We start from the raw sequence: 57,127 nt of genomic DNA on the forward strand, positions 1-57,127 counted from the left end.
ATGAAGCTGCGGAACGGGGTAAGTCCTATCATTCCGCCGAGTTTCGGGGAATCTATGGTCGGCCGGCACCTTTCTCCCGGCGCTCCTGCCGTGTTCACCGCCCAAAGCGACGTCTGACCCGTCGATTCGGCTCATTTTTCTTGTCACTCAGACGCACTTCTCCCGTGGTGGCGACGCATTCGCCCCATTCGGTCTTACGCTGGGGTTGGTCGTCGTCGCAGTCCGTCGATCAGCCGCAGGATTTGCTCGAACAGTTCTCTCGGCACCGCGACCTCGGCCATCTGGAGGACGGCGTAACGGGCATGGCGCACGACCTTGGCGCCGATCTTGATCAGCTTCTCCCGCAGGCCGGTCAGCGACCACTGCGCGACGGCCTCGGGTAACGCCAGCGTCCGCATGAAATTGGCGATGTCGTAGGCCGGCGCATGCAACTGATGAAGACGCACCGCGTTGGCGGCGAACGCGCAGCATGACAGGCGCGTCCACTTAACCGCGTTCTTCCCTTCCTTGATTCATTGCTCGCACGTGCCGCGCCCGTTGTAGAAGGCGACGACCCGCTCCGGCGGTCGCGACAGGTTGGTGACGATGAAGCCGACGCGGGGATAAAGCTTGCCGGAGTGCCACTCGACCTTGGCCACGATGCGGCGTGGCATCGTCCAGCTTGCCGCCTGATGGCTGAAGCTGGCGTAGAAGCACCGGACCGTCAGCGGCGGGCGACCGACAGGGCGCTTGAGCAGATGGCCGATGCGCTCCTGCAGAATGCGGTTGGCCGGCGGGCGGATCGTGTAATGGTAGCCTTCGGCTTCGAGGAGCGCTTAGACCTCGGGGCTGGCGCAGGCGGCATCGGCGCTGAAGTAGCGGCGAAGCTCGCACTGCCGATAGCGCGCCACGACCGGTTCGAGCAAGTCCTTCCAGCCGTCCGCCGAATGGACGTTGCCCGGGCGCAGCGCGGAACGCTCCAGGTCGCCGAACTGGTTGAACACGAACAGCGGGTGGTAGCAGGTTCAGGCGAAGTGGCCGTTGCAGGCGGTGCCTTCCTGATCGCCATGGGTCGGGCGGACGCCGGAATCCATGCCGAGCGCGATGGAGCGCGACGCACGCCGGCAGTCAACGCGGTCGATCCAAGGTCCAGACAGATCGGTGAGCGCGGCAATGCTCTCGTCGCTCGCGAGCACTCGGTCTCGAAGCGCCCCATCTGGCTGGTCGAGGTGCTGGAGCTCGGTACGGCCGCGCGCCACAACGACGGGGAGGTCGCCCTCACCCTGCCGCCCGACACGTGCTGGGCCTATCGCGACGAGGGTCAGGCGACGGTGGACTGAATCACGGCACGGAGCGCCGCCGCGCGCGGTGCACCGTGTTCGGGTAGGAGGATCTGCGGTTCGCTTCTCTGCAGCGTGGCACTGACGATACCGCGTAAAATGCCACGTAAAATACAGTGAGCGGCCGTGAATGTGGCGAACGCGGCTACTTGCGTGCAACCTATAAAGGCGCATTCTGCCCTCGGAACTCGGGAGCCATTTGCATGATCAGGGGCACAGCCGGTGACGACATCATCGGCATCGGCATGACGACGGCGGCGGACGATATCGTGTACGGACGGCGCGGCGCTGACTGGATAGACGGCCTTGGTGGAAATGACTGGCTCTACGGCGACGAAGGCGACGACACGCTGATCGGCGGCGAAGGCGACGATAGGCTGTATGGCGGCCTTGGAACCGACGCCATGTTCGGTGGTGCGGGAGACGACACTTATTTCGTCGATGACACGACCGATCAGGTCGACGAAACGACGGGAAGTGGCGTCGATACGGTATTCACGCGCGTCGATTTCACGCTCGAGGCTGGGCAAGCCATCGAGGTTCTGTGGGCGCTCGGCTCAACGGGATTGATGTTGAGCGGCAATGAACTCGACAATCTGCTGCGTGGAACCTACTGGAACGACGTCCTCGATGGCGGGGCGGGCAATGACGTGATCAGGGCTTTGGCCGGCAACGATACGATCACGACGTCTGGTGCAAGCGCGGTGATTTATGCCGGGTCGGGCGACGATACGATCCGGATCGACGGCGCGAGCACGAGTTCCGGCTACGTCGAAGGAGGCTCCGGACATGACACCGTCCGCTCGGCGGATCTCGGGCTGTTCGTGTTTCGTGGCGTCGAAACCCTCGATACCTATTATGGCTTCCTCGGTGGCACCATAAGACAACTCGCGTCGTTCGACTCCTACACGGCCGATCTGGCCGCGCCCGATGCTCAGATCTCGTTCTCCGTGCGGGGCGCCGGCGGCGCGCTGGACTTCACGGCGGGAATCAGCGGCCTGAACTCGGTGGAGATCCGGGACGCCGGATTGACGTCGGCGATCTACATCACCGGATCGGTCAACTCGGACTCGCTGGTCGGCTCAGGCTTTCACGACAGGCTGAATGGCGGAAATGGCGACGATAGCCTGTTTGGCGGCGACGGCCGCGACACGCTTGTCGGGGAAGCAGGCCAGGATCGCCTCAACGGCGGTTCGGGAAGCGATACCATGACCGGCGGTACCGGCGACGATGTATTCATATTCGATTCGCCGATCGGTGCCGGCGCGAGCATCGACCGGATCACCGACTTCGCGCCGGACTCCGATATCATCGAGATCAATCAGGAGAATTACTTCCCTGGTTTGACCGTTGGGCAGCTGGGCGCCTCGCAGTTCGCCATCGGAACTGCAACGGGCTCCGCCGCGCAGATCGTTTACAACACCTCCACCGGCGCGCTCTTCTTCGACAGCAACGGCGCCGACGCGGGCGGCGCCTTGCAGTTTGCCATTCTGACCGGAGCCCCCGCGTTGGCGGCGTCGGACTTTCTGATCGTGTAACTCGGGTGTCGAGGCAGCGCCCATGTTTACCGGATCCCGCGGTCCATGTGGCATTCGGTGCAGCAGCGCCCGCCGAGCAGATCGCAGGGCTCTCCTGACTCAAGGGGCGAGCCTATCCCAGCCGCTCAGACCCGCCCAATGATCGCGATCGGCCCGCCGCCAGCCGGGCCCTGGTGCTCGGCGCCGCCCGAAACGTAGAGCATCGTGTCTCCGATCACGCCGGCCAGCACACCGCCCACCAGTGCCCTTGCGTGTCGGGTCGAGTGGATGTCGCTGTCGTCCAGCATCGTGTGCCGCCGCCCGCGGATCGCGCCCGAGGGCGCGGCTTCGGCCTTGGCCAGCACGGCCGTGACATCGTCGCCGGTCACGCCGAGCCGTCCCAGGATGCGATGCGCCGCACCGGCATCGATGGCATCGCGCATCACGTCGTGATCGATCAGCAGGTCGCCGGACCAGCCGTGCGCGTTGCCCAGCACCACGATCTCGTTGCGCAGGAGTTCGACGCCCGCCGAGGTGCTGGCGACCCGCGAATAGAGCGACCAGTCGCGGCAGATCGCGGCTTCCGGCGCGTCCTTGATCTCGCCGAGCGCGAGCGCGACGCCCAGCGCCGACGCGCCGCGCGACAGGGCCATCGAATGGTAGGTATCGCCGGTCGCCGTCGTGGCGCCGCGCTTTGCGGCGTCCTGGATCCGCTCCTTGGTCAGCAACGGGCATTTGATCTGCACGAAGTGGACATCGTGCGGCGTGGCGATGCCGGCATCCTTCATGGCCGAAGTCACGGCGGCGGCGGTCTCCTCGATCTGCGGCGCCCGGCCGATCTCCTCTGGCGCGAACGCTCGGGTCAGGCCAACGCCGATCGCCAGTCGCGGGCCGGTCGAGGCCGGCGGCGGCGCGTTCTCGCGACAGAAGACGATCAGGTGCGGCGACAGCCCGCCCTCGGTGCCGCCCGACATCACGATGGCCACCCGCTTCTCGATCTCTGCCAGCGGACAGCCCAGCGCCTCGGCCAGCGCCAGCTTCAACGCCAAGGTGGCGTAGCCGCGGGTGAAATCGTTGACGCAGCCATTGCCTTCGGTCTTGCCGACGATGGCCACGATGGTCGTTGGGTCAACCTCCCCCGACGCGATGGCGGCGGTGAGCGGCGCCGTATCCTGCGGGCCCGCCGTCGACAGGCGCAGCACTCTTGCACGACGCGTCATCAGGCGGCCTTTCCGGCATCGCTGCCATGGCGGGCGCGTCGGCGCCGCAGCCATGTGACCGACAGCAGCGCGAGCGCGATCACGACGAAGGAGACGCCCGTCGTCACCGTGCCGAGCGCATAGAGCACCGGCGTCGTCACATTGGTGGTCATGCCATAGATCTCGAGCGGCAGGGTGTTGAACGTGCCGGCCGTATAGAGGCTGCGCGCGAACTCGTCGTAGGAGAGCGTGAAGCCGAACAGGCCGACGCCGATCAGGCTCGGCAGCAGGATCGGGACGACGACATGCCGGATCGTCTGCCACGAGGATGCGCCGAGGTCGCGTGCCGCCTCCTCGTAGCGCCGGTCGAAGCGGTTGAAGACGGCGAACATGATCAGCAGGCCAAACGGCAGGGTCCAGGTCAGGTGCGCGCCGAAGGCCGAGCTGTACCAGGCGGGATCCCAGCCCAGCACGCGGTAGAGCAGGCCGATGCCCAGGCTGATCAGGATCGAGGGCACGATCAGGCTGGCGATGGCGAGATAGAAGATGATGCCCGAGCCGCGGAAGCGCGAGCGGAAGGCCAGCCCCGCCGAGAAGGAAGCGACGACCGTCACCAGCATGACCGCGACGCCCAGGATCATCGAGCGCTGCAGCGAGCCCGCGAAGTCCCCCACCATCTGCTTCTCGAACAGGTTCCTGAACCAGTGCAGCGACACGCCGTTCATCGGGAAGGTGAGCCCGCCCGACGGTCCCTGGAACGACAGGATGAGGATGGTCAGCGTCGGGCCGTAGAGAAACAGCACGAACAGGCAGAAGAAGGCGCCGAGAAACCAGAAGGCGGGACCGCGCTTGCCGTGCGTCACGTCACAGCTCCTTGCGGATGTCGACCAGGCGCATCATGGCCGCGACGATGAACAGGACCAGCAGGAGCAGGATCACCGCGTTGGCCGCGGCGGCGGGATACTGCAGCAGCGACATGGCGTTTGCCATCATCAGGCCGACCGAGGCGCTCAGGCCCCCGCTCATCATGCGCACGGTGACGAAGTCTCCCATGACGATGGTGACGACGAAGATCGAGCCGATGGCGATGCCGGGTTTGCACAGTGGCAGGATGACGTTGACCAGCGTCTGCCAGCCGCTCGCGCCGGCGTCGCGCGCGGCTTCGAGCAGGCTGCGGTCGATGCGCATCATCGAGTTGAAGATCGGCACCACCATGAACAGCGTGTAGAGGTGAACATAGGCCAGCACGACCGAGAAATCGGAATAGAGCAGGAACTCGAGCGGCTCCCTGATCAGGCCGAGGTTCATCAGCGTCGTATTGGCAAGACCGTGGCGCCCCAGGAACGGAATCCACGAGATCATGCGGATGACGTTGGAGGTCCAGAACGGGATGGTGCAGAGCAGGAACAGCACCGTCTGAATCGTGGGCGAGCGCACGTGGAAGGCCACGAAGTACGCGACGGTGAAGCCGATGCCGAGGGTGAGCGCCCAGGTGATCACCGCGAACTGGATCGTCTGCTGGTAGGTCCGCCAGGTCACCGGCGAGAGCAGCAGCTCCTCGTAGTTCTGCAGCAGGAAGGCCGGGATGATCTGGGTCGTATTGTAGTCGAAGAAGCTCACCACCACGATCGTGGAGATCGGGACGATGAGGAACAGCAGGAACACCAGCGCGAGCGGCGCGACCTGCAGGTAGGTGACCCAGGCTTTTGCGCGGTTCATCGATTCATACCACCCTCCCCCGCTAGGGGGAGGGGCAGGCTGAGGGGGTTAAACGCAACATTCGAAACGATCAGGCCGCGATGAACTGGTTCCACTTCTGGACCATGTAGCGGTCCTCATCCATCACCGCGTTCCAGCACGCGACGGCGCCCATGCGGTCGTAGAACGAGCCGCCGTCGCGCACCGCGCCGGCCTTCTCGACGATCTGGCCCTGCGGGTTCTTGATGTCGCCCTGGGCCGGCTTGCCTTCCATCCAGAAGCCCCACTCGTCGGCCGTCATGTTGGCCTTCGCCGTCTCGAGCACCGCCGAATAGTAGCCCTGGCGGTTGAGGAAGGCGCCGACCCACCCGGACAGGTACCAGTTGATGTAGTCGTAGGCCGCGTCGAGCTGCGCGCCCTGCAGGTGCTTGGCCAGCGCCAGACCGCCACCCCAGGCGCGGTAGCCTTCCTTGAGGGGCTGGTAGACGCAGGGCACGCCCTTGCCGCGCACCGCCGACACCGCCGGCGACCACATCGACTGGATCACGACCTCGCCCGAGGTCATGAGGTTGACCGACTCGTCGAAGGTCTTCCAGAAGGCGCGGAACTGGCCCTCCTTCTTGGTCTTGATCAGGAAATCGATGGTCTTGTCGATCTCCGCCTTGGTCATGTTGCCCTTGTCGCCGTACTTCACGATGCCGGCCGCCTCGCAGATCATCGCGGCGTCCATGATGCCGATCGACGGGATGTTCAGGATCGAGGTCTTTCCCTTGAACTTCGGGTCGAGGATGTCCTTCCAGGACTCGATCTTGCGACCGACCAGGTCGGGACGGATGCCGAGCGTATCGGCGTTGTAGATCGTGGGCACCGCCGTGAACCACTGGGTCTGGCCCTTGGCGAACTTGGTCGAGCCCGCACCCTCCACGAAGCTGACGGTGCTGGGCGCCGTTCCCTGCGCGATGACACTGTCGGCCTTGAGCTTGCCGGTGGTGAAGATCGGCACGATCTTGTCGAACAGCTTGATCTTCTTGACGTCCATTGCCTGCAGCGTGTTCGCCGGGAAGACCTTCTTGATCATCCAGTATTCGATGTCGCCGATGTCGAACGAATTCGGCTGCGTCACGACGCGCTGCACGACCGCGTCGGAATCGAGCGCCGTCATCTGAAGCGTGATGCCGAGGTCGGCCTTGCACTTCTCCGCGATCTCGTTGATCGCCGAGACGCCGGTGCCGCACTGGCGCAGCACGATGTTCTTGTTGTTCTGCGCCCAGATCACCGGAAAGCCGGTGAGCGCGCCGCTGCCGACGGCCACGCCCGCGATGCCGGCCGCGCCCTTGAGCATCCTGCGGCGGCCGATGCCGCCCTTCGATTTCCGAGCCATCTCGTCTTCCTCCTTCACTGCGACGGCGCGGGGCCGCCTCCCAAAAACGTCCCTTCAGCGCCCCAGCACGTGCACGTCCTCGGGCTTCCACGACAGAGTGACGGGCTCGCCGGGTCGCACCGGCGACGCGTCGAACCGCGCCTCCGAGAGCGTGGCCGACAGCGTTTCGAGACCCGTGACATCGATGCCGACCTGCACGGTCGATCCGAGATATTCGACCGAGCGTGCGACGCCCTGCAGCGACGTGACGCCCGCCTCGCCTGCAGTGCCGGGCTGCACCGACAAGCGGTCGGCCCGGATGGCGACGAACGGCCCCTCGCCCGCGCCCGCGCGCGCGACGGCCGCCGGCAGCACGTTGTGGCCGCCGATGAACTTGGCAACGAAGGCGGAAGCCGGCCGGTTGAACACTTCACGTGGCGGGGCCGCCTGTTCGATTCGGCCGGCGTTCATCACCACGACGAGATCGGCCAGCGCCATCGCCTCGTCCTGGCTGTGCGTGACGTGGATGAAGCTGATTCCGAGCCGTGTCTGCAGGCTCTTCAGCTCCTCACGCATGCGGATGCGCAGGAAGGGATCCAGCGCCGACAGCGGCTCGTCGAGCAGCAGGACCTGCGGATCGGTGATCAGCGCCCGCGCGAGCGCGACCCTCTGCTGCTGGCCGCCGGAGAGTTGGGCCGGCAGGCGGCCGGCATAGGCGCCCATATGGACGCGCTTCAGCATCTCGACGGCGCGGGCCCGGCGCGTGTCCTTGTCGATGCCGCGCATCTTGAGGCTGAAGGCCACGTTGTCGGTGCAATCGAGATGCGGAAACAGCGCGTAGCTCTGGAACATCATGGCGGTCCCGCGGGCCGCTGGCGGAAGGCCGGTGATGTTTTCGCTGCCCAGGATGATATCACCCTCGGACGCTTCCTCGTGCCCGGCGATCATGCGCAAGGTTGTGGTCTTTCCGCAGCCGCTTGGCCCGAGCAGGCAGCAATAGGACCCGGCCGGGATGCGCAGGCCGATCGAATCAACCGCCACGGTCTCGCCGTAGCGCTTTGTCAGGGAAACGAGTTCAATGTCCGGCTGCTTGGCCATGCCAAGGGCAAAGCAAGCCGTATGCCAGCCGTGTAAGATTCCCTGGGGACAAAGCGACAACCCATGGGGCGTTGGCGCGGTCCTTGCTCGCTGGGGACCTATGCGAGGCACAGGGAGGCGGTGATGCGGTTGATCGGCGTGGACGTGGGCGGCACTTTCACCGACTTGGTCTTTGCGGACACCGAGGCCGGCCGAACCGCCGTGCACAAGGTCTCGACCACGCCGGACGATCCCTCCCGCGGCGTCGTGCAGGGGTTGATGGCGCTCTGCGACAAGTATTCGATCCGGCGCGAGACGATCGACACGGTGTTCCACGGCACGACCATCGCGACGAACGCGATCCTCGAGCACGACGGCGCCGTCACCGGCATGATCACCACCGGCGGCTATCGCGACATCCTGCATATCGGGCGCCACCAGCGGCCGCAGCACTACTCGATCATGCAGGACATTCCCTGGCAGGACCGACCGCTGGTGAAGCGCCGCCACCGCAAGACCGTGACGGAACGGCTGGTGCCGCCACGCGGCGAGGTGCTGGAGCCGCTCGATGAGGAGGGCGTGCGGCAGGCCGTGCGCGAGCTGAAGGAGGCCGGCGTGCAGTCCATCGCCATCTGCTTCCTCTTCTCCTATCTGGATGCCACGCACGAGGCCCGCGCCCTGGCGATCGTGCGCGAGGAATATCCGGAGTGCTTCGCCACGACCTCGTCGTCGGTGTCGCCTCAGTTCCGCGAGTTCGAGCGCTTCACGACGACGGCCATGAACGCCTTCGTGGGACCGAAGGTGCGCAACTACGTGACCCGCCTCGAATCGGAGATCGAAGCCTCGGGTTTCAAGGCCGACCTGCGCATCATGGCCTCCAACGGCGGCGTCGCGACGCCCGGCATGGTGGCGGAGCGGCCGGTGCTCACCCTGCTCTCGGGACCGGCCGCCGGCGTGATCGGCGGCGACTGGGCGGGCGCTCTCTCGGACAAGCGCAACCTCATCACCTTCGACGTCGGCGGCACCTCGGCCGATATCGGCATCGTCACCGAAGGTGGCTTCGGCGAGGCTACGGCGCGCGACACCTGGATCGCCGGTTTCCCCGTTCTGGTGCCGATGATCGACGTGCACACGATCGGTGCCGGCGGCGGCTCGATCGCCTATGTCGACCAGGCAGGCGCGTTCAAGGTGGGACCACGCTCGGCCGGCGCCGTCCCCGGCCCCGCCGCCTACGGACGCGGCGGCACGCGGGCCACGGTCACCGACGCCAACGTGGTGCTGGGGCGGCTCGACGGCGGCAATTTCCTGGGCGGCGGCATGTCGCTCGACGAGGTCGCGGCCCGCCGTGTGATCGGCGAACTGGCGCGTGAGCTCGGCCTCTCCGACCGCGAGGCGGCCGAGGGCGTGATCACCCTGATCAACGCCAACATGGCCAACGCCATCCGCTCCCGCACCGTCCAGAAGGGCATAGATCCACGCAATTACGTGCTGGTGGCGTTCGGAGGTGCCGGCCCTCTGCACGGCGCCGAAGTGGCCGACATGCTGGGCGTCACGGAGGTGATCGTGCCGCCGCATCCCGGCATCACCTCGGCGGTCGGCCTGCTGATCAGCGACCTGCGCTACGACGCGATCCGCACCTCGTTCCAGGTGTCGGGCGCCGCCGACCTTGCGCGCATCAATGCCGACTTCGACGCCATGGCGAAGGAACTCGCCGGACGTTTCGGGGCCGACGGAATCGATTTGGCCCAGGTGACTTTCGAGCGCCGCGGCGATCTGCGGTACGTCGGCCAGGGCTACGAACTCCGGGTCACCTTCCCGGACGGCGTCCTCGACGGGGCGGCCCTCGCCCGGGCCTTCGAGGCTTTCCACGACGTCCACAAGCGCGAGTACGGCCACCACTTCGCCGAGTCGGCAATCGAGATCGTGAACCTGCGCCTCGTGGAAGCGGCCAGCGCCGCCACCATCGCGAAGCCCGTGACGGATGGCGCCCGCTCGCTCGCCGCGGCGACGGTGCGCTCCGGCAACGGCACCTTCCGGATCGACGGCAAGCTCGCCGACTATCCGACTACCTTCTACCGCCGTGACCTGTTGCCGGTCGGCGAGCGCATCCCCGGTCCCGCCATCGTCCTGCAGATGGACACCACCACCGTCGTGCCGCCACACTTCAGCTTCGAGGCCGACACGGCCGGCAATCTCATGATCCGCAAGGAGGCCAAGCAATGAGCCCCGCCACCGCCCGCCAGCCCGCGACCAAGCCCGACCGCATCGACCCGATCACCAGCAGCGTGATCCAGGGGGCGCTGGAGAACATCGCCGTCGAGATGGGCTACAAGCTGATGCGCATGAGCTACTCCTCGATCATCCGCGAGTCGGAGGATTTCGGGGCGGCCCTCGTCGACGCGGAAGGCCGCGGCCTGGCCGAATCGGCCCAGTCGACACCGCTGCAGTCGGGACCCATTCCGGGCTACGTGCGCGGCATCCAGCGCATCCTGGCAGCGCGCGGCGACACGATCCGTCCGGGCGACGTCATCATGCACAACGACGCCTATTCCGGTGCGAGCCACGGGCCGGATGTCGCCTTCATCGTGCCGGTCTTCGTGCAGGGCCGCCTGATCGCCTTTGCCGCGACCACGGCGCACCATCTCGACATCGGCGCGCTGTCGCCCGGCTCCTGTGGCATCGTCGAGGCGATCGACGCCTATGCCGAAGGCCTGCAATTCAAGGCGATCAAGGTCTACGACCGCGGCGTGAAGAACGACGCCGTATGGCAGATCGTGCGCGACAATATCCGCGCCTCCGATCTCGTGGTCGGCGACATGGATGCCCAGGTGGCCGCGGCCCGCATCGGCGCGGAGCGCATGGTCGAACTGGTCGAACGCTACGGGCTGGAGACGTTCGAGCGGGCGTGCGGCGCGCTGATGGACCATGCCGAGCGGCTGATGCGGCAGGCGATTGCCAAACTGCCCGACGGCGTCTATCGCGCCGAGACGGCGATCGACGGCTATCTCGACAGCGACGATCCGACCAAGAAGGAACTGCCGCTCGTCGTCACCATCACCAAGAAGGACGACTCCCTGGTGGTCGACCTGACAGGGACAGCGCCGCAGGTTCCCGACCGGCCGATCAACATGCCGCTCGAAGGCACCGCCGACATCGCGATCTGGCTCACCATCCGCTCGGTGCTGCTCGATACCGAGATCCATGGCCACATTCCGGTGAATGCAGGTCTCATACGGCCAATCACCATCGTGGCGCCCAAGGGCTGCCTGGCCAACCCGACCTTCCCGGCGCCCACCATTGCGCGCTTCTGCCCGGGCAACCAGCTCGCCGACACAGTGATGAAGGCGCTGTCGCAGGCCATGCCGGGCAACGTCTCGGCCGGCATCGGCAACCTCAAGGTCATCGCCTTCTCCGGCCTCAAGGACGAGACGCACTGGGTGCACATGGAGATCTTCGAAGGCTCCTATGGCGGGCGGCTGGGCAAGGACGGCATGGACGCCGTCGACACGCTCTATGCCAACACGCGCAACAACCCGATCGAGGACATCGAGACCCATCTGCCGCTGCGCGTGCTGCGCTACGAACTGCGCGAGGACGTGGCGGGCGCCGGCAAATGGCGGGGCGGCCTGGGCTCGGTCCGCGAGTTCGCCTTCCTGAGCGACGGCGGCGCCTCGGTCGAGGGCGAAGGCCATCGCTACCGGCCCTGGGGATTCCTGGGCGGCAGCGAGGGCATGCCGGCCAAGCTCGACCTAATGGTGCCCGGCCAGGCCGACCGCGCACTGCCCTCGAAGGTACCGCACATGAACATCGCCAGGGACGGCCGCTTCGTCTGCTACGGCCCGGCCGGCGGCGGCTACGGCAACCCGCTGGAGCGCGATCCGGCCGACGTGGCGGACGACGTGCTCGATGAAGTGATCTCGGTGGAGACCGCGCTCAGGGACTACGGTGTCGTGATCTCGGCCAAGGGCGTCGTCGACGTCGAGGCGACACGAAAGGTGCGCGGCGGCTGAAGCCGCTCGCGTCCTTCGCCCTCCCTTGGCAGGTCCCGCGTTCTCCGCCATCAAGGCGCGATGGATTATCAGCTCAAGGATCGGACCTGCCTCGTGTCCGGCGCAAGCTCCGGCATCGGCGCCGGGGTCGTCAGGCTCCTCTCGCAACAGGGCGCGCGGGTCGTCGCAACGGCACGGCGGGCCGAGAAGATCGAGCGGCTCGACGGCGTGACCGCGATCGCGGGCGACGTCACCGACGCGGCCGCTCTGGCGCGCATCGCGACCGACGCGACCCGGCTGCTCGGCCCGATCGACATCCTGGTGAACTGCGCCGGCGGCTCGCGGCCGACCGGGCCGGAGGCTGGCGAGGATGTCTGGGAGGAAGCCTTCGCGCTCAACTTCACGGCGGCGCGACTGCTGACCAAGGCGCTGCTGCCGGCGATGCGGGCCCGCAAATGGGGTCGGATCGTCAACATCAGCGGATCCATGGAGCCGCGAGGCCTCAACGCCGCCATCGCCGCCAAGGCCGCACTTCATTTGTGGGCAAAGGGACTGTCGTGCGACGTCGCCGCCGACGACGTCACGGTGAACACTATTCAGCCCGGGCGCATCAACAGCGAGCAGATCCTGCAGAAGCTCCACCCGACCGAGGAAGCCCGCCGCAGCTTCATCGAGCGAAACATCCCCATCGGCTATTTCGGCGAGCCGGAGGATGTGGCACATCTCGTCGCCTTTCTGGCCTCTCCGGCGGCGCGCTACATCACGGGCGCGGTCATCCCGGTCGATGGCGGCATGCACTATTTCGCGCACTGACGGCGCGGTGGAGGAGGGATTTTGCTGAAGTGGCTGCGTCGTTCTGAGCCAAAGGAAGTTCCGGCCGCCAGCCTCGGCCCACTCCAGATCGTCAAGCCCTGGGCCCGGTCGTCTTCATCCCATCCGGATATCGCGGGCGGCTACATGACGGTGGTCAACGACGGCGAAACAGATCGGCTCGTTTCCGCCAGCTGCCCTGTCGCAGGCTCCTTGGAAATCCATGCCATCCGGGTCAAGGGCCCGGTGCTCGAAATGCGCAAGCAGGACGGTGGCCTCGTCATCCCGCCGGCCAACCAGCAGATCCTCAAGCCACGCGGCTATCATTTGCTGATGAGCGGCCTCGCCGCGCCGCTGGCGGTTGGCAGCAAACTGCCGATCACCCTGGTCTTCGAGAAGGCCGGCAGCGTCACCGTGGACTTTGCCGTGGAAGCGCCCGGCGCCGTAGGACAAGCCAGCCTCACCTCATCCTAAGGGAGCCATCGGACTGCCGGATGCGCCTCGGCGTCTTCGTGCAGACGCCCGGCCATCAGGTCGGCGGCTGGCGCCATCCCGAGGCCGACGCGCGGACACCAACCTCGCGCTGTTGCACGACATCGCGGCCACCGCCGACGATCGCCTGCAGGGCAGTTCACCGACATTGGCCCGGCAACGTCCATTCGGCGGACGGCTGGAAGGACCTGCTCGAACCGGTCGCGTGGCCAAGGTCGAGCGTCACGGCCGCTACACCGCCTTCCCGATGGCCGAGGTCGCGGCGCCAGCGGAATTCTTGCGAGAGTTCGGCCGTTCGCGGTGCCGGAATTTGCGATCGCAGTCTTCATGCGATTCTGCCTTGCGGGAACACTGGAAAGACGTGAGTATTTGCACCGCTCGGGGAATTCTATCGGGATTCCCGCCAATAAAGCGTTGGCCGCAAAGGCCCTAGCAAGAAGCAACCGATGGGAGGATCTTCTAATGCCTGACAAGACCGTAAAGAACCCCGCCGCGCCGACACAGGCAGGTGGTACTTCGTCCGTGGCCAGCACCGCGTCTGTCGATGTGGCGGCTGGCTCGAAGAACACGCTGAACCGGCGCAGCTATCTCAAGACTGCAGCCGTGGTCGCGGGCGGTGCCGCCGCGCTCGGCATGCCGGCGATCGCCCACGCGCAGAACCGGACCTGGAAGCTGAAGCTCCAGAGCAACTGGACAGGCATCGGCATCGAGTCGCAGGACCGTTCCGCACAGCTATTCATCGAACGCGTGAAGAAGATGTCGGGTGGTCGCATCGAGATCACCAATTTCAACGCCGACGTCCTGCTCGGCATCGGCGAGACCTTCCGCGGCGTCGGTACCGGTGTGGCGGACCTCGCGGTCACGGCCCCGATCTACCATCGCGGGACCGTGCCGGTCGGCGAGTATCTGTGGGCCGTGCCGTTCTTCCCTTTCACGAATCTCGAGTTCTACGAGTACATCTACCAGTTCATGGGGATCAAGGAGCTCTGGGCCGCAGCCTACAAGCCGCACAACGTCGCTCATCTCACCTATATGTGCTCGGACGAGTGGGGCGCGATGGTGTCGACGCGTCCGGTTGCGAAATATGCCGACTTCAAAGGCATGAAGGTGCGCGCGTTCGGCATCTGGGCCGACTGGCTCGTGCACAACGGCGCGTCCATCGTCACGGTGCCGGGTGGCGAGGTCTACACCGCGATCCAGACGAAGATCCTGGACGCGGCTGCGTTCGGCTCGCCGGACGCGTGGGCCGGCATGAAGATGTACGAGGTCTGCAAGTACTACCTGAATCCCTCGGTCGTTCCCTACGACGTCGTCGAGGTCATCATGAACCTGAAGACCTTCAACGAGATGCCGCCGGATCTTCAGGAGGTCATGACCTCCGCGGCGCGCGTGATGAACCTCGAGATCTCGGCACTGACGATCCCGACCGACGTGCGTGGCCGCAAGAAGCTCGCCGAGGGCGGCATGCAGACCATCATGATGCCGGATGACGAATTGACCAAGGCCGCCGACTGGTGTTGGAGCAAGTTCGTCGGTTTGAAGGGCAAGGATCCCAACATCGACAAGGTGATCGAGATCTACGGCCAGGCCAAGCAGCTGTACAAAGACTACTATGGGCCGAAACGTCTCCCGGCCTGAGACGTCCGCAGAGCGGCTGCGCTGATCAGGTTCTGGTGACTGCCTGAGTTCACTCTGGCACGATGCTTTGACGGTTGCGCATCGTGCTGGAGGTACTCGGGGCGGTGCCTCCGCATCAGCCGGTATTCAGGTCCTCGTGGCCGCTTCGGGGCCGCGAGTCCGAAGCCTCGCGAGCACAGGGCGATACGGGCTGCGCACCAGGGCGGCCCGGCCCGGTGGTCTTTCACGCAATCGATCGCCGGCACGACCGGCGGAGATGGGGGTGCAGGGTGAAAGTAATCGAAGCCTATCTCCGCTTCACGGACTGGCTGAATGCCAGGTTCGCCTGGATCGTGGCGTTCCTGATCGTGCCGATGCTCCTCATCATGATCTGGGAGATCGTGATGAGGTACTTCTTCAATTCACCTTCGCAGTGGGCCTTCGAGATATCGTTGTTCTGCTATGGGGGCTACATCGCCCTGGGTGGGGCCTACACCCTCCTGGCCGGTGCTCACGTGAATGTCGACATCGTCTGGGGTCGGCTTTCGCCGCGGGGGCGCGCCATTCTCGATGTCCTCACCAGCGGCTTTTCCTTTCTCTTTATCGGCGTCCTGTTCTGGGTATCGCTGCAGCTCACGATCAACTCATGGGCGATTGGCGAGACGACGATGTCTCACTGGAAGCCCATCTATTATCCGTTGCGCACGACGCTGCCGGTGGGCTGCTTCCTGTTGTTGATGCAATTGCTCGCCAAGCTGATCCGCGATGTCGCCATTGTCATCGAGGGCGAGGAAGTGTTTCCCGTGCGCGTGCACGTCCCCTAGCGCCCGACTCACCGCAGAACTCACAAGAATCCGATCGGTGCGCGACGGCGACCAAACCTCATCCGGAGTTTGTCCATGCTAGCCCTTGGCCCTGAATGGCTGACAGTGATCTTGTTCGGCAGTCTCATCTTTCTCCTGGTCTTGGGGCTGCCGCTGGTGTTCGCCATCGGCGGCGTCGCAACGCTGTTCATCATCTTGCTGTGGGGGCCGCACGCACTGCCGGTGCTGGCAAACCGAACCTACATGGCCATGGACATGTTCCTGCTCGTGGCCGTGCCCATGTTCATATTCATGGGGGCGATGCTGCAACGATGTGGCATAGCCGAGGACATGTACGAATTGATGTACCACTGGATGGGCGGGCTCCGTGGCGGGCTCGCCGCCGGCACGGTTCTCATCTGCACGATGTTTGCGGCGATGGTCGGCATCAGCGGGGCGGCGACCACGTCGATGGGACTGATCGCGCTCCCCTCCATGCTCAAGCGAGGCTACAAGAAGGACATCGCGATCGGCTGCATCTCGGCCGGCGGCTCGCTTGGCATCCTGATTCCGCCGAGCGTTCTGATGATCATCCTCGCCCTGACCTCGCGGGTCTCGGTTGGCGAGATGTTCATTGCCGGCATTTTGCCGGGACTGCTGCTCAGCTCGTTGTTCGTGATCTATATCCTTGTCCGCTGCTACTTCCAGAAGCACATGGGGCCAAGCGTGCCGCCGGATGATCGGCTGCCGCTGAACGAGCGAGTCAAACTGATGGGAGCATTGATTCTTCCCGTCGGCCTGATTTTCGCGGTGATGGGATCGATGTTCTTCGGAATCGCAACGCCGAGCGAGGCCTCGGCGATCGGCGCCCTCGGCGCGATCGTCAGTGCGATGATCAAGCGCACATTCACCTGGCAGAGCTTCACCTCGGCGCTGTTCATCACGCTGCGTTTGAGTGCGATGGTCATCTGGATCGTGTTCGCTGCCTCGGCGTTTACCGCGCTCTATGCCGTCACCGGCGCCTCCTCCCTGGTCGGCACACTGATCAAGGGCGTAGGCGATCCCTGGATGGTGATCATCACCATGCAGCTGATCCTGTTCGTGCTCGGGATGTTCTTCGATCCGACCGGCATCGTCCTGCTGACCGCGCCGATCTTCTTCCCGATCGTGACGTCCCTCGGCTTCGACCCCCTGTGGTTCGCAATCCTCTTCGTGATCAACATGGAGCTGGCGTACCTGACACCGCCGTTCGGATTCAACCTGTTCTACATGAAGGCGGTCGTACCAAAGGGCGTGACGATGATGGACATCTACAGATCGTCGATGCCTTTCTGCGCGCTCATGATCTTGGGGTTGGTCATTTGCATGATTTTCCCCGGAATTATTACCTGGTTGCCGGAACTCATGAGGACCTGAAGCAGGCGGAGCGGTAATGGAATGATGGAGCGCCCCACCGATCCAGCGGTCTTGAGCAGGCACGGGAGGTTCTTTTTTATCATTTCATATCAATGCCTTGCGGAACCGTCCGACGGGTGCTCACGCGGATTGCACTCTGGCCTTGCGCCGGGCGCCCGGACTCCTGATATAAGCGCCTTGAGGGGCCGGTGTGGGCGGAGCAGTCGCCAACCCGGTCAGATCCGGAAGGAAGCAGCCGTAACGAATTCGCTTCGGGTCATGCCGGTCTCTCACCCGTTCCCCTGCGCGCGCCGACGCGGAGGGCGGGCGGCCCGGGCGCGATGACCGCCGGGCCTGAAGGGGCCACGGCGCAGAATAGCGGGTGATCGCCATGGCGCAGGCCACCAAGGGCCCGGAAGATCCGGCAACCCCCTATCGCGTCCTCGCCCGCAAATACCGTCCCGTCGATTTCACGACACTGGTCGGCCAGGAGGCGATGGTGCGCACCCTGCGCAACGCCATCGCCACCGGCCGCATCGCGCATGCCTTCATGCTCACCGGCGTGCGCGGCGTCGGCAAGACGACGACCGCCCGCATCATCGCCCGCGCGCTGAACTGCATCGGCCCGGACGGCACCGGCGGCCCCACGGTCGATCCCTGCGGCGTCTGCGACAATTGCAAGGCCATCACCGAGGACCGCCATGTCGACGTGATCGAGATGGACGCGGCCTCCCGCACCGGCATCGACGACGTACGCGAGCTGATCGAGGGCGTGCGCTATCGCCCCGTCTCGGCGCGCTACAAGGTCTACATCATCGACGAAGTGCACATGCTGTCGGAGAAGGCCTTCAACGCCTTGCTGAAGACGCTCGAAGAGCCGCCGCCGCACGTCAAGTTCCTGTTCGCCACCACCGAGATCCGCAAGGTACCGGTGACGGTCCTGTCGCGCTGCCAGCGCTTCGACCTGAAGCGCGTGCCGCAGGAGACGCTGGTCGAGCATTTCGGCAAGATCGCACAGGCCGAAAAGGTCGAGATTTCGCCCGAGGCGCTGGTCCTGTTGGCACGCGCCGCCGATGGATCGGTGCGCGACGGTCTCTCCATGCTCGACCAGGCGATCGCCCATGGTGGCGGCGTGGTCGATGCCGCGCAGGTCCGCGACATGCTGGGTCTGGCCGACCGCAGCCGCGTCCTCGAACTCTTCGAGAAGGTGATGCGCGGCGACGCGCCGGCCATGGTCGCGGCGCTGGGCGAAATGCATGATTCCGGCGCCGATCCCGTGGTCGTGCTGCAGGACCTGCTGGAACTCACGCATTGGGTGACGCGCCTCAAGGTCGCGCCCGAGGCCGCGGCCTCTACAGCCGACACCGAGCGCGCCCAGGGACTGGCCATGGCCGGAAAGCTCTCCATGGCCTCGCTCACGCGGGCCTGGACGCTGCTGCTCAAGGGGCTGCAGGAAACGCTCGCGGCTCCCTCGCCGCTGCGCGCCGCCGAGATGGCGCTGATCCGACTCTGCTACGTCGCCGACCTCCCCTCGCCCGCCGACGCCATCAAGTCGCTGCAAAATGGCGGCGGCGTCCCGGCCGCTGGCCCATCCGCTCCGCCAGCGCCACGAGGCAACGGTGGTGGCGGCGCAGTAGCGCGCCTGGCGACCCAGCCGGCCACGGCCGTTGCCGCCCAGGCGGCGCCAGCGATGCCGGCGCCGCGTAACTTCACCGAGGTCGTGGCGCTGTTCGAGACGCGCCGCGAGGCCCGGCTGGTCCACAGCCTGATGCATCATGTGCACGAGGTGCGTTGCGAGCCGGGCCTGATCGAATTCCGGCCGGAGCCCAAGGCACCGGCCGATCTGGCGCCACGCCTCAGCGAACTCCTGAGCCAATGGACCGGCCGCCGCTGGATCGCCTCGGTTTCCAGCGCCGAAGGCAGGCCGACGCTCATCCAGCAGAAGGCCACCAAGGCTGACGACCTGCGCAGCTCCGCCGAGAACAACGAGCTGGTGCTGGCCATATTGAAGACATTCCCCGGTGCCAAGCTGGACACGGTGCGGCGCAAGGGCGAGCAGACCTCCCTGGTCTCCGGCCTCGGCGATTTCTCCGCCGAAGAGCCGCCCCCCGCCGAGGAATACCCGGCCGACGACGATATCCCGGAAAGCGAGTACTGATGTTCGACAAGCTCAAGGACCTTGGCGGCCTGATGCAGCAGGCCCAGCAGATGCAGCAGAAGATGCAGGAGCTGCAGGCGGCGCTCGAGCGCCTGGAAATCGTGGGCTCGTCGGGCGCCGGCCTGGTGAAGGTCACGGTCAATGGCAAGAACGAGACCCGCAGGATCGAGATCGACGCCTCGCTCTTCAAGCCCGAGGACAAGGGCGTGGTCGAGGACCTGATCGTGGCGGCCGCCAACGACGCCCGCGCCAAGGTCGAGCAGACCGTGCAGGAGCAGATGCGCGACATCACCGGCGGACTGCCGCTGCCGCCGGGCTTCAAGCTCTAGGGACGTACCGCCGATGAACGGCCCGGAGATCGAGCGGCTGATCCACCTCCTCGGCCGCCTGCCGGGGCTGGGGCCGCGCTCGGCGCGGCGCGTGGCGCTGCATCTCCTGAAGAAGCGCGAGACGCTGATGCAGCCGCTGGGCGCCGCACTGGCCGACGCGGCGCGAGCCATCCGGACCTGCAGTATCTGCGGCAACCTCGACACGATCGACCCCTGCTCGATCTGTGCCGATCCCCGCCGCGATGCCGGCCTGATCTGCGTCGTCGAGGATGTCGGCGACCTGTGGGCGATGGAGCGCGGCCGCATCTTCTCCGGCCGCTATCATGTGCTGGGCGGCTCGCTGTCGGCGCTCGACGGGATCGGCCCCGAGGAACTCAACATCGGCAGCCTGGTGACGCGGGTCGCCGCAGGCGGCATCCGCGAGGTGATCATGGCGACCAATGCGACCGTCGACGGACAGACCACGGCGCATTACCTCGCCGAGCGGCTGGCCGAGCACGACGTGCCGCTGACCCGGCTGGCGCACGGCGTGCCGGTGGGCGGCGAACTCGACTGGCTCGACGATGGGACGCTCGCCACCGCCTTCAAGGCGCGGCGCGCCCTCTAGCCTCTCCCGCATGAGCGCCGAAACCCTCACCGCCATCGCCGTTGCCCTGGCGGCCGGCTGGGCCAGCGGATTGAACGCTTATGCCGCCGTGCTGGTCCTCGGCCTCGCACAACGCCTTGGCCTGGTCACCCTGTCCCAAGACCTGCAGGTCCTCGGATCGCCCTGGGTGCTGGGCGTGGCGGCGATCCTGTTCGCGCTCAATTTCCTGGCCGACAAGATCCCCTACATCGACAGCATCAACGACGTGCTCCAGACCTTCGTGCGCATTCCTGCCGGCGTGCTGCTGGCGTATGGCGCCGCCGGAGGGCTCAGTCCCGAGATCTCGATCATCGCCGGCCTGCTGGGCGGAACGCTCGCGGCCGGAACCCTCATCGCCAAGACCGGCTCGCGTGCGCTCATCAACAGCTCGCCGGAACCGTTCAGCAACGTCCTTGCCTCCCTCGGCGAAGACGTCACGGTGTTCGGGGGCCTGGCGCTGGCGATCGCCCACCCGATCACTTTTCTGTGCCTGCTGGCATTGTTCGTGGTCGTCCTTATATGGCTGTTGCCGAGGCTGATACGATTGGCCTTGGTGCCGTTTCGCCGGCTCGCCCGGGGCCGCCAGGGGCCCTGACCTAGGGCTGTCATCGACCTTTGGCGGAAGAACTGGCGCTTTCCTTCGCACGCCCGTGGCGTACACTCGTAACCGCAAGCACATGTTCATCCGCCAGAACATCCAGTCCCTCAGGTTTTTCCGCACGACGCCGGCGATGCGTTGCCCATACTTGCCGCATCGCCTGGAGACCAAGCTCGTCACGGAGCTGAGCGGACCCGACGCGATTTCGCAGCACGACACCCTGACAGACGCCGGCTTCCGACGCTCGCACCACTTCGTCTACAAGCCGCTGTGCGACGGTTGCAAAGCCTGCGTGCCGGTGCGTATCCGGGTGCGGGACTTCGAGCCCAGCCGGGCGCAGCGTCGCATCCAGCGCCGCAACGAACATGTCCAGGCGATCGAAACGCAGGCCCTGGCGACCGGCGAGCAGTTCTCACTGTTCTCGCGCTACGTCCTGACGCGCCATCGCGATGGCGACATGGCCGACATGGACTTCGACGACTATCGCGCCATGGTCGAGGAAAGCCCGGTCGATACGGCGATCATCGAGTTCCGGGACGATTCGGCCGATGGCCGTCTGGTGGGGGCGTGCCTCGTGGACTGGCTGTCGAACGGCGTGTCGGCCGTCTACAGCTTCTTCGACCCTCAGGATCCGCGACGCGGCCTCGGCACACACATGATCCTGTGGCTGGCCAATGCCGCCGCCAGGCGGGGCTTGCCCTATGTCTATCTCGGCTACTGGATCGCCGATTCGAACAAGATGGCCTACAAGCGCTCGTTTCGTCCGCTGGAATTCTTCGGTCCCGATGGATGGACGGAGTTGCCTGCGAGATAGGCACTTTCCAGACGTTGGAGCGCCTTGACGCACCTCGTCTGCAATTCAGTCCCCTGCAAGCTCTGGCATCGCTCAGCGGACCAAGCTAATAAAGCCGGTCCGTCAGCGAGCGCGGATGAGCGGTCAAAGAAGAACTCGCAATCAAGGGAGACGGGATGCGCTCATTGCTGGCATTCAGCGCGCTTATCGACGCGCTAAACGAGAAGATTGGTGGTGTCTGTAACTGGCTTGTCCTGCTGGCCTGCGTGGTCAGCGCCGGCAACGCCATGGTGCGCTACGCCTACGACACCAGCTCGAACGCCTGGCTCGAGATCCAGTGGTACATGTTCGCCGTCATCGTGATGTTCGGCGCAGCCTACACGATGAAGCGCAACGAGCATGTCCGGGTCGACATCCTGTACATGAACATGAGCCGCCGCGGGCAGCTTTGGATCGACATCCTGGGCACGCTGGTCTTCCTCCTGCCGACCTGCACCATCCTGGCCTGGCTGAGCTGGCCGTTCTTCATGCAGTCGTTCAACGTCTACGAGCACTCCTCGAATGCGGGCGGCCTGCTGCGCTGGCCGATCAAGCTGGTGCTTCCCGTGGGCTTCGCGCTGGTCGCGCTGCAGGGCCTTTCCGAACTCATCAAGCGTGTGGCCTTCCTCAACGGATATGCCGTGGATAGCCTCGAAGCTCACTACGAGAGGCCCACGCAATGATTCCTCTGGAGTACATGCCGCCGCTGATGTTCGGCGGCCTCGTCGTCTTCATGATCATCGGCTACCCGGTCGCCTTCTCGCTCTGCGCGGTCGGCTTCTTCTTCGGGTTCCTGTCGATCGAGATGGGCTATTTCACGATGGCCTTCATGCAGGCCATCCCTGGCCGCGTGTTCGGCAGCATCCTGTCGAACGAGCTGCTGCTCGCCATCCCGTTCTTCACCTTCATGGGCGCCATCCTGGAGAAGTGCGGACTGGCGGAGGACATGCTCGAATCGATGGGCCAGCTGTTCGGTCCCATCAGGGGTGGACTGGGCTATTCGACGATCATCGTGGGCTTCATCCTCGGCGCCATCACCGGCACCGTGGCCGCCCAGGTCATCGCAATGGCCATGATCACCCTGCCGGTGATGATGCGATACAAGTACGACATGCGTTACGCGACCGGCGTGCTGGCCGCGTCGGGTACGATCACGCAGCTCGTGCCGCCCTCGCTCGTTCTCATCGTCCTGGCGGACCAGCTCGGCAAGTCCGTGGGTGACATGTATCTCGGCGCCTGGGGCCCGTCCCTGCTGCAGATCGCCCTGTTTGCCGCCTACACCTTCTACCTGACGCTCGTGAAGCCTGCGGCCCTGCCGCCGGTGCCGCGGACGCTGTTCGGCAAGGCGCTCCTGGTCAAGTGCGCCTGGGGCATCATCCCCGCCGCCGTGCTCATCTTCCTCGTGCTGGGCACCATCATGATGGGCCTGGCAACCCCGACCGAGGCGGGCGCCATGGGCACGATCGGCGCGATCGTCCTGGCGGTGGTGCGAAACACACCACTGACCAAGTTCGACCGCATCATGTTCCTCGCCGGCTGCGCCGCCGCCATCATCGGCGCCCTGATCGGGATCGTTGCCTTCAAGTCGTTCGCCTTCAAGGTCGCCTTCACGGTCATGTTCGCCGCGGTCATCTGGCTGTGCTGGCGGGCCTGGCAGCACCAGGAGCTGAGGGACCTGATCGTGCAGGCCCTCCAGGCGACGATGCGCATCACGGCCATGGTCGCCTTCATCCTGGTCGGCGCCACCTGCTTCTCGATCGCCTTTGCCGGCGTCGACGGCGGTCACTGGGTCGAGAAGCTTCTGACCGGCCTCCCGGGCGGCGTCTGGGGCTTCCTCATCGTCGTGAACCTGTTCGTCTTCTTCCTGGCCTTCTTCCTCGACTTCTTCGAGATCGCCTTCATCATCATTCCGATGCTGGCGCCGGTCGCGCAGAAGCTCCTGGCGCCGGTCGTGGGAGCCGATGCCGCCCTCATCTGGTTCGGCGTCATGCTCTGCGTGAACATGCAGACCTCGTTCATGCACCCGCCCTTCGGCTTCGCGCTGTTCTACCTGCGCAGCGTGGCGCCGAAGGAAGTGAAAAGTTCGGACATCTACTGGGGCTCAATTCCCTGGGTGATCCTGCAGCTCTTCATGGTGGCGATCGTGATCGCAGTACCCCAATCGGTGACCTACTTCCTCGACAAGCCGCACGGTATCGATCCCACCACGATCAAGATCGAACTCGAGGCGCCGCCTACCGAGGACTCGCCTCCACCCGTCTTCAAGTAGATCGAAGGCACAAAAAAAGCCCCGCCAACCGGCGGGGCTTTTCTCTTGAGGCGCTTCGCTCAGCGGCCTTGTGCCGACATCGCGAAGTTGAAGTTGTCGAAGGTGTTCTCGGCCACGCGGAACCACAGATTCTCGTCGGCGCGGAAGGACTTCAAGTTGTCGTAGATCTTCTTGAACTTCGGATCCTTCGCCGCGAGTTCATCGTAGTACTTGTACGCCTCGAGGAAGCACGGCTCGAGCACGGCACGCGGGAAGGGCCGCAGTTCCGTACCGGCCGCCACCAGACGACGCAGCGCGGGCGGATTGCCGGCATCGTACTTGGGCACCATCCAGGACGTGACGCGACCTGCAGCGGTCTCGACCATGGCCTGGTAGGGCTTCGGCAGTTTCGCCCACGCATCGTTGTTGATGTAGAGCGAGCCGACCGACGCGCCTTCCCACCAGCCGGGATAGTAGTAGTACTTGGCAACCTTGTTGAAGCCGAGCTTCTCGTCGTCGTAGGGGCCGACCCATTCGCAGGCGTCGATCGTGCCCTTCTCGAGCGCCGGATAGATGTCGCCGCCGGCGATCTGCTGCGGCACCACGCCGAGGCGCGTGAGGATCAGGCCGGCAAAGCCGCCGACGCGGAACTTCAGGCCCTTCATGTCGTCCATCGACTTGATTTCCTTGCGGAACCAGCCGCCCATCTGGCAGCCCGTGCCGCCGAAGGTGAAGGAGCGGAAGTTGTACTCCTTGTAGAACTCGTTGACCAACTCGTGGCCGCCACCGAACTCCAGCCACGCACAGTACTGGCGCTGGTTCATCGAGAACGGCAGCCCCGTCTCGAACACGAAGTTCGGATGCTTGCCGAAATAGTAGTAGGCGGCGGTCTGGCCGGCCTCGACTGTTCCGTTCTGCACCGCATCGGCAACCTGCAGGCCGGGAACGATTTCGCCCGCGGCGAAGGGTCGGATCTGGAACTTGCCGTCCGACATCTCGCCGATGATCTTGGCGAACAGTTCGGAGCCGCCGTAGAGCGTGTCGAGCGACTTGGGGAAGCTGGAAGTCAGGCGCCACTTCACTTCCGGCATGCTCTGGGCAATGGCCGGCGCGGCAATCGTGGTCGCCGCCGCAACCCCCGCAGCGCCAACACCCGCGGTCCTGATGAATTTCCTACGTTGCATGGTTCTCTTTCCTCCCGTGGTTGCCTTCATGGCCCCCTTCAACACCGCAACACTGGCATGCGAAATTGACTTTGAAAAGCGCCCGGCTGCCGGAAAATCCTTAAATATATGCAATGTTTCGGCGTGAATTGGTTCCTCCCGACAACAGAAAGCCCCGCCGAAGCGGGGCTTTCGACCGGCCGGGCCGGAGGTCTCAGAGTTTGTTGGCTGCCGACTGGCGCGCCATGAAGTTGTCGAACGTATTCTCGGCAACACGGAACCAGAGAACCTCCTCGTTCCGGAAGGGCTTCCAGGAATCGTAGACCTTCTTGAACTTCGGGTTCTTGGCGATGGTCTCGGCATAGAGTTCGTTCGCGGCTCCGAAACACGCCTCCATCACCGACTGCGGGAACGGCAGGAACTTCGTTCCGGCGGCGACCAGCTCACGCAGCGCACGCGGGTTCTGCGCATCGTACTTGGCGACCGACCAGCTGACCGTGTCGCCCGACGCCGCGGCGATCGCTTCCTTGTACATTGGCGGCAGGGACTCGAATGCCTTCTCGCCGCAATAGAGTGACAGGGCCGCGCAGCCTTCCCACCAGCCGGGATAGTAGTAATAGGGTGCGACCTTGTTGAAGCCGAGCTTCTGGTCGTCGTACGGACCGACCCATTCGGCCGCATCGATCGTACCCTTCTCCAGCGCCGGGTAGATGTCGCCGCCGGCAATCTGCTGCGGCACCACGCCGAGCTTCGCCATCACCTGGCCGGCAAAGCCGCCGATGCGCATCTTCACGCCCTTCATGTCCTCGGGCGTCTTGATCTCCTTGCGCCACCATCCGCCCATCTGGGCGCCGGTATGGCTCATCAGGAAGGAGACCAGCTTGTACTCCTTGTAGAACTCCCGCATCAGCTCGAGGCCGCCGCCGAAATAGACCCAGGCGTTGTGCTGGCGCGTATTGAGGCCGAACGGCAGCGCCGTGTCGAAGGCGAAGGTCGGATCCTTGCCGACATAATAGTAGGACGCGGTATGGCCGCACTCGACGGTCTCGTTCTGGACGGCGTCGACGACCTGCAGGCCCGGGACGATTTCACCGGCAGCGAAGACGCGGATCTGGAACTTGTTGTCGGTCAGCGCCGCGACGCGCTTGGCGAAGAACTCGCCGGCGCCGTAGATCGTGTCGAGCGACTTGGGGAAGCTGGACGCCATGCGCCACTTCACCTCGGGCATCGACTGGGCGACCGCCGGGGCGGCCAGGACGCCCGCGGTGGCGACCGTCGCACCGCCGACACCGGCCGTGCGCAGGAACTTGCGACGTTGCATCTGATTATCTCCCTAGGTCTCTTCCTTACTGAACGCGCGCCTTCTGACACGCGAACCAAGCCTTCTTGTCCCGCCTTATCGCATGGCGCAACGGCGATGAAAAGCAGGTGCCGATAGCAGGCAGACAAAGAAAACCCCGCCGAAGCGGGGTTTTCCGGGTTCCCAGGCGCCGAAACCTAGAGCTTGTTGGCCGCCGACTGGCGCGCCATGAAATTGTCCATCGTGTTCTCGGCGACGCGGAACCACAGGACCTCTTCCGCGCGGAAGGGCTTCCACGATTCGAAGACCTTCTTCCACTTCGGGTTCTTCTCGTTGAGCTGGGCGAACAGGTCGTTGGTCGCGTTGTAGCAGGCCTCAAGGACCTGCGGCGTGAACGGCAGCAGCTTGGTGCCGGCGCCGACCAGTTCGCGGACCGCCTTCGGGTTCTGGGCGTCGTACCTGGAGAGCATCGAGGTGTGCGCCTTGGCGGCAGCCGCCTCGATAATGGCCTGGTACGACTTCGGCAGCTCCGACCACTTGGCCAGGTTCACGTAGGCCGAGAGCTGCGGGCCGGCTTCCCACCAGCCGGGATAGTAGTAATACGGAGCGACCTTGTTGAACCCGAGCTTCTGGTCGTCATAGGGACCGACCCACTCCGCCGCGTCGATCGTGCCCTTCTCGAGTGCCGGGTAGATGTCGCCGCCGGCGATCTGCTGCGGCACCACGCCGAGCTTGGTGAGAACCTCGCCGGCAAAGCCGCTGACGCGAAACTTCAAACCCTTGAGGTCGTCGACGGTCTTGATCTCTTTGCGGAACCAGCCGCCCATCTGGGCGCCGGTGTTGCCGCAGGGGATCGAGTGGATGTTGTAGTCCTTGAAGAACTCGTTCATCAGCTGGCGGCCGTTGCCCCAGTTCCACCAGGCATCCTGCTGCCGCGCGTTCAGGCCGAACGGCACGGCGCAATCGAGCGCGAAGGTCAGGTCCTTGCCGACATAGTAGTACGAAGCCGTGTGGCCCATCTCGACCGTGCCGTTCTGGACGGCGTCGGCGACCTGCAGGCCGGGAACGATTTCTCCGCCGGCGAACAGGCGAATCTGGAATTTGCCGTCGGTTGCGTCGGAGACGTACTTCGTGAAGAGCTCGCCCGAACCGAAAATCGTGTCGAGCGACTTCGGGAAGCTCGACGCCATGCGCCACTTCAGCTCCGGCGCGGACTGCGCGATGGCCGGCGCGGCCAAGGTGCCGGTGGCGGCGGCGGCGGCGGTCCCGATGCCGGCCGTGCGAATGAATTTGCGACGTTGCATGAAACCTGTACTCCTACTCGTGTTTCAGGACGACGCGCATGCCACCTGATTTGCGCGGCTTATGACATGCGCGCTGCACCGGATGAAAGGCTCAACGCATGAGCAATAAGGTGAGCGCCAATGCGCCCACTGCAATCCGATACCAGGCAAAAACGGTGAAGCCGTGGCGGCTGATGAATCGTACGAATGCGCGGACCACCAGCATCGCCGAAACGAAGGCGGCGACGAAGCCCACCGCGATCACACCGCCATGCTCCCAGCTCAGCGCCGACCAGTTCTTGTAGAGGTCGTAGACGGTCGCCCCAAGCATGGTGGGCATCGCGAGAAAGAACGAGAACTCGGCTGCCGTTGCACGGTCGACGCGGAAAATCCGCGCACCCATGATGGTGGCGCCCGAGCGCGATACGCCGGGGATCATCGCCACGCACTGGCAGAGACCGATGTAGAGCGCGGTCTTGAGGTCGATTTCGTCGAGGGTCTTGATGCGAGGCCTCTGCGCGAAACGCTCGATCAGCAGGATGGCGATGCCTCCCACGATCAGGGCGATGGCGACCACCCACGGACTGAACAACACCGACTTGATGTACTTATGAGCCGCGACGCCCACGATGACGGCCGGCAGGAAAGCCACCAGAATGGCCACTGCAAATCGTGTGGCCTGCTTGTCCCGCTCCAGGACACCCATCGCCGTCGTCCAGATCTTCGCGCGATAGAGCAGGCAGACGGCAAGGATCGCGCCGAGCTGGATGACGATCTCGAACACCTTGCCCGGCGGCCCTTGGAAGTCGAGCAGTTCCTGGGCGAGAATGATGTGCCCGGTCGACGAGACGGGCAGGAACTCGGTGAGACCTTCGACAACGCCGATCAGCAGCGCCTTCCAGATCAGCGTCAGGTCCATGCTCAATCCTTGAAGCGTTTGGCTCGCGGCCAGCCCTTCTCCGGCATGCGCCCGGCCTGCGCACGCTCGCCCCGCCAGAACTTCAGCTCCGCCGCAGGAATGGTTCGGTTACCCCAAGGCAACCCATCAGAAAGGACGAAAGCCTGTGCATCCGACAGCCGGTCGCCCTTCGACTTCTGCAGCAGCACGCCGCGTCCGCGGCCCATCTCCGGCACTTCATCGAGCGGGAAGATCAGCAGCTTGCGGCCTTCGCTCAGCACGGCGACGGAATTTGCACCTTCGGGCACGACGGCAAAGGCCTGCGCCCTCTCCTTGTCGGCGAGGCCGAGGACGCCCTTGCCGTTCCTGGTCTGCGCCACCACCTCGTCTTCCGGTACGACGAAGCCGCGTCCGGCATCGGACGCCACGAGGAACTTGCGGCCGCCCTTGAAGACTTCGAGTTGAACGATGTCCTGGTCGTTGCCCAGTTCGATCATCAGCCGGATCGGCTCTCCGTGGCCCCGCGCGCTCGGCAGCCGATCGCAGCCCACGGTGTAGAAGCGGCCGTTGGTGCCGAAGAGCAGGATCTTGTCGGTCGACTGGGCGTGGATGGCGAAGCGTGCCGTATCACCTTCCTTGTACTTGAGCTCGCCGGCGGCCTTGTCGTCGAGGTGGCCCTTGGCGGCGCGGATCCAGCCCTTCTCGGACAGGATCACCGTCACCGGCTCGCGCTCGACGAAATCCTCGATCGCATGCTCGATCTCGGCCGGCGCGTCGGCCAGCTCGGTGCGGCGGCGGCCGAGCTCGGTCTTGCCGCCGAACTTCTTCTTGGTTTCACGCACCTCGTCGGCGATAGCGTTCCACTGGAGGCCATCGTCCTTGAGCAGGGCCTTGAGATCCTTGCGCTCGGCGCTGAGCTTTTTGTGCTCCCCGCGGATCTCGAACTCCTCGAGCCGGCGCAGGGCGCGCAGGCGCATGTTCAGGATGGCCTCGGCCTGCAGGTCGGTGAGCCCGAAAGCCTTGATCATCTTGGGCTTGGGCTCGTCCTCCTCGCGGATGATCTTGATCAGCTTGTCGAGGTTCAGATAGGCGATCAGGTAGCCTTCGAGAATCTCCAGGCGCCGTTCGATCGCGGCCAGCCGGAAGGTCGAACGGCGCACCAGCACCTCGCGCCGGTGATCGAGGAAGGCCTGCAGCGCCTCGCGCAGGTCCATGACGCGCGGCGTGTTGTCCTTGTCGAGGACATTGAGGTTCAGCGGGAAGCGCGTTTCGAGATCGCTGAGCTTGAAAAGCTGCTCCATCAGGAGCTCGGCCGGCACGTTGCCGGTCTTCGGTTCAAGCACGATGCGGACGTCGTCAGCCGACTCGTCGCGTACGTCCTCGAGGATCGGCAGCTTCTTGGCGTTGATGATCTCGGCGATCCGCTCGATCAGCTTTCCCTTCTGGACCTGATAGGGGATCTGCGTGACGACGATGCGGTACTGGCCGCGCGGCAGCTGCTCGACTTCCCATCGGGCGCGCAGGCGGAAAGCGCCGCGGCCGGTCCGGTAGGCCTCGACGATCGATTCGCGCGGCTCGACCAGGATGCCGCCGGTCGGGAAGTCCGGCCCCTTGACCAGATCGACCAATGTCTCGATGCGCGAGTTGGGTGTCTTGATGAGATGCAGCAGCGCGTCGCAGAGCTCGCCCACATTGTGCGGCGGGATCGAGGTCGCCATGCCGACGGCGATGCCGGCAGCCCCATTGGCCAGAAGGTTCGGAAAGCCGCCCGGCAGGACGATCGGCTCCTCGGTCGAGCCGTCGTAGTTGGGCCGGAAGTCGACGGCGTTCTCGTCGATGCCGCCCAGCAGCGCCTCGGCCACTTCGGTGAGGCGCGCTTCGGTGTAACGCATGGCGGCGGGGTTATCGCCGTCGATGTTGCCGAAGTTGCCCTGCCCCTCGATCAGCGGGTAGCGCGCGGCGAATTCCTGGGCGAGGCGCACCAGTGCGTCGTAGATCGACTGGTCGCCGTGCGGGTGGTACTGGCCGATCACGTCGCCGACGACGCGGGCGCTCTTCTTGAAGGCGCTGTTCGGATCGAGCCGCAGCTGGCGCATGGCGTACATCAGCCGGCGATGCACCGGCTTCAGCCCGTCGCGCACATCCGGCAGCGACCGCGACATGATGGTCGACAGCGCATACGACAGATAGCGCTCGCGGAGCGCGTCTCCGAATTGCACCGGCTTCACTTCGGCCAGTTGGACGACGTTGTTGCGCTTTGCCATGGACCAGCGTGACGAGGGGAAGGACCGCAGTTCCAGCCGCGGCCGTGATTATTTTAGCGTTGGAGCGATTCCATAAATCTCGACCGTGCGGGAGGCAAGGGCTTGTTGTGCGGCCAAAAAACGTGCCGTTCGAGGAAAAAGCCCGTCAGATCGAGGCCCTGGCGCAGCTCGGCCTCGTCCGACGGCAGCCCGCCGGTGGATAGAAAGCCCGGAAGGGGCAGCAGCTTCTCCTTGTAGGGCCCGGCGGCCGCACGCGAGACCGCGCGACCCGTCCGCGGCGAGACATAGGCCAGGTCCTCGGTCGATCCGGTGGCCGCGCAGTTCTCCAGATCCAGCCCGAATCCCAGCTCCTGCAGCAGCCCCAGTTCGAGCCGGACGTAGATCGTGGGCCAGCCAGGATGTCCAAGCGAGCCCAGGAACGCCCGGAACCCATCGAACATTGCGGGATGCGGTTCGCGCTCCGGCAGGGCGGCGTCGATGACGGCACAGGCCGCCGCGAGCCCCGCCAACTCGCGGGCGTCGTCCATGGCGCGTGCTGCATGCGGCTCCCGCAGTTCGCCAGAATAGTTGCCGAGCTGCTCGGGCAGGCGCCCCCGCCAGCCAACCTCGACCAGGTTGCCGGACTGCCAGATCGGACGGGCGCGTCGCGAGACGCCGCCCGGCACGAAGCCGGCGTGGCGGCCGTGTTCGCGCGTCAGCAACGAGACGACGAGGCCCGTCTCGCCGTGAGACCGCGCTGTCAACACGATGCCTTCGTCGGTCCAATCCATGGAACCGTGTATGCCGCGTCCTGCGGAATCGCGCTAGGTTGCGACATGTCGAAACTGAGACGGCGGGCGGTGCTGGGGGCAGGCGCAGCCACCACCCTGCCCTTCCATGTCTTCGCCCAGACCGCCGCCGCCGCGCGGCCGCGCCTGATGCAGGGCGTCCAGTCGGGCGATGTCGGGAGCGACGGCGCGACCCTCTGGAGCCGTGCGGACCGGCCGGCACGCATGATCGCCGAATATGCGACGACGGAGAGCTTCACCGATGCGCGGCGCGTTGAAGGGCCGCTCGCACTCGAGGCGACCGGCTTCACCTCGCGCCTGCGTCTCGACGGGCTGCCGCCGGGACAGACCATCTTCTATCGCATCGCCTATGCCGATCTCTCCGACGCGAATGCGACGAGCGACTGGGTGCAGGGACGCTTCCGCACGCCGCCGCCTGCCGAAGCGGATGTAAGCTTCGTATGGTCAGCCGATACGGTCGGCCAGGGCTGGGGCATCAACCCCGAGATCGGCGGCATGACGATCTACGAGGCGATGCGGTCCCTGGCGCCGGACTTCTTCGTCCATTGCGGCGACACGATTTATGCCGACGATCCACTTGCCTCGGAGAAAACGCTGCCGGACGGGCGCATCTGGAAGAACGTCACGACGGAGGCAAAGTCCCGGGTCGCCCAGACGCTCGCCGAGTTCCGCGGCAACCACCTCTACAATTTCCTCGACGCCAATCTCCGCCGCTTCAACGCCGAGGTCCCGACGATCGCCCTGTGGGACGATCACGACGTCCTCGACAACTGGTACTGGGAAAGACGCCTCGACGCCGATCCGCGCTATGGCGAGAAGAACGTCGGCGTGCTGGCCCGGCGCGCCGAGCGGGCTTTTCGGGAGTTCATGCCCTTGGCCGACGGACTCGACGGGCCCATGCGTCTGTATCGCAGGTTCTCGTTCGGGCGGCGTCTCGATCTCTTCCGACTCGACATGAGGAGCTTTCGCGCGCCCAACGGCGCGAACCGGCAGGAAAAGGCGGGCTCGAACACGGCCTTTCTCGGCATCGAACAGATCATCTGGCTGAAGCAGGCGCTCAAGGCTTCGTCGGCCACGTGGAAGATCATCGCGGCCGACATGCCGCTCGGCCTCGTCGTCTATGACGACTGGCGCCGCAAGTCGGGCTTCGAAGCCGTGGCGAATGCCGACGATGGCCCGCCGCTGGGCCGCGAACTGGAGATCGCCGACCTGCTGTCCTTCATCCGGCAGGAGGACATCCGCAACGTGCACTGGATCACGGCCGACGTGCATTATCCTGCCACCCACCGCTACGATCCCGGACGCGCCGCCTTCCGGGATTTCACGCCGTTCTACGAATTCGTATCCGGCCCGCTCTGCGCCGGCGGCTTCGGCCCCAACGCGCTCGACGGCACGTTCGGCCCGCAGGTCGTGTTCCAGAAGGTGCCGCCGCCCGGCCGCTTCGATCTCTCACCGCTCGAAGGCTCCTGCCACTTCGGGCATGTCAGGATCGACGGCACCTCAGGCGTGATGACGGTCAGTCACCGCGATGCGTCGGGCACCGCGATCCATTCACTAGATCTCGCACCGTCTTAAGACTGATAGTCCAGCCCGATCGTGCGGTAGTGCGACGGGTCTTCAGCCCAGCGTTCGCTCACCTTCACGTGCAGGAAGAGATGCACCGGGCGCTCCAGCATCTGCGAAAGCTCATGTCGCGCGCGCGCCCCGATCTGCTTGATGCGGGCGCCTCCCTTGCCCAGGAAGATCGCGCGCTGGCCCTCGCGCTGGACATAGATGATCTGCTCGACGCGGACGCTGCCGTCGGGCCGATCCTCCCATTTCTCGGTCTCCACCGCCGCCTCGTAAGGCAGCTCCTGGTGAAGCTGCAGGAACACCTGCTCGCGCGTCACCTCCGCCGCCAGCAGACGCAGCGGCAGGTCGGCGGCCTGATCCTCGGGGTAGAGGAACGGCCCCGGCGGCACGGCCTGCGCGAAGGCCGTCAGCAGGTCACCGATGCCATCCGCCTTGAGCGCGCTCACCATGAAGGTGCGCTCGAACGGCACAATGGCGTTGAGTTCGGCGGTGAGCGCGAGCAACGTCTCGCGCGCCACCAGGTCGATCTTGTTCAGGACCAGGAAGCGCGGCGTCTTCGAATCCTTCAGCCGCTCGGCGATGGCCCTGGTCTCCTGGCCGATACCGCGCTCGGCATCGACCACCAGCGCCACCAGATCGGCATCGTCGGCGCCCTGCCAGGCGGCGGCGACCATGGCGCGTTCGAGGCGTCTTTTGGCGACGCGGAAGATGCCGGGCGTGTCGACCAGCACGACCTGCGCCCGCGAGGGGCCCTCCCCCTTGTCGGGAAGGTCCGTCATCGCGATCCCGATCACGCGCATGCGCGTGGTCTGCACCTTGGGCGAGACGATGCTCACCTTGGAGCCGACCAGGCCGTTCACCAGGGTCGATTTGCCGGCGTTCGGCGCGCCGACGACGGCGACGAAGCCGGCCCGCGTTGCAGGTGTGCTCATGCCCCGTTCAACCTTTCCAGCAATGTCATGGCGGCCAGCCGTTCGGCCTCGCGCTTGCTGCCGCCCCGGCCGCGCGCGGGATCGTGCCCCTTGAGGACCGCATCGACCACGAAGACCGGCGCGTGCGGCGGGCCCTCGCGATCGACCTCGAGATACACGGGCAGGGGCAGACGGCGCGCCTGCGCCCACTCCTGCAGCGCCGTCTTCGGATCACGCGGCACCGCCACCCGGCTGCTGAGGCGGTCGCCCCACAGCAGGGCCACGCTGGTCGCCGCGGCCTCGAGGCCGGCGTCGAGGAAGATGGCGCCAAGGAGTGCTTCGAGCGCATCGGCCAGGATGTTGGGCCGAACGTTGCTGCCCGGGGTCCGTTCCGAGTCGCCGAGGCGCAGATGGCTGCCGAGGCCGATTTCAGTGGCGATCTCGACCAGCGTCTCGGCGCGCACCAGCGCGGCGTGCCGCCGCGCCAGCTCGCCCTCGCGCTCGTGCGGAAAGCTGCGCAACAGGAGGTCGGCCATGGCGAGCGACAACACGCGGTCGCCCAGAAATTCCAGCCGCTCGTTGCCGTTCGGGAAGGCCGCCTTGAGCTCGGGCCGGCGGTCGAGCGCGCTGCGATGGGTCAGCGCTTCCGAAGCAAGTTCGGCGTGCGCGAAAACATGACCCACCCCTTTCGACAGCGCCGCGAGATCAACGTCCGTCGAAATCAGTTGATTGCCATGAAGAAGCGGTTCCAGCGTATCGCCTCGGGCCATTTCCACGGTTCCAGCCAGCCGGCCGCCGACGGATCGTGCGAGAAGAAGATGAACTCCGCCCGGCCGACGAGATTCTCCGAGGGCACGTACCAGCCGAGCTGGTCGCGGTCGCGCGTCGAGCCGGAGAAATCGCGCAGCATGAGCCGCGTTCGACTGTCGAGAGAATCGTCGCGATTGTCGCCCATTACGAAGTAGCTGCCGGCCGGCACGAGGAATTCCGGCGTGTTGTCGGCCATGCCGTCGTCGCGGTATTCCAGTACCGTGTAGCGGCGGCCGTTGGGCAGTGTCTCGCTGTAGAGCGTGCCCTTCTGGTAGTGGCCGTTGTTGCCCTTCACATGGTCACCGACCTTCAACCGGTCGACCGCCACGCCGTTTATATGAAGCAGGCCATTCGTCACCTGGATGCGATCACCCGGCATGCCCACGATGCGCTTGATGTAGTCCGTGCGATTGACGCCCTGCCCCTGGTCGCCGGGATACTTGAACACGGCGACGTCACCGCGCTCCGGCGGCGCGCCGAAGATCCGGCCCGAAAAGACGCCAAGCGAAAAAGGGAAGGAGTGCTTGCTGTATCCGTAGGAATACTTGGACACGAACAGATAGTCGCCGACCAGCAAGGTCGGGATCATCGAGCCGCTGGGTATATTGAACGGCTCGATGGCGAACGTCCGCACGACCAGTGCGATCAGGACGGCATAGACCACCGTCCGGACGGTTTCGCCCCAACCGCCGGTCTTTTCTTGTGCTCTCTTGCGACGCTCAGCCACGTCCGTCATCGCCGTCCCAGATTAAACAAGCCGCGCCTATAGCAGGGCCCGGCGCCCCTGTCTCCCGCTCCGAACGGGGCATGGGAGCCTCAGCAACCATCCAAACCGTCCTGTGGCTCATGGATTGGGCACTGCCGAGATGATCACGACTGCTTGAGCCAGCGGGTATTCGTCCGTGATGCTCAAATCGATCTGAGCCGTCATGCCGGCCGGCGTGATCTTTTGCAGCCGCGCCAGCGCCCCGCCGGTCAAGGCCAGTGTGGGCCTGCCGCTCTTCTGATTGATCACGCCCATGTCACGCCAGAAGACGCCCGCCCGGAGGCCGGTACCCAGCGCCTTGGCACAGGCCTCCTTGGCGGCGAACCGCTTTGCGTAGCTGGCCGCCCGGGTGGCCCGGCCTTCCGAGCGCTTTTGCTCGACCTCCGTGAAAACACGCTGGATGAACCGCTCACCAAACCGTTCGAGCGACTTCTCGATGCGCCGGATGTCACAGAGGTCGTTGCCGAGGCCGATGATCACGCCGACGCCCCCCCGGCGCGGGCCGCATCCATGATGCGGCGCATCTCCCGGATCGCCTGCTCCAGGCCGACGAAGATCGCCTCGCCGACCAGGAAATGGCCGATGTTGAGTTCGCGCACCTCGGGAATGGCGGCGATTGGAGCCACGTCGGCGTAGCTCAGCCCGTGACCGGCATGGCATTCGAGGCCGAGCCTCGCGCACAGCTTCGCTGCCGCGGCGATGCGCTGCAATTCCACCTGCTTGGCCTCACCCTCGATCTCGCAGTAACGGCCAGTGTGCAACTCCACGACCGGCGCCCCCAGCGCGACGGCCGCCTCGAGCTGGCGGGGATCGGCTTCGACGAACAGAGAGACGCGAATGCCGGCATCGCGCAGGCGCGCGATCATCGGCCTCAGGTGATTGTGCTGACCGGCGGCGTCGAGCCCGCCTTCGGTCGTCCGTTCCTCGCGCTTTTCCGGCACGATGCACGCCGCATGCGGGCGATGGCGCAGGGCGATGGCGACCATCTCCTCGGTTGCCGCCATCTCGAAATTCAGCGGCACCTTGAGGTCCCGCATCAGACCGTCGATGTCGGCGTCGACGATGTGGCGCCGGTCCTCGCGCAGATGCGCGGTGATGCCGTCGGCGCCGGCCGCCTCGGCCAGGCGTGCCGCCCGCAGCGGATCGGGCAGATGCCCGCCGCGCGCATTCCGCACGGTGGCGACGTGATCGATATTGATGCCGAGACGCAGATGATTGGGCGCAGTCATACGCAGCTTTCGCGGAGAGAGGTCTGGGGAGCCGTCAATTGCGGGCGCGTTCGACGGCGTTGATGGCGGGAGTGGCGCGCAGCGCCGCGGTGATGTCGGCCAGGTGCTTCACATCGGAAACTTCGACGTCGATCACCATGTCGAAGAAATCCATCGACCGGTTCACGATACGCAGGTTCGAGATGTTGCCCTCGTGGCGGGCGATCACAGTGGAAAGGCTCGAAAGACTGCCGGGCTGGTTGGCGACGGTGATCTTGAGCCGCCCCGTGTAGACGCCGCCGCCCCCCTCGCTCACCGAATCCCAGCCGACGTCGATCCAGCGCTCCGGCGCCTCGGAGAAACTCTCAAGCGTGGCACAGTCGATCGTGTGGATGGTGACGCCCTTGCCGGTCGTGATGATGCCGACGATACGATCACCCGGCAGCGGATGGCAGCAGCGCGCGAAATGCACCGCCATGCCTGGGATCAGCCCGCGAATGGGGATCCGCTCGCCCTCCAGGCTGCCCGCTCGTCCGCCCTCGCCGGCCTTGCCGGACTTCGAGCGGGCCCGCGAGATCGGCACGATGTCGGCACCGCCCTTGCGTGGCTGCTTCAGCCCCGGATAGACCGCCGTCAGGACCTCACGGGCACCGACGAGGCCGGCGCCGACTGTCGCGATGAGGTCGTCCGTCGAGGCCTGCTTGAAGTTGATGCGCACGCCGTCGAGGCCCTTTTCGGTGACCTCGTAACCTTCCTCATGGAAGGCCTTCTCGAGCAGCGATTTGCCGAGCTGGATGTACTGCTCGCGCTGGCGTGTACGGATGAAGCGGCGGATCGCGGCCTTGGCCTTGCCGGTGACGACGAAACGCTCCCAGGTCGGCGACGGGGTCTGCGCCTTCGACGTGATGATGTCGACCTGGTCGCCGTTCGAGAGTTGCGTGCGCAGCGGCAGCATGCGGCCGTTGATCTTGGCGCCGACGCAGGTATCGCCCACCTGGCTGTGCACCGCGTAGGCGAAGTCGATCGGCGTCGCGCCGCGCGGCAACGCGATCAGCTTGCCCTTGGGCGTGAAGCAGAAGACCTGGTCCTGGAACATCTCAAGCTTGGTGTGCTCGAGGAATTCCTCGGCATTGGGCGCCTTGTCGAGGATGTCCATAAGGCTGCGCAGCCAGGCATATTGCGGCGCGTCGGTCGACGGCCCTCCCTGCTTGTAGATCCAGTGGGCGGCCACGCCGCGCTCGGCCTGGTCCTGCATCTCCTCGGTGCGGATCTGGATCTCGATGCGCTGGCCGAGCGGTCCGATCACGCCGGTGTGCAGCGAGCGGTAGCCGTTGGGCTTGGGAACCGAGATGTAGTCCTTGAAGCGCTGCGGCAGGACCTGGTAGCGGCCGTGCAGCAGACCGAGCGCCTGATAGCACTGCCCGACGTCCGCGACGATGATGCGGAACGCCATGATGTCGGAGAGCTGCTCGAAGGATACGTTCTTCGTCTGCATCTTCCGCCAGATCGAATAAGGCGTCTTCTCGCGGCCCGAAACCTGGGCCTCGAGCCCGCCCTCCTTCAGCGTGCGGACCAGCTCGACCTCGATCTGGGGAACCAGCTTGTCGCCGCGCTCGCGCAGATAGCCCTGGCGCGCCAGCACCGAGGCCCGACCATCGGGATTGAGTTCGGCGAAGGCCAGTTCCTCGAGCTCGCGCTTCACATTCTCCATGCCGATGCGCGAGGCGAGCGGCGCGTAGAGGTCCATGGTCTCGCGCGCGATGCGCCGGCGGCGCGCCGGCTCCTTGATGTGATGCAGCGTGCGCATGTTGTGCAGGCGGTCGGCGAGCTTCACCAGCAGCACGCGGATGTCCGACGACATCGCCAGCACCAGCTTGCGCAGGTTCTCGGCTTCCTTGGTGCTCTCCGACTGGATCTCCAGGCGCGAAAGCTTGGTGACGCCGTCGACCAGGCGCGCGATGTCCTCGCCGAACAGGCTGGCGATCTCGTCTCGCGTGGCGTCGGTGTCCTCCAGCGTATCGTGCAGCAGCCCGGTGACGATCGAGTCGGTGTCGAGACGCATCTCGGCCAGCAGGCCCGCGACCTCCACTGGATGGGAGAAATAGGGGTCGCCCGAGGCGCGGAGCTGGTTGCCGTGCTTCTTCAGGCCGTAGACATAGGCGCGGTTCAGGATGTCCTCGTCCGCATCCGGATCGTAGGACTGTACGCGCTCGACGAGTTCGAATTGGCGAATCATGGCAGTCGCCCCACTATATGGGGACGATTGCGTTCACTCCACGACGTTTGCGCGAATAGCGGCCTGAACCTTGTTGGAGCTCAGGCCGCCGCCAGATTACTCCGCGACGTCGTCTTCCTCGGCCATCGGCAGCGCCTTGGGCTGAGCGGCTTCCGCACCGCCCTGCGCCAGTGCCGCGGCCAGTTCCTGCTCGAGCTCGGCCATCTCGTTGACCTCCTCGGGCTTGTCGACGTCGGCGTGCTTCTGCATGCCCGAGATCAGCGCATCCTTCAGGACCGCCTGGTCGAGCTTCATCTCGGCGATCTCGCGCAGCGCCACGACCGGGTTCTTGTCGCGATCGCGGTCGAGCGTGATCTGGGCGCCGGCCGAGATGTCGCGGGCGCGCTGCGAGGCGAACATGACCAGTTCGAAACGGTTGGGAATCTGCACGATGCAGTCTTCGACGGTGACACGCGCCATGGGCGGGAACCTCAGAATTTCCTGGAAGCCGGCGGTTATACCCGCCCCGGCCCAAAAGGCAAGCCGGCCGCGAGGAACGGCTGGGCGACCTGGTCGGCCGGCAGCGCCTTCAGCAGGTCGTGGATCGCCGCGCCGGACAAGGGGTGGCGCCAAGCTGGCGCGAGATCAGCCAGAGGCCGCAGGACGAAGGCCCGCCCGGCCATCCGGGGATGGGGCAGGATGGCTCTCCCGGTACCCCGAGCCGCTGTTTCGCCACGATAATCCAGCAAATCCAGATCGATCAGCCGGGGCGCGTTGGGCACGCTGCGAACCCGGCCGAAAAGGTCCTCGATCTCGTGCAGGGTCATGAGCAGGTCGTCCGCGGATAGCGACGTGGAGATCTCCGCCACCACGTTCACGTACCAGGGCTGGTCCGAGACCGGCACCGGGGCCGTCCTGTACCAGCGGGAATGACGCAGGACGCGGGCACCCCGCCGGTCCAGCTCGAGCAAGGCAGCTTGCAGCGTCTCGCGGGGCGAGGCGTAGGAGGGGTGAGGTAGATTAGCGCCGGCGCCCACGAAAATCGGTCGGTCGCCTGTGTTGTCCACCAGCAAGCTCCCTCAACCCCTTGTGATCCTTAGGTTACCAACCTACTCTTAATATGTTCCAGGAGAGGTGTGGGTTACCAGCCTTTCGCAGCTGCATATTTTTCGCTCGCCAGCGCATTTTATTAAAACAGGGCTTGGTCACCATGAAGGGCAATTTTTACGAGAACGAGCGCGTCGCGTTGTTCATCGACGGTGCAAATCTCTATTCGGCCGCCCGCTCGCTGGGCTTCGACATCGACTATCGCCGCCTCCTGAAAGTGTTCCGGGAAAAAGGCCGGCTGGTCCGGGCTTACTACTACACCGCCCTGGTCGAGGATCAGGAGTACTCGCCCATCCGGCCGCTGATCGATTGGCTGGACTACAACGGCTACACGATGGTCACCAAGCCGGCCAAGGAATTCACGGACGCCATGGGCCGCCGCAAGGTCAAGGGCAACATGGACATCGAGCTGGCCATCGACGTGCTCGAAATGGCTGACCATCTCGACCATGTGATCCTGTTCTCGGGCGATGGCGACTTCCGCCGGCTGGTCGAGGCCGTGCAGCGCCGCGGGATCCGCGTTTCGGTCGTCAGCACCATCAAGTCCGCCCCGCCGATGGTTGCCGACGAGCTGCGCCGCCAGGCCGACGACTTCATCGAACTGTCCGAACTGGCACCTTTGATCGCCCGCAACCCGTCCGAACGTGCGCCCCGTCCGGCCGCCGTGGCGCCGCGAGAGGGCGAGGCGGACGGCGACGAGGCGCCCTCCGAGTCGCTGATGCGATCGGCCTGAGGCCGCCCGCGTCAGTGTCCGCCCAAGTCTTCGAAGAACCGCCGCTCGACTGCCCGCGCTGTCCGAGGCTGGCGGCTTTCCGCCACGACCTGAGGGGCAAGCATCCGGACTGGAAGAATGCGCCGGTGCGGTCTTTCGGCAAGATCGATGCCCGGCTCCTGATCGTCGGGCTGGCGCCGGGCATGAAGGGTGCCAATCGCACCGGCCGCCCCTTCACCGGCGACTATGCCGGCGATCTCCTTTACTCGACCCTGCTGAAGTTCGGCTTCGCGCAGGGCACCTATCGCGCCGATCCGAACGACGGGCTGCAGCTCGTCGACTGCCGCATCGCCAATGCGGTGCGCTGCCTGCCGCCCGAGAACAAGCCTTTGCCGGTCGAGTTCGCCGCCTGCCGGCCGTTCCTGCAGTCCGAGCTCGCCGTCATGCCGAAGCTGCGTATCCTCGTGGCGCTGGGCAAGGGCGCCCACGACCAGATCCTGCGGGCGCTAACGGTGCGGCCGGCGGGCGCCTACCCGTTCATCCACGGCCGCCTTCACAGCCTGCCGGCCGGATTGATGCTCGCCGACAGCTATCACTGCTCGCGCTACAATACGAACACCCGCCGTCTCACGACCGAGATGTTCCACCAGGTCTTCGACGGCGTCCGTCGCGCATTGGACGCCTGAAAAAAAACCGTCGTCTCGACCGGAGCCTCGCGGAGAGGAGTGGAAGAGACCTTGTCTCCCCCAAATGTCGACGAATCGTAGTGAGAAGGTCTCTCCGCTCCGCCGAGCTGCGCTCGGCTCCGGTCGAGACGACGGAATCCTTAAAGCGCCGCTTCGATCGCGGACGTGATCTCGCTGGCGACCGGCCGCACACGGCTCGGCCAGGCACCCTGCAGGCTGCCGTCCTTGCCGATCAGGTATTTGTGGAAGTTCCACCTGGGCGCGGCGCCCTCGCCCGCTTCCGCGGCGATCCACTTATAGAGGTCGTGGGCCTCGGGACCGATCACCTTCTGCTTTGCGGTCATCGGGAAGGACACATCGTACATCGACTCGCAGAACTTCGCGATCTCGTCCTCGCCGCGAGGCTCCTGCGCGCCGAAATCGTTGCAGGGCACGCCCAGCACCACGAGGCCGCGCGGACCGTAGTTCTCATGCAGGGCCTGAAGGTCGGCGTATTGCGGCGTGAACCCGCAATAGGAGGCGACGTTCACCAGCAGGATCGGCCTGCCCGCCATGCTCCTGAGATCGAGCGGTTTGCCGTCGATCGCGGTAAAGGAGAAATCGTGCGCACTCATGCTCAAAGCTCCTCGTCATATCGTTGTTCCCGCCACGGATCGCCGTAATTGTGGTAGCCGCGCACTTCCCAGAAGCCCGGCTTGTCCAGCTCCGAGAACTCGATGCGCTTGATCCACTTGGCGCTCTTCCAGAAGTAGAGCTTCGGGATCACGACACGCAGCGGCCCGCCATGCTCGCGGCTGATGGGCTCGCCGTTCCAGCTCCAGGCCAGCATGACGTCTTCCGCCGCGAAGTCGGTCAACGGCACGTTGGTCTTGTAGGTGTCGTAGGAGTGGAAGATCACGTGCCGCGCCGACGCCACGGGCTTCACCAGGGCGATCAGGTCGCGGGCGCTCACGCCTTCCCACCTGTTGTCGTAGCGCGACCAGGCGGTGACGCAGTGGATGTCGGTCGTCAGCTCGGTCTTCGGCAGGGCCTTGAAGTCGTCCCACTTCAGCGTCACCGGGGCCTCGACCTCACCGTCGACGAACAGGCGCCAGGCGTGCGTCGGAATCTCGGGCTTGATGCCCAGGTCCAGGACCGGCCACGTCTCGACCTGGCGCTGACCGGGCGGCAGGCGTTCCGACGGCGCAGCCGTCATGCCCGTCAGCAGGCGGCCTTCCTCGGCCCATTTCTGCTTGCTGTCGACCAGCTTGCCCTTGATTTCGCCGGACAGGGTGACGTCGTCGTCGGCCATGGAACTCCTCAGATGCTGCGGCCCGCTTTCTCCCAATATGGCGCGCGCAGCTTGCGTTTGAAGATCTTCCCCGAATCCTCACGCGGAAGTGCGGCGGTGAGTTCGACCACCCGGGGCACCTTGTAGCGCGCGAGATGCTCCCCGAGATAGGCCCGCACAGAAGCCGCATCGATCGTGGCGCCCGCGGCAGGTTCGATATGGGCACAGATCTGCTCGCCGAACTCCTCGTCGGGGATGCCGAACACGGCGCAGTCGCGCACGCCCGGCATCTGGATCAGCACCCCCTCGATCTCCGCCGGGTAGATGTTGACCCCGCCGGAGATGATCATGTCGCGCTTGCGGTCGCACAGGAACAGGAAGCCGTCGGCGTCGACGTAGCCCACGTCGCCCACCGTGACGAGTTCGCCGAGCGCAACCTCGCGGCGCTTGGCGTCGTCGTTGTTGTAGGTGAACTCCGAGAGATGGGGACCCCGCAGGTAGATCTCGCCGACCTCGCCCTGTTTCACGTCCCGCCCCTCTTCGTCGACGATGCGCAGGACGCCGCCTGGCACCAGCCGGCCGACCGTGCCGGGCTTGCGCAGCGCCTCTTCCGACCCGTGCCAGACGACGACGCCGGTCTCGGTTGCGCCGTAATATTCGTTGATGACCGGCCCCCACCACTCGATCATCTGGCGCTTCACGGCGGGCGCGCAGGGTGCGGCGCCGTGGCTGACGAAGCCGAGCGACGACACGTCGTAGCGCGCGCGGACCTCCGCCTGCAGGCGCAGCAGGCGCACGAACATGGTCGGCACGATGTGCATGTGGGTGATCCCATGCGCCGCGATCAGCCGCAGCATGTCCTCCGCCTCGAAGCGCGGCTGCAGCACCATGTGCAGGCCAAGACGCGCGCTCGCCATGCCGTAGGCCGCCGGCGCGGAGTGGTACATCGGGCCGTTCATCAGGACCACGATCGCGGGATCGGGCTTGAGGCCCCAGAACAGGGCGGCTTCCTGTGCGCCCGCCGCCTGCTGCTCGGGCGTGCTCGGCTGGCGACGCACGCCCTTGGGCCGTCCCGTCGTCCCGGACGTGTAGATCATGCTGCCGCGCGAGGGACGCGGCGGCTCGGTGCGCGGCGCCGAGGCCGCCACGAAACCGTCCCAGGCCTCGGCGCCCGCCGGCACACGACGCTTCTCGGCAGGCACCCCGAAGGCGGCGGCGACCTCGTCGGGCGTCGGGACGGCGAAGACCTTCACGCCGTCGGGTACACCGCCGGCGATCTGCGCCAGCAGGTCGGTGTGCGCCACCAGCACGCTCGCGCCGCTGTCGCGCAGGATGTAGTTCGCTTCCTCGGGCGTGAAGTGCCAGTTGATCGGCACGGCATAGGCGCCGATCTGACTTGCGGCCATGTTCACTTCGAAGGTCGCGAAGTCGTTGCGCAGCATCAGGGCGACGCTGCCGTTCTCGCCGACGCCCAGCGCCTCCAGCCCGCCGGCTGCCCGCGCGGCATTGGCCTGGATCTCGGCCCAGCTTCGGAACCGCTCGCCCGCCCTCACACCTGCCGTCATTGCTTCTTCCCCGTCTTCTTCGATGCCGCCAAGGCGCCCTTGAACATCAGCGCGCCGTGATAGCCGGCGAGCATTCGGATATCGGGCCCGTGATCGAGCATGCCCGCCTGCTTGAGCATGACCAGCCCGTGCGTGGCGGCCCACATCGACCAGCCGAACATCAGCGGATCGGCATCGATCAACCCGGCCTTCACCATGTCCTCGGCCTGGCGGGTCACGAAGGTGCGCGCCCGCTTCGACTCGCGCAGCAGGTCGGGATGCTCGTCGCCGATCGGCTGGTCGATCTCGAACATTATGCGATAGGCATGCGGATGCTCGTCGGCGAAGCGCAGATAGGCCTCCCCCACCCGCCGCGCACTGTCGAGCGGACCGTCGGCTGCGCCTGCCGCGGCGGCTTCGAGCGTGTCGGCGAAGCGGGCAAAGGCCTCGGCTCGCACCGTGGCCAGGATGTCGGCCTTGTCCTTGAAGTAGCGATAGGGCGTCTTGGGGCTGCAGCCCAGCGCCTCTGCAAGCTGCCGCATGGTGACGCCCTCATAGCCGAAGCGGGCGAAGCGCTCGGTGGCGACCCGGCACAGCTCGGCCCGGAAATCGGCGATGTCTTGTTCGGTCAGATATCGCGGCATCGGAGCTTTTCCATACACACCGTGTACGAAAAAGCCTCCGCCCGGTCAAATACTCCCGCTCGTCAGGCGGTCTCCGCGAACAGTTCGCGGCCGATCAGCATGCGGCGGATTTCGCTGGTGCCAGCGCCGATCTCGTAGAGCTTGGCGTCGCGCAGCAGGCGGCCGGTCGGATAGTCGTTGATGTAGCCGTTGCCGCCCAGCAGCTGTATGGCGTCGAGCGCGACCATCGTGGCCTTTTCCGCGGCATAGAGGATGGCGCCGGCCGAATCCTTGCGGGTGGTCTGGCCGCGGTCGCACGCCTTGGCGACGGCGTACACATAGGCCTTGCAGGCATTCATCGTGGTGTACATGTCGGCGAGCTTGCCCTGCACCAGCTGGAACTCGCCGATCGCCTGGCCGAACTGCTTGCGTTCGTGGACATAGGGCACGACGATGTCCATCGCCGCCTGCATGATGCCGATCGGCCCCGCCGCCAGCACAGCGCGCTCGTAGTCGAGCCCGCTCATCAGCACGTTGACGCCCTTGCCCACCGCGCCCAGCACGTTCTCCTCGGGGATCTCGCAATCCTCGAACACGAGTTCGCCGGTCGAGGAGCCGCGCATGCCCATCTTGTCGAGCTTCTGCGCGACCTTGAAGCCCTTGCGGTCGGTCTCGACGATGAAGGTGGTGATGCCGCGCGAGCCGGCCGCCGGATCCGTCTTGGCGTAGACCACGATCAGCTGCGCGTCGGGGCTGTTGGTGATCCACATCTTGGTGCCGTTCAGGACGTAGCGATCGCCCTTCTTCTCGGCGCGCAGCTTCATCGACACGACGTCGGAGCCGGCGCCCGACTCGCTCATGGCGAGGCTGCCGACATGCTCGCCGGAGATCAGCCTGGGCAGGAAGCGCTTCTTCTGCTCGTCGGTGCCGGTGCGGCGGATCTGGTTGATGCAGAGGTTGGAGTGGGCGCCGTAGCTCAGCCCCACCGCGGCCGAGGCGCGGCTGATCTCCTCGACCGCGATGACATGCTCGAGATAGCCTAGGCCCGACCCGCCGAACTCTTCCTCGACGGTGATGCCGTGCAGACCCAGGTCGCCCATCTTGGGCCACAGCTCGCGTGGGAACCGGTCGGTCTTGTCGATCTCGGCGGCGATCGGCGCCACCTCTGTCGAGGCAAATCGCTGGACCTGGTCCCGCAGCGCGTCGGCGGTTTCACCCAGGCCGAAATCGAACGGCGGCATTGCATTGGGAATCATCTTTGTCTCACCTGCTATGGGACTGATCAGGAACCGGAACCCAGCTTGACGTGGATGCGGATCAGCTTCCACTCGCCATCCGACGGAATGAACTCCAGCTCGAAGAGCAGGCGCGACGGCTCCGTCGGAAAGCCGCCCTTCACCACCAGCTTGCCGTCGCCGTCGACCACCGGTGGCGGCACATAGGCCGGCTTCATGACGGCGATGATGTCGAAATCAGCGTTGCCCTGACTGAATTCCTTAAACGTTTCCTTGAGTTTCTCCGGCGAGAATTGCGCGCGGAACGGCTTGGACAGCTTGGCGTGCAGCACGGAATAGTTTCCGGTCACGTTGGCGTCGTTGAGGGTCAGCAGCGAACTCTTGACCAGCGCTTCCAGCGCACGGTCGGACGGTACCTTGTTCTGCGCCTGCACCGCCGAGGCGCCCAGCATCAGGACGAATGCAGTCACCAGCCGGATGATTGCCGCCATGAACGACCTCCCCCGGAGACGATACCTCAAAGCAGGAAGATCGTCGCCAGCCCGAGGAACGTCAGGAAACCGATCACGTCGGTGACCATGGTCAGGAACACCGTCGACGAGACGGCCGGATCGACGCCGAACTTCTGCAGGCCGAGCGGTATCAGCGAGCCGGCCAGCGCCGCGGCCATCAAATTGCAGACCATGGAGGCGGCAATGACCGCGCCCAGCCGCCAGTCGTGGAACACGAGGATGACGCCCGCGGCGAGCAGCGTGGCGAACAGGAGCCCGTTCAGGCTGCCGACGACCGCTTCCTTGCTGATGAAGCGCATTGCGTTGGCCGCCGTCAATTCTCCCATCGCCAGCGCGCGGACCGTGACGGTGACGGTCTGGATGCCGGCGTTGCCGCCCATCGACGCGACGATCGGCATGAGGGCGGCCAGGACCACGATCTTCTCGATCGTGTCCTCGAACTGGCTGATCACGACGGAGGCGACCAGCGCCGTGGCGACGTTGACCAGAAGCCAGGGCGCCCGCAGGCGCGCCGTTCGGACGGTGTCGGCGTGCATGTCGTCGGAGCCGACGCCACCCATCTTGAGCAGGTCTTCCTCCGCCTCCTCGTCGATCACGTCAACCACGTCGTCGACCATGATCACGCCCAGCAGCCGCCCGTCATCGTCGACGACCGGGCACGAGACGAGGTTCTTGTCGCGGAAGACGTGCGCCACCTCGGCCTGGTCGGCCATCGCCGGCAACGACGGGATGTCGGGATCGACGATGTCGAGGATCGGGACGGGCCGCTTGGTGCGCAGCATGCGGCCGAGCGGCACCGAGCCGCGCAGGCGGCCGGACGCGTCGATGACGAAGATGTCGTAGACGTCGTCGGGCAGGTCCGTGGCCTCGCGGCAATGGTCGATCACCTCACCCACGGTCCAGGTGTCGGCCACCTTGACCAGCGAGCGCTGCATGAGGCGGCCCGCCGCGTCCTCGGGATAAGCCAGCGCGCGCTCGATATCGGCGCGTTCGTCGGCGGGTATCTCCGCCAGGACTTCCCGCCGTTCCTCTTCCGTCAGGTCCTCGAGAATGGTGGCCGCGTCGTCGGCCTCCAGCTCGCGGGCGGCGGCGGCGATCTCCTTGCTGTCGAGCTGGTCGAGGACGTCCTCCAGGACCTCCTCGTCGAGCTCGGTCAGGGCCTCGGGATCGAGATCGTCCTTGAGGATGCCGACGAGCGTGTCGCGCTCTTCCTCCGAAATCTGTTCGAGGATGGAGGCCTGGCCCGTCGCGCTGAGGTTGGCCAGCAGCCCCCGCGCCTCCTCCGGCCTGTTCTCGACAAGGGCCGCCTCGACTCGCCGGACGAGGTCCGGCGTGACTTCGTCGACGAGATCGATCTCGCCGCTCATCCACGCGCCTCGGCAAGGCGCTGCGCTTCGACCACGGCCAGGGCGGTCATGTTGAGTATGCCGCGGGCAGTGACCGACGGTGTGAGGACGTGTGCCGGAAGGTCGGTGCCCAGCAGAATCGGCCCGATATGCAGCCCATCGGCCGCCTCCTTCAACAGGTTGAAGGAGATGTTGGCGGCATCCAGCGACGGGCAGACCACCAGGTTCGCAGGCTCCTTCAGCCGGGACCGCGGAAAGACGCTGTGCCGGATTTCGACGTCGAGCGCGGCGTCGCCGTGCATCTCGCCGTCAACTTCGAGGGTGGGCGCCCGCTCGTGCAGGATCTTGACCGCGGCCGCCATCTTCCTGGCCGAGAGATGATCGGAGCTGCCGAAGCTCGAATGCGAAAGCAGCGCAACCTTGGGCTGGATGCCGAAGCGCAGCACTTCGTCGGCGGCCAGCAACGTGATCTCGGCCAGCGTTTCGGGGTCCGGATCGTAGTTCACGTAGGTGTCGGCAATGAACAGCGCGCGGGTCGGCATGACGAGCAGGCTGAGCGCCGCCATGTTCTTCGCGCCCTCGCGCAGGCCGATGACGTCGCGCACATGGGCCAGATGCGTGCGGAACCGGCCATAGGCGCCGGCGATCATCGCGTCGGCGTCGCCCAGCTTCACCGCCAGCGCCGCGATCAGCGTCGGGCTGGAGCGCACCAGGTTGCGCGCCGTGGGCTCGGTGACGCCGCGCCGCTCCATGAGTTCGTGATAGGCGCCCCAGTACTTGTCGTAGCGCGGGTCGCTGGACGGATCGACCAGCTCGACATCGACACCCGGCTGGAAGCGCAGGCCGAGCCGCTCGGCGCGCCGGCGCACGACTTCCGGCCGGCCAATCAGGATCGGCTTGGCGATCCCCTCGTCGAGGATGATCTGCGCGGCGCGCAGGACGCGATCGTCCTCGCCGGCGCTGAAGATCACCCGCTTGGGATCGGAGCGCGCCTGCGCGAACACCGGCCGCATGACGAGACCGGACTTGAAGACGAACTGGCTGAGCTGCTGGCGATAGGCGTCGAAGTCGGTGATCGGCCGCGTCGCGACGCCGCTGTCCATCGCGGCCTTCGCGACGGCCGGCGCCAGCTCGACGATCAGGCGCGGATCGAACGGCTTGGGGATGATCTGGCTGGGACCGAATCCCCCGGCCTGTTCGCCGAAAGCGCGCGCCACGACGTCGGACGGTTCCTTCCGCGCCAGCGCCGCGAGCGCCCGCACACAGGCGATCTTCATCTCGTCGTTGACGGTCGTGGCCCCCACGTCCAGCGCGCCGCGGAAGATGTAGGGGAAGCACAGGACATTGTTGACCTGATTGGGATAGTCGCTACGCCCGGTCGCCATGATGGCGTCGTCGCGAACGCCCGCGACGTCTTCAGGTGTGATTTCGGGATTGGGATTGGCCAATGCGAAGATGAGCGGCCGCGCGGCCATCCGGGCCACCATCTCGGGCTTCAGGACGCCGGCAGCCGAGAGGCCCAGGAAAACGTCGGCGCCGCCGATCACCTCGCCCAGGGTGCGGGCCTGTGTCTCGCGCGCATAGCGTTCCTTCCACGGGTCCATCAGCTCGTTGCGGCCCTTCCAGACCACGCCGGCGATGTCGGTGACCCACATGTTCTCGCGCGGCAGGCCGAGCTTCTCCAGCACGCCGAGGCACGACAGGGCCGCCGCACCCGCGCCGGACACGACCAGCTTCACCTTGGCGATGTCCTTGCCGACCAGCGACAGCGCGTTGAACAAGGCGGCACCGACGATGATGGCAGTGCCGTGCTGGTCGTCGTGGAACACCGGGATCTTCATGCGCTCGCGCAGCTTCTGCTCGACGTAGAAGCACTCCGGCGCCTTGATGTCCTCGAGGTTGATGCCGCCAAAGGTCGGTTCGAGCGCCGCAACGATGTCCACGAGCTTGTCCTGGTCGAGTTCGGCCAGCTCGAGGTCGAAGACGTCGATGCCCGCGAACTTCTTGAACAGGACGCCCTTGCCCTCCATCACCGGCTTGGCCGCCAGGGGCCCGATCGCCCCCAATCCCAGCACGGCGGTGCCGTTGGTGACCACGGCGACCAGATTGGCACGGGAGGTGAGTTCGGCAGCCATCGCGGGATCGCGCACGATCTCGTTGCAGGCAGCCGCGACGCCGGGAGAATAGGCGAGCGAGAGGTCGCGCTGGGTCGCCAGCGGCTTGGTCGGGACGACCTCGATCTTCCCGGGTCGGGGCAGGCGATGGTAACGGAGAGCGCTTTCGCTGAGTTCGTCCGCCAAAGCTCGTCTCCTCGCCTGAAAAACAAAAGGGCCGCCGGTTGGGATTTACCAACAGGCGGCGACCTCTCGTCTACCTTTTCATTCGAACCGGCGATGGTGCGGCCAAGAAGACTCGAACTTCCACGCCTCGCGGCACTAGCACCTCAAGCTAGCGCGTCTACCAATTCCGCCATGGCCGCGCCGGTTCGATGGCGCGGGGGATACCAAATCGCCCCCCCAGTGGCAAGGCGGGCTTGCACGAAGACCGGGAAGTGCCGATTTTGCCACAATGAACAGGCTCGAATGGCGCATCTCAGACAGCCCCGTCCCCTATGACGAGGCGCTCGCCGCCATGGAAGTGCGCGTCGCCGACATCCGCGCCGGACGGGCGGGCGAAATGGTCTGGCTGCTGGAGCATCCGCCGCTCTACACCGCGGGCACCAGTGCGCGGACCCAGGACCTGCTGCAGCCCGCGCGGTTTCCGGTCCACGTCGCCGGCCGCGGCGGCCAGTACACCTATCACGGCCCCGGCCAGCGGGTGGCCTATGTGATGCTCGACCTCAGGGCGCGCCGCCAGGACGTGCGCCGCTACGTCGCCGACCTCGAGGAATGGACGATCCGCACGCTCGGCCGCTTCAACGTCAAGGCGGAACGGCGGGAAGGCCGCGTCGGCGTCTGGGTCGTGCGGCCGGACAAACCGCCGCTGCCCGACGGCAGTCCCCGCGAAGACAAGATCGCGGCCATTGGCGTGCGCATCCGCCACTGGGTGGCGTTCCACGGCATCTCGATCAACGTCGAGCCCGACCTGTCGCACTATGCGGGAATCGTTCCCTGCGGCATCGCCGACCATGGCGTCACCTCGCTGGTCGATCTCGGCCTGCCGGTGACCCTGGCCGACCTCGACGCGGCGCTGGCCGAGACCTTCCAGGAAGTGTTCGGCGAAATCAGGCCGTCGGCAGCCGCGTAAAGCCCGACGGCAGGACATCGAGGTCGACCGGTTCGACGTCGACGGCGTCCACCCGCGCGAGCGTCGGGCCGCGGCGGCAGGCTTCGATCATCCTGCCCACGGCGTCGTCGTCCCCGCCGATCAGCGCCTCGACCGAGCCGTCGGCGCGGTTGCGCACCCAGCCGCTGAGGCCGAGCCGCTGTGCCGTCGCCATCGCCCAGTCGCGGTAGCCCACGCCCTGGACCCGACCGGTGATCGCGAGACGCGCCTGCAACGCCATCCCGCTCAGGCGAACTCGATGATCTTCTGGTCGACGCGCAGGCTGTCACCCGCCTTGGCGTGCAGCGTCTTGACCGTGCCGTCGCGCGTCGCGCGCAGCACGTTCTCCATCTTCATCGCCTCGACCACGGCCAGCGGCTCGCCCGCCTTGATCTCCTGCCCCTCGCTCACGGCGACCGAGGCCAGGAGGCCCGGCATCGGCGAGAGCAGGAACTTGGACGTGTCGGGGGCCGCCTTGACCGGCATCAGCGCATAGAGCTCGGCCTGGCGCGGCGTCAGCACCAGCACGTCCGCCTGGCCGCCTTCATGCGTCAGGCGCCAGCCGGAGCCCAGCGTATCGATCTGCACCACGACCGGATGCTGGTCGACGCTGGCGCGCATCAGCGGCTCGCCCGGCGTCCAATCGGATTCGATCTCGATCCGGCGGGCGTCGATGTCGACCGCGAATTCGAGGCCTCCGCCACTCACGGACACCGGCATCGCCGTGCGGTTGAGCATGACGACGCGTTCGGACTGCGGCGCGCCCGACCGATGGGCATGGATGCGATCCACCACGGCCGCGACCGCCGCCAGCACCGCCGGATCCTTCGGCGGCAGATGGGCCGCCGTGAAGCCGCCCTTGAACTCCTCGGCGATGAAGTTGGTGGTGAGCTTGCCGGCCCGGAAACGCGGATGCGCCATCAGCGCCGCGAGGAACGGCACGTTGTGCGACACGCCACGGACGTAGAACTCGTCCAGCGCGCGGCGCATGCGGTCGATCGCCTCGTCGCGCGTGTTCCCGTGCGTGCAGAGCTTGGCGATCATCGGGTCGTAGAACATCGAGATCTCGCCGCCCTCGTAGACGCCGGTATCGACGCGCACGTCAGGACCGGCCTCGGGCTCGCGATACTTCACGAGGCGCCCCGTGGAGGGCAGGAAGTTGCGGAACGGATCTTCCGCGTAAAGGCGCGCCTCGACGGCCCAGCCCTGCAGCTTCACGTCCTTCTGCTGGAACGGCAGCCTCTCGCCGGCGGCCACGCGGATCATCAGCTCGACGAGGTCGAGCCCTGTGATCAACTCGGTCACCGGATGCTCGACCTGCAGGCGCGTATTCATCTCCAGGAAGTAGAACTTGCGGTTCTTGTCGACGATGAACTCGACGGTGCCGGCGCTCTTGTATTTAACCGCCTTGGCCAGGGCGACGGCCTGCTCGCCCATCGCCTTGCGCGTTTTGGCGTCGAGGAACGGGCTCGGCGCCTCCTCGATCACCTTCTGGTGGCGGCGCTGGATCGAGCACTCGCGCTCCCACAGATAGATGCAGTTGCCGTGGCCGTCGGCGATCAGCTGGATCTCGATGTGACGCGGCTCCTCGACATACTTCTCGATGAACACGCGATCGTCGGCGAACGAGGCCTTGGCCTCGTTGGTCGCCGAACCGAAGCCTTCATGCGCCTCGGCATCGTTGTAGGCGATGCGCATGCCCTTGCCGCCGCCGCCGGCCGAGGCCTTGATCATGACCGGGTAACCGATCTTCTGGGCGATCTTCACCGCCTCGTCGGCATTGGGAATCGCCGCGAGATAGCCGGGGACCGTGCTGACACCGGCTGCCTGCGCGAGCTTCTTGGACTCGATCTTGTCGCCCATGGCGTAGATGGCGTGGGCGTCGGGACCGATGAAGGCGATGCCGGCCTCGGCCAGCGCCTTCTGGAAGGCCTCCTTCTCCGACAGGAAGCCGTAGCCCGGATGAACCGCCTGCGCGCCGGTCGCCTTGCAGGCCTCGACGATCTTGTCGATCAGCAGGTAGGACTGCGCCGAGGGCGGCGGTCCGATCAGCACCGCCTCGTCGGCCTCGCGCACATGCAGCGCGTCGGCATCGGCTTCGGAATAGACCGCCACGGTCTTGATGCCGAGCCGCTTGCAGGTCCGGATGACCCGGCAGGCGATCTCGCCGCGGTTGGCGATTAAAATCTTGTCGAACAGCGGTCCGTCGGCCGCGGGCTTCGCGCCCGGCGCCTTCTTCGCAACCGCGACGCCCTTTGATGCGCTCGTGGGCGCTTTCCGGGGCGCGCTCTTGGCGGCGACCCTGGCGACCTTCTTCTTGGCGGCCATGCTCACATTCCTTCTTTTCTGCGATCGAAGAAGCCCCTGGCCCACAGTGAGTGAGCGCCGATCAGGGGCAACCAGACGATGAGGACCCAGAGCCACCACGGATACTGACGGCTCACGATGAAATTAAGCGGGATGATCACGAGCAGCGCGAGAAGCCCGACCATCAGGTGCTTGCGCACGGTCCGGCCGCGCCTCATGCGCTCCTCGGGAGACAGGTGCACGGCGTCCCCGTCACAGAGGCACGTTGCCGTGCTTGCGCCACGGATTCTCGAGCTTCTTGGTCTCGAGCGTGGCCAGCGCCTTGCAGATCCGGCGGCGCGTACCGTGCGGCATGATCACGTCGTCGATGAAGCCGCGGTTGGCCGCCACGAACGGGTTGGCGAACTTCTGGCGATATTCCTCGGTGCGCGCCGCGATCTTCTTGGCGTCGCCGACATCGGACCGGAAGATGATCTCGACCGCGCCCTTGGCGCCCATCACCGCGATCTCGGCGCCCGGCCAGGCATAGTTCACGTCGCCGCGCAGGTGCTTGGACGCCATCACGTCGTAGGCGCCGCCATAGGCCTTGCGGGTGATCACCGTGACCTTCGGCACGGTGGCCTCGGCATAGGCATAGAGCAGCTTGGCGCCGTGCTTGATGATGCCGCCGAATTCCTGGGTCGTGCCCGGCAGGAAGCCCGGCACGTCGACGAAGGTCACGATCGGGATGTTGAAGGCGTCGCAGAAGCGCACGAAGCGCGCCGCCTTGCGCGAGCTGTCGATGTCGAGGCAGCCCGCCAGCACCATCGGCTGGTTGGCCACGAAGCCCACCGAGCGGCCGGCCATGCGGCCGAAGCCCACGACCATGTTGGCGGCCCATTCCGGCGACAGCTCGAAGAAATCGCCCTCGTCCACGACCTTCAGGATCAGCTCCTTGATGTCGTAGGGCTTGTTGGGGTTCTCGGGCACCAGCGTATCCAGCGAGAAATCGTCTCGATCGACCGGGTCGAGCGTGGCGCGGACCGGCGCCTTCTCGCGATTGTTCGAGGGCAGGAAGTCGACGAAACGGCGAAGCTGCAGCAGCGCCTCGATGTCGTTCTCGTAGGCGAGATCGGCCACGCCCGACTTCTGGGTGTGGGTGAGCGCGCCGCCCAGCTCTTCCTGGGTCACCGTCTCGTGCGTGACGGTCTTCACCACGTCGGGGCCGGTGACGAACATGTAGGAACTGTCCTTCACCATGAAGATGAAGTCGGTCATCGCCGGCGAATAGACCGCGCCGCCGGCGCAGGGGCCCATGACCATCGAGATCTGCGGGATCACGCCCGACGCGAGCACGTTGCGCTGGAACACGTCTGCATATCCCGCGAGCGAGTCGACACCCTCCTGGATACGCGCGCCGCCGGAATCGTTCAGGCCGAGCACCGGGGCGCCGACCTTCATCGCCATGTCCATGACCTTGCAGATCTTGGTGGCGTGCATGCCGGACAGAGCGCCGCCGAACACCGTGAAATCCTGGCTGAAGACATAGACCAGCCGGCCGTTGATCGTGCCATGGCCGGTGACCACGCCATCGCCCGGGATCTTCTGGTTCTCCATGCCGAAATCGATCGAGCGATGCTCGACGAACATGTCGTATTCCTCGAACGACCCGGGATCGAGGAGTGCGTCGATTCTCTCGCGCGCCGTGAGCTTGCCCTTGGCGTGCTGCGCCTCGATACGGCGTTCGCCGCCGCCCAGACGCGCCGCTGCCCGCCTGCGCTCGAGTTCTTCCAACATTTTCTGCATCTAAATCTCCGGCCCTCGGTCAGTTTTCGGCCAATAACGCGATCACGTCTAGCGCAGGAATCGCTTCTCGTTTTCCTTCACCGTTCCCATTCCCTGCAAATCGAATACCTCGTCGACCGTGGCAATACTCGCCTCGACGCTGTGAATTCCGCCGTCCTTGCGGATCTGGGCGAAGGTCGCCCGCATGGCACCGACGGCAGCCCGGATCGCATGGTTGCCCCAGATCAGCAGACCGACCTTCTCGAGTTCACGCACCCGCGCTACCGTCATCTGCGGATACGCGGTCGGCACCAATGCGATCGGCACCTTGCCGTCCCATGCCTTGATGAAAGCCTCGATCTCGTCCGGCGTCTTCTGCTTGGAATGGACCAGGATCAGGTCGGCGCCCGCGGCCTCGTAGGCCCGAGCCCGCTTCAGCGCCTCGTCCTGGCCGAGACCGGCGATCAGCGCCTCGGTGCGGGCCACGACGACGAGGTCGGGATCACGCCGGGCCGAACGCGCCGCCTCGATCTTGCCCTGGAACTCCTCAATGCGGACCATGTCCTGCCGGCCGCCGGCGATCAGGCTCGTGACCTTGGGAAAGCTCTTGTCCTCCATCACGATCGCACCGACGCCGGCGCGCTCATACTGCTCCACCGCATAGAGGACGTTGATGGCGTTGCCGAAGCCGGTGTCGATGTCGGCCACCACCGGCAGGCCCGAGCGCTCTGCGATCGCGCGCGTCATGTCGAGATGCTGGGTCATCGACACGATGCTGACGTCGGGCACGCCATACAGGGCGGACAGCTCGAAACCCGAGGCCCAGATCGCGTCGAAGCCCGCTTCCGCGGCCAGCATCGCCGACAGCGGGCTGTGCGCCGCCATCGCCTCGACGAGCCCCTTCTCGGCCATGACCTTCCGCAGCCTTGTGCCCGCTCCCATGAGTCCCCTCAGCCGCGCAGACGCGCGTTTTCCAGAAGTGAAAGAAAGCGCGCGCACGCCTCGATGTCCCGGCGCACGCCCTGGCGCTGCTTCTCCGCGATCGGGTCGTCGCCCCAACGATCCACCTGGTAGAGCTCGTCCATCTGGGCGGCGGCAAAGGCGGCGGCCGCATCGAGCCGCCCCTCCGACACCGCCAGCGCGATCACCACCGATCCCGTCGTGTGGGTGAGATTGTAGAGTCCCGACAGCGCCAGATCGCCGTGGGCCGACACCGCCTCCTGCAGCCTCGCCTTCGCCTCTTCGGGTTGGTCCACGAAGCCGATACCGTCGGCGGTGAGCAGCCCTGCGCCGTGCCGCTCGGCCGCCCACTCCAGCAACGGCTGCCACAGCTCCAGCTGCAGCTTCACCAGGCTGTCCGGCGCGGTCGCGCGATAGCAAAGGAGATCCGAGCCGGCATACTTGGCCGTATCGGCGATCACGTCGGCGCGCCGCGACATGACGCGGTCGATCCCGGTTGCGGCAAGACGCGTGAGCGGCAGGTGCGCGGCATTGATCTCGACCCTTTCGGGCA

52 protein-coding genes, 1 tRNA gene, 1 other RNA gene and 1 pseudogene (1 of these 55 cut by a window edge) are annotated in these 57,127 nt (G+C 65.7%); 20 read left to right on the plus strand and 35 right to left on the minus strand.

The genetic code is table 11. The features are described 5' to 3' along the window. Positions 1-194: 194 nt before the first annotated feature. Positions 195-1,225, minus strand: a pseudogene (locus Q7V45_RS00705) (IS1380 family transposase); the annotation flags it as partial. 297 nt (positions 1,226-1,522) lie between these two features. Here Q7V45_RS00705 and Q7V45_RS00710 point away from each other — a divergent pair. Beyond that, positions 1,523-2,857, plus strand: a complete 1,335-nt coding sequence (locus Q7V45_RS00710; protein ID WP_304845348.1) for a calcium-binding protein — start codon at positions 1,523-1,525, stop codon at positions 2,855-2,857. Positions 2,858-2,982: 125 nt separating this feature from the next. Here Q7V45_RS00710 and Q7V45_RS00715 read toward each other — a convergent pair whose 3' ends face one another. From Q7V45_RS00715 to Q7V45_RS00735, 5 genes are all read right to left on the minus strand, one after another. Beyond that, on the minus strand, positions 2,983-4,056 hold the full coding sequence (locus Q7V45_RS00715; protein WP_304845351.1) for a ring-opening amidohydrolase: 1,074 nt from the start codon (positions 4,054-4,056) through the stop codon (positions 2,983-2,985). Then, on the minus strand, positions 4,056-4,898 hold the full coding sequence (locus Q7V45_RS00720; protein ID WP_304845354.1) for an ABC transporter permease: 843 nt from the start codon (positions 4,896-4,898) through the stop codon (positions 4,056-4,058). The genes Q7V45_RS00715 and Q7V45_RS00720 overlap by 1 nt, the downstream gene beginning before the upstream one ends. A gap of 1 nt (position 4,899) precedes the next feature. Further along, positions 4,900-5,754, minus strand: a complete 855-nt coding sequence (locus Q7V45_RS00725) for an ABC transporter permease (protein WP_304845357.1) — start codon at positions 5,752-5,754, stop codon at positions 4,900-4,902. 70 nt (positions 5,755-5,824) lie between these two features. Next, a complete protein-coding gene (locus Q7V45_RS00730; RefSeq protein ID WP_370692529.1) occupies positions 5,825-7,114 on the minus strand; it encodes a PotD/PotF family extracellular solute-binding protein in 1,290 nt (429 codons plus the stop codon). A 54-nt stretch (positions 7,115-7,168) separates the two neighbouring features. Continuing rightward, entirely contained in the window at positions 7,169-8,191 is a 1,023-nt protein-coding gene (locus Q7V45_RS00735; RefSeq protein WP_304845361.1) for an ABC transporter ATP-binding protein, read from the minus strand. 123 nt (positions 8,192-8,314) lie between these two features. On the opposite strand from Q7V45_RS00735, the gene Q7V45_RS00740 reads away from it, so the two are divergent. From Q7V45_RS00740 to Q7V45_RS00810, 15 genes are all read left to right on the plus strand, one after another. Then, positions 8,315-10,393, plus strand: coding sequence for a hydantoinase/oxoprolinase family protein (locus Q7V45_RS00740; protein WP_304845364.1), 2,079 nt, complete (start codon positions 8,315-8,317; stop codon positions 10,391-10,393). Next, positions 10,390-12,180 carry a hydantoinase B/oxoprolinase family protein gene (locus Q7V45_RS00745; protein ID WP_304845367.1) on the plus strand — a complete coding sequence of 597 codons (1,791 nt, stop codon included), beginning with the start codon at positions 10,390-10,392 and terminating at the stop codon, positions 12,178-12,180. The genes Q7V45_RS00740 and Q7V45_RS00745 overlap by 4 nt, the downstream gene beginning before the upstream one ends. Positions 12,181-12,240: 60 nt before the next feature. Then, positions 12,241-12,972, plus strand: coding sequence for an SDR family NAD(P)-dependent oxidoreductase (locus tag Q7V45_RS00750; RefSeq protein ID WP_304845370.1), 732 nt, complete (start codon positions 12,241-12,243; stop codon positions 12,970-12,972). A gap of 21 nt (positions 12,973-12,993) precedes the next feature. Next, on the plus strand, positions 12,994-13,443 hold the full coding sequence (locus tag Q7V45_RS00755) for a copper chaperone PCu(A)C (protein ID WP_304845373.1): 450 nt from the start codon (positions 12,994-12,996) through the stop codon (positions 13,441-13,443). Positions 13,444-13,923: 480 nt separating this feature from the next. Next, positions 13,924-15,099: a TRAP transporter substrate-binding protein DctP gene (gene dctP, locus Q7V45_RS00760; RefSeq protein WP_304845376.1), complete on the plus strand. Its 1,176-nt coding sequence runs from the start codon at positions 13,924-13,926 to the stop codon at positions 15,097-15,099. A gap of 269 nt (positions 15,100-15,368) precedes the next feature. Next, a complete protein-coding gene (locus Q7V45_RS00765) occupies positions 15,369-15,902 on the plus strand; it encodes a TRAP transporter small permease subunit (RefSeq protein ID WP_304845380.1) in 534 nt (177 codons plus the stop codon). A 75-nt stretch (positions 15,903-15,977) separates the two neighbouring features. Then, the gene (locus Q7V45_RS00770) at positions 15,978-17,297 is read left to right on the plus strand and encodes a TRAP transporter large permease subunit (RefSeq protein ID WP_304845383.1); all 1,320 of its coding nucleotides are present in this window, start codon (positions 15,978-15,980) and stop codon (positions 17,295-17,297) included. A gap of 179 nt (positions 17,298-17,476) precedes the next feature. Next, positions 17,477-17,571: signal recognition particle sRNA small type (gene ffs / locus Q7V45_RS00775), an RNA gene on the plus strand. Positions 17,572-17,667: 96 nt separating this feature from the next. After that, entirely contained in the window at positions 17,668-19,434 is a 1,767-nt protein-coding gene (locus Q7V45_RS00780; RefSeq protein ID WP_304845387.1) for a DNA polymerase III subunit gamma/tau, read from the plus strand. Next, entirely contained in the window at positions 19,434-19,763 is a 330-nt protein-coding gene (locus Q7V45_RS00785) for a YbaB/EbfC family nucleoid-associated protein (RefSeq protein WP_296328161.1), read from the plus strand. Before Q7V45_RS00780 ends, Q7V45_RS00785 begins: the two co-directional genes overlap by 1 nt. A 13-nt stretch (positions 19,764-19,776) precedes the next feature. Continuing rightward, complete coding sequence (gene recR, locus Q7V45_RS00790; protein WP_304845396.1) at positions 19,777-20,370, plus strand: recombination mediator RecR; 594 nt, start codon at positions 19,777-19,779, stop codon at positions 20,368-20,370. Between the two features lie 10 nt (positions 20,371-20,380). Beyond that, positions 20,381-20,983 carry a DUF4126 domain-containing protein gene (locus Q7V45_RS00795; protein WP_304845398.1) on the plus strand — a complete coding sequence of 201 codons (603 nt, stop codon included), beginning with the start codon at positions 20,381-20,383 and terminating at the stop codon, positions 20,981-20,983. A 55-nt stretch (positions 20,984-21,038) separates the two neighbouring features. Continuing rightward, positions 21,039-21,800, plus strand: coding sequence for an arginyltransferase (locus Q7V45_RS00800; RefSeq protein WP_304845401.1), 762 nt, complete (start codon positions 21,039-21,041; stop codon positions 21,798-21,800). A gap of 155 nt (positions 21,801-21,955) precedes the next feature. Then, positions 21,956-22,501, plus strand: a complete 546-nt coding sequence (locus tag Q7V45_RS00805; RefSeq protein WP_304845404.1) for a TRAP transporter small permease subunit — start codon at positions 21,956-21,958, stop codon at positions 22,499-22,501. Continuing rightward, the gene (locus tag Q7V45_RS00810) at positions 22,498-24,087 is read left to right on the plus strand and encodes a TRAP transporter large permease subunit (RefSeq protein WP_304845407.1); all 1,590 of its coding nucleotides are present in this window, start codon (positions 22,498-22,500) and stop codon (positions 24,085-24,087) included. Before Q7V45_RS00805 ends, Q7V45_RS00810 begins: the two co-directional genes overlap by 4 nt. A gap of 59 nt (positions 24,088-24,146) precedes the next feature. Here Q7V45_RS00810 and Q7V45_RS00815 read toward each other — a convergent pair whose 3' ends face one another. From Q7V45_RS00815 to recO, 6 genes are all read right to left on the minus strand, one after another. After that, on the minus strand, positions 24,147-25,250 hold the full coding sequence (locus tag Q7V45_RS00815; protein WP_304845409.1) for a TRAP transporter substrate-binding protein: 1,104 nt from the start codon (positions 25,248-25,250) through the stop codon (positions 24,147-24,149). Positions 25,251-25,443: 193 nt separating this feature from the next. Continuing rightward, complete coding sequence (locus Q7V45_RS00820) at positions 25,444-26,550, minus strand: TRAP transporter substrate-binding protein (protein WP_304845411.1); 1,107 nt, start codon at positions 26,548-26,550, stop codon at positions 25,444-25,446. A gap of 176 nt (positions 26,551-26,726) precedes the next feature. Continuing rightward, positions 26,727-27,833 carry a TRAP transporter substrate-binding protein gene (locus Q7V45_RS00825; protein WP_304845414.1) on the minus strand — a complete coding sequence of 369 codons (1,107 nt, stop codon included), beginning with the start codon at positions 27,831-27,833 and terminating at the stop codon, positions 26,727-26,729. A gap of 91 nt (positions 27,834-27,924) precedes the next feature. Continuing rightward, positions 27,925-28,731: an undecaprenyl-diphosphate phosphatase gene (locus Q7V45_RS00830; protein ID WP_304845417.1), complete on the minus strand. Its 807-nt coding sequence runs from the start codon at positions 28,729-28,731 to the stop codon at positions 27,925-27,927. 2 nt (positions 28,732-28,733) lie between these two features. Further along, entirely contained in the window at positions 28,734-30,974 is a 2,241-nt protein-coding gene (gene parC / locus Q7V45_RS00835; RefSeq protein ID WP_304845420.1) for a DNA topoisomerase IV subunit A, read from the minus strand. A gap of 53 nt (positions 30,975-31,027) precedes the next feature. Next, entirely contained in the window at positions 31,028-31,744 is a 717-nt protein-coding gene (gene recO / locus Q7V45_RS00840; protein WP_304845423.1) for a DNA repair protein RecO, read from the minus strand. Positions 31,745-31,789: 45 nt separating this feature from the next. Here recO and Q7V45_RS00845 point away from each other — a divergent pair, with 45 nt between their 5' ends. After that, positions 31,790-33,337 carry an alkaline phosphatase gene (locus Q7V45_RS00845; RefSeq protein WP_304845426.1) on the plus strand — a complete coding sequence of 516 codons (1,548 nt, stop codon included), beginning with the start codon at positions 31,790-31,792 and terminating at the stop codon, positions 33,335-33,337. Here Q7V45_RS00845 and era read toward each other — a convergent pair. The 8 genes from era to folK all read right to left on the minus strand — a co-directional run bounded on the left by era (position 33,334) and on the right by folK (position 40,311). Then, the gene (era, locus tag Q7V45_RS00850) at positions 33,334-34,266 is read right to left on the minus strand and encodes a GTPase Era (RefSeq protein ID WP_304845429.1); all 933 of its coding nucleotides are present in this window, start codon (positions 34,264-34,266) and stop codon (positions 33,334-33,336) included. The two genes, Q7V45_RS00845 and era, sit on opposite strands and share 4 nt — an antisense overlap. Next, complete coding sequence (gene rnc, locus Q7V45_RS00855; protein WP_304845432.1) at positions 34,263-34,928, minus strand: ribonuclease III; 666 nt, start codon at positions 34,926-34,928, stop codon at positions 34,263-34,265. The genes era and rnc overlap by 4 nt, the downstream gene beginning before the upstream one ends. 38 nt (positions 34,929-34,966) lie before the next feature. Beyond that, complete coding sequence (gene lepB / locus Q7V45_RS00860; protein ID WP_370692531.1) at positions 34,967-35,782, minus strand: signal peptidase I; 816 nt, start codon at positions 35,780-35,782, stop codon at positions 34,967-34,969. A 117-nt stretch (positions 35,783-35,899) separates the two neighbouring features. Next, a complete protein-coding gene (gene acpS, locus Q7V45_RS00865; RefSeq protein ID WP_304845439.1) occupies positions 35,900-36,301 on the minus strand; it encodes a holo-ACP synthase in 402 nt (133 codons plus the stop codon). Then, positions 36,298-37,050 carry a pyridoxine 5'-phosphate synthase gene (locus Q7V45_RS00870; protein WP_304845442.1) on the minus strand — a complete coding sequence of 251 codons (753 nt, stop codon included), beginning with the start codon at positions 37,048-37,050 and terminating at the stop codon, positions 36,298-36,300. The genes acpS and Q7V45_RS00870 overlap by 4 nt, the downstream gene beginning before the upstream one ends. A 34-nt stretch (positions 37,051-37,084) precedes the next feature. Further along, the gene (locus Q7V45_RS00875) at positions 37,085-39,265 is read right to left on the minus strand and encodes a bifunctional (p)ppGpp synthetase/guanosine-3',5'-bis(diphosphate) 3'-pyrophosphohydrolase (protein ID WP_304845445.1); all 2,181 of its coding nucleotides are present in this window, start codon (positions 39,263-39,265) and stop codon (positions 37,085-37,087) included. 96 nt (positions 39,266-39,361) lie between these two features. Then, positions 39,362-39,724, minus strand: a complete 363-nt coding sequence (rpoZ, locus tag Q7V45_RS00880) for a DNA-directed RNA polymerase subunit omega (protein ID WP_304845448.1) — start codon at positions 39,722-39,724, stop codon at positions 39,362-39,364. Positions 39,725-39,759: 35 nt separating this feature from the next. Next, positions 39,760-40,311: a 2-amino-4-hydroxy-6-hydroxymethyldihydropteridine diphosphokinase gene (gene folK, locus Q7V45_RS00885; protein ID WP_304845451.1), complete on the minus strand. Its 552-nt coding sequence runs from the start codon at positions 40,309-40,311 to the stop codon at positions 39,760-39,762. Between the two features lie 143 nt (positions 40,312-40,454). Here folK and Q7V45_RS00890 point away from each other — a divergent pair, with 143 nt between their 5' ends. Further along, the gene (locus tag Q7V45_RS00890) at positions 40,455-41,084 is read left to right on the plus strand and encodes an NYN domain-containing protein (protein ID WP_304845454.1); all 630 of its coding nucleotides are present in this window, start codon (positions 40,455-40,457) and stop codon (positions 41,082-41,084) included. A 14-nt stretch (positions 41,085-41,098) separates the two neighbouring features. Further along, positions 41,099-41,749 (plus strand): uracil-DNA glycosylase, encoded by a 651-nt coding sequence (locus Q7V45_RS00895; protein WP_370692532.1) that lies wholly within the window; start codon positions 41,099-41,101, stop codon positions 41,747-41,749. A 140-nt stretch (positions 41,750-41,889) separates the two neighbouring features. Here the strand turns inward: Q7V45_RS00895 and Q7V45_RS00900 are convergent, their stop codons facing one another. From Q7V45_RS00900 to Q7V45_RS00940, 9 genes are all read right to left on the minus strand, one after another. Then, entirely contained in the window at positions 41,890-42,363 is a 474-nt protein-coding gene (locus Q7V45_RS00900; protein ID WP_304845456.1) for a glutathione peroxidase, read from the minus strand. Between the two features lie 2 nt (positions 42,364-42,365). Beyond that, the gene (locus tag Q7V45_RS00905) at positions 42,366-43,040 is read right to left on the minus strand and encodes a sulfite oxidase-like oxidoreductase (RefSeq protein WP_304845458.1); all 675 of its coding nucleotides are present in this window, start codon (positions 43,038-43,040) and stop codon (positions 42,366-42,368) included. 8 nt (positions 43,041-43,048) lie between these two features. Beyond that, the gene (locus Q7V45_RS00910; protein ID WP_304845461.1) at positions 43,049-44,584 is read right to left on the minus strand and encodes an acyl-CoA synthetase; all 1,536 of its coding nucleotides are present in this window, start codon (positions 44,582-44,584) and stop codon (positions 43,049-43,051) included. Next, entirely contained in the window at positions 44,581-45,207 is a 627-nt protein-coding gene (locus Q7V45_RS00915; RefSeq protein WP_304845463.1) for a TetR/AcrR family transcriptional regulator, read from the minus strand. The genes Q7V45_RS00910 and Q7V45_RS00915 overlap by 4 nt, the downstream gene beginning before the upstream one ends. 62 nt (positions 45,208-45,269) lie before the next feature. Next, positions 45,270-46,442 carry an isovaleryl-CoA dehydrogenase gene (locus tag Q7V45_RS00920; RefSeq protein ID WP_304845466.1) on the minus strand — a complete coding sequence of 391 codons (1,173 nt, stop codon included), beginning with the start codon at positions 46,440-46,442 and terminating at the stop codon, positions 45,270-45,272. A 26-nt stretch (positions 46,443-46,468) separates the two neighbouring features. Next, positions 46,469-46,912, minus strand: coding sequence for a hypothetical protein (locus tag Q7V45_RS00925; protein WP_304845469.1), 444 nt, complete (start codon positions 46,910-46,912; stop codon positions 46,469-46,471). Between the two features lie 26 nt (positions 46,913-46,938). Beyond that, positions 46,939-48,300 (minus strand): magnesium transporter, encoded by a 1,362-nt coding sequence (mgtE, locus tag Q7V45_RS00930; RefSeq protein ID WP_304845472.1) that lies wholly within the window; start codon positions 48,298-48,300, stop codon positions 46,939-46,941. Next, on the minus strand, positions 48,297-50,579 hold the full coding sequence (locus tag Q7V45_RS00935; protein ID WP_304845475.1) for an NADP-dependent malic enzyme: 2,283 nt from the start codon (positions 50,577-50,579) through the stop codon (positions 48,297-48,299). Before Q7V45_RS00935 ends, mgtE begins: the two co-directional genes overlap by 4 nt. Positions 50,580-50,673: 94 nt before the next feature. After that, a tRNA-Leu gene (locus tag Q7V45_RS00940) sits at positions 50,674-50,758 on the minus strand. A gap of 89 nt (positions 50,759-50,847) precedes the next feature. Between Q7V45_RS00940 and lipB the strand changes: the two genes are divergently transcribed. Further along, complete coding sequence (gene lipB, locus Q7V45_RS00945; RefSeq protein ID WP_304845478.1) at positions 50,848-51,525, plus strand: lipoyl(octanoyl) transferase LipB; 678 nt, start codon at positions 50,848-50,850, stop codon at positions 51,523-51,525. On the opposite strand, the gene Q7V45_RS00950 is transcribed toward lipB, so the two are convergent. From Q7V45_RS00950 to Q7V45_RS00975, 6 genes are all read right to left on the minus strand, one after another. Further along, positions 51,503-51,784 (minus strand): acylphosphatase, encoded by a 282-nt coding sequence (locus Q7V45_RS00950; protein WP_370692533.1) that lies wholly within the window; start codon positions 51,782-51,784, stop codon positions 51,503-51,505. The two genes, lipB and Q7V45_RS00950, sit on opposite strands and share 23 nt — an antisense overlap. A gap of 5 nt (positions 51,785-51,789) precedes the next feature. After that, the gene (locus tag Q7V45_RS00955; RefSeq protein ID WP_304846109.1) at positions 51,790-53,742 is read right to left on the minus strand and encodes an acetyl/propionyl/methylcrotonyl-CoA carboxylase subunit alpha; all 1,953 of its coding nucleotides are present in this window, start codon (positions 53,740-53,742) and stop codon (positions 51,790-51,792) included. 131 nt (positions 53,743-53,873) lie between these two features. Continuing rightward, on the minus strand, positions 53,874-54,050 hold the full coding sequence (locus Q7V45_RS00960; protein ID WP_304845485.1) for a hypothetical protein: 177 nt from the start codon (positions 54,048-54,050) through the stop codon (positions 53,874-53,876). A 52-nt stretch (positions 54,051-54,102) separates the two neighbouring features. Then, positions 54,103-55,635: an acyl-CoA carboxylase subunit beta gene (locus Q7V45_RS00965; protein WP_304845488.1), complete on the minus strand. Its 1,533-nt coding sequence runs from the start codon at positions 55,633-55,635 to the stop codon at positions 54,103-54,105. Positions 55,636-55,683: 48 nt separating this feature from the next. Then, complete coding sequence (locus Q7V45_RS00970; RefSeq protein WP_304845491.1) at positions 55,684-56,556, minus strand: phosphonopyruvate hydrolase; 873 nt, start codon at positions 56,554-56,556, stop codon at positions 55,684-55,686. An 8-nt stretch (positions 56,557-56,564) separates the two neighbouring features. After that, positions 56,565-57,127: the 3' portion of an ATP12 family chaperone protein gene (locus Q7V45_RS00975; protein WP_304845494.1), read on the minus strand. It continues 154 nt past the right edge of the window; the window shows 563 of its 717 coding nt (coding positions 155-717); the start codon falls outside the window, past its right edge; its stop codon occupies positions 56,565-56,567.

This window comes from Reyranella sp., assembly GCF_030651995.1.
In the GTDB taxonomy this organism is placed as follows: domain Bacteria; phylum Pseudomonadota; class Alphaproteobacteria; order Reyranellales; family Reyranellaceae; genus Reyranella.

Excerpts from the sequence above, each read along its gene's own strand:
- rpoZ (WP_304845448.1), bottom strand. The coding sequence starts at position 39,724 with ATGGCGCGTGTCACCGTCGAAGACTGCATCGTGCAGATTCCCAACCGT.
- Q7V45_RS00745 (WP_304845367.1), top strand. The coding sequence starts at position 10,390 with ATGAGCCCCGCCACCGCCCGCCAGCCCGCGACCAAGCCCGACCGCATC.
- Q7V45_RS00805 (WP_304845404.1), top strand. The coding sequence starts at position 21,956 with ATGCGCTCATTGCTGGCATTCAGCGCGCTTATCGACGCGCTAAACGAG.
- Q7V45_RS00780 (WP_304845387.1), top strand. The coding sequence starts at position 17,668 with ATGGCGCAGGCCACCAAGGGCCCGGAAGATCCGGCAACCCCCTATCGC.
- Q7V45_RS00815 (WP_304845409.1), bottom strand. The coding sequence starts at position 25,250 with ATGCAACGTAGGAAATTCATCAGGACCGCGGGTGTTGGCGCTGCGGGG.
- recR (WP_304845396.1), top strand. The coding sequence starts at position 19,777 with ATGAACGGCCCGGAGATCGAGCGGCTGATCCACCTCCTCGGCCGCCTG.
- Q7V45_RS00710 (WP_304845348.1), top strand. The coding sequence starts at position 1,523 with ATGATCAGGGGCACAGCCGGTGACGACATCATCGGCATCGGCATGACG.
- Q7V45_RS00770 (WP_304845383.1), top strand. The coding sequence starts at position 15,978 with ATGCTAGCCCTTGGCCCTGAATGGCTGACAGTGATCTTGTTCGGCAGT.
- Q7V45_RS00810 (WP_304845407.1), top strand. The coding sequence starts at position 22,498 with ATGATTCCTCTGGAGTACATGCCGCCGCTGATGTTCGGCGGCCTCGTC.
- Q7V45_RS00740 (WP_304845364.1), top strand. The coding sequence starts at position 8,315 with ATGCGGTTGATCGGCGTGGACGTGGGCGGCACTTTCACCGACTTGGTC.
- Q7V45_RS00735 (WP_304845361.1), bottom strand. The coding sequence starts at position 8,191 with ATGGCCAAGCAGCCGGACATTGAACTCGTTTCCCTGACAAAGCGCTAC.
- Q7V45_RS00925 (WP_304845469.1), bottom strand. The coding sequence starts at position 46,912 with ATGGCGGCAATCATCCGGCTGGTGACTGCATTCGTCCTGATGCTGGGC.
- Q7V45_RS00820 (WP_304845411.1), bottom strand. The coding sequence starts at position 26,550 with ATGCAACGTCGCAAGTTCCTGCGCACGGCCGGTGTCGGCGGTGCGACG.
- dctP (WP_304845376.1), top strand. The coding sequence starts at position 13,924 with ATGCCTGACAAGACCGTAAAGAACCCCGCCGCGCCGACACAGGCAGGT.
- Q7V45_RS00900 (WP_304845456.1), bottom strand. The coding sequence starts at position 42,363 with ATGAGTGCGCACGATTTCTCCTTTACCGCGATCGACGGCAAACCGCTC.
- Q7V45_RS00845 (WP_304845426.1), top strand. The coding sequence starts at position 31,790 with ATGTCGAAACTGAGACGGCGGGCGGTGCTGGGGGCAGGCGCAGCCACC.
- Q7V45_RS00970 (WP_304845491.1), bottom strand. The coding sequence starts at position 56,556 with ATGGGAGCGGGCACAAGGCTGCGGAAGGTCATGGCCGAGAAGGGGCTC.
- Q7V45_RS00870 (WP_304845442.1), bottom strand. The coding sequence starts at position 37,050 with ATGACTGCGCCCAATCATCTGCGTCTCGGCATCAATATCGATCACGTC.
- parC (WP_304845420.1), bottom strand. The coding sequence starts at position 30,974 with ATGGCAAAGCGCAACAACGTCGTCCAACTGGCCGAAGTGAAGCCGGTG.
- Q7V45_RS00715 (WP_304845351.1), bottom strand. The coding sequence starts at position 4,056 with ATGACGCGTCGTGCAAGAGTGCTGCGCCTGTCGACGGCGGGCCCGCAG.
- Q7V45_RS00920 (WP_304845466.1), bottom strand. The coding sequence starts at position 46,442 with ATGATTCCCAATGCAATGCCGCCGTTCGATTTCGGCCTGGGTGAAACC.
- Q7V45_RS00725 (WP_304845357.1), bottom strand. The coding sequence starts at position 5,754 with ATGAACCGCGCAAAAGCCTGGGTCACCTACCTGCAGGTCGCGCCGCTC.
- Q7V45_RS00750 (WP_304845370.1), top strand. The coding sequence starts at position 12,241 with ATGGATTATCAGCTCAAGGATCGGACCTGCCTCGTGTCCGGCGCAAGC.
- lipB (WP_304845478.1), top strand. The coding sequence starts at position 50,848 with ATGAACAGGCTCGAATGGCGCATCTCAGACAGCCCCGTCCCCTATGAC.
- Q7V45_RS00730 (WP_370692529.1), bottom strand. The coding sequence starts at position 7,114 with ATGGCTCGGAAATCGAAGGGCGGCATCGGCCGCCGCAGGATGCTCAAG.
- Q7V45_RS00965 (WP_304845488.1), bottom strand. The coding sequence starts at position 55,635 with ATGCAGAAAATGTTGGAAGAACTCGAGCGCAGGCGGGCAGCGGCGCGT.
- recO (WP_304845423.1), bottom strand. The coding sequence starts at position 31,744 with ATGGATTGGACCGACGAAGGCATCGTGTTGACAGCGCGGTCTCACGGC.
- mgtE (WP_304845472.1), bottom strand. The coding sequence starts at position 48,300 with ATGAGCGGCGAGATCGATCTCGTCGACGAAGTCACGCCGGACCTCGTC.
- Q7V45_RS00915 (WP_304845463.1), bottom strand. The coding sequence starts at position 45,207 with ATGCCGCGATATCTGACCGAACAAGACATCGCCGATTTCCGGGCCGAG.
- Q7V45_RS00785 (WP_296328161.1), top strand. The coding sequence starts at position 19,434 with ATGTTCGACAAGCTCAAGGACCTTGGCGGCCTGATGCAGCAGGCCCAG.
- era (WP_304845429.1), bottom strand. The coding sequence starts at position 34,266 with ATGAGCACACCTGCAACGCGGGCCGGCTTCGTCGCCGTCGTCGGCGCG.
- Q7V45_RS00875 (WP_304845445.1), bottom strand. The coding sequence starts at position 39,265 with ATGATTCGCCAATTCGAACTCGTCGAGCGCGTACAGTCCTACGATCCG.
- Q7V45_RS00830 (WP_304845417.1), bottom strand. The coding sequence starts at position 28,731 with ATGGACCTGACGCTGATCTGGAAGGCGCTGCTGATCGGCGTTGTCGAA.
- Q7V45_RS00910 (WP_304845461.1), bottom strand. The coding sequence starts at position 44,584 with ATGACGGCAGGTGTGAGGGCGGGCGAGCGGTTCCGAAGCTGGGCCGAG.
- Q7V45_RS00950 (WP_370692533.1), bottom strand. The coding sequence starts at position 51,784 with ATGGCGTTGCAGGCGCGTCTCGCGATCACCGGTCGGGTCCAGGGCGTG.
- Q7V45_RS00890 (WP_304845454.1), top strand. The coding sequence starts at position 40,455 with ATGAAGGGCAATTTTTACGAGAACGAGCGCGTCGCGTTGTTCATCGAC.
- Q7V45_RS00905 (WP_304845458.1), bottom strand. The coding sequence starts at position 43,040 with ATGGCCGACGACGACGTCACCCTGTCCGGCGAAATCAAGGGCAAGCTG.
- Q7V45_RS00825 (WP_304845414.1), bottom strand. The coding sequence starts at position 27,833 with ATGCAACGTCGCAAATTCATTCGCACGGCCGGCATCGGGACCGCCGCC.
- Q7V45_RS00795 (WP_304845398.1), top strand. The coding sequence starts at position 20,381 with ATGAGCGCCGAAACCCTCACCGCCATCGCCGTTGCCCTGGCGGCCGGC.